Here is a 57,671-nt window from a genome sequence, read left to right as displayed (position 1 = left end):
TTTTTTAAATACATCCTGGATATTGAAATGCCTGAGTTTCAAATAATTAATTTCAGTTTCAAGAGCAGCCCTGACAGTGGCTTCCTCAGAACCGTCAGCAATAAGACCGCAGGCTTTTTTCAAAAACCCTGATTGAGTTTTTACCTCGCTTAATGCAATAATTCCCTGCTTCCTGCTTATTCTGCAAAGCCTTATCATTGTTTCAACTGCATCATTTGGATCATCTCTTTTACTTGAAAAAACAAGGACAGCAGACTTGAAAGCTGTAACTACATGCCTGAATTCAAAAGTCAGAAGAGTTGAGGCAACAGTCCCCCCTATCACAATCATAAATCCAGGAAGATTTACAAAACTTAAAAAATCTCCCCTTAAAAAAATTGCTGAAAATATAAGGGAAAGCCCAGAAATAATCCCAATAAAAGAGCCAAAATCCATATTAAAACCTTTGGTTTAATAATTTTATACCAAGAAATTAAAGTAAGCTTTTATTGTTAAATAAAAAGCTTGAAAGATATCAAAACTTATCTAATTTTAAATATATACTTTTTTACAATTTAAAGAAATTCCAAAGATATAAATCTGACATCCTATATTTTTTTAAAATCAATTATCGCCTTAATTTTTTCCCTGAATCTGAAATTTTGATCAAGTCCTGGGGATAAGGATTGAGTAAAGTCTGATTTATTAGATATTCGTTTTTAAATCTAACAGACATGGAGAGAATGAGATAGCTAACAGTGGTTAAAGGAATTCTTTCATCCCTATATTCTTCAAGACTATTTAAAAAAAACTTCTTTTCTTCCGAAGAGAGCTTGTCAGACATCCCTCCAAAAGCGTGCTGTAAAACATTTATAAACGACCCAATTCCTGCTTTTTTAGTAAATATTTTCAAAAACTCTTTTTCATACTCTTCAAAAACAAATTCTTTATTTGATTTGTCATAAGAGGCCAGGATCCTGCCAAGCTTCCTCAATCCAGTCTGGTTATATGCCATGAAAAGAAGTTTATTTTCACTGTGGAACCTATTAAGTTCATTAATAATATTTTTTTTCTTAATTTCCTTGAATTTGGTAAGTGCAAAAAGTTTTACAAAAAAGTGATCCCTTATTTCATAATTTAAAAGTCTTCCTTCATCTTCAATTGGATGAAAAGGGAATTGTTCCATAAGAAACCCCCCGAAAAAACCGCTGCCCTTATAAGCTGAAGATGTTTTTGAAAAACCTTTGTATATTCTCACATCTTTGATTCCACATGATGGAGAACGATTTTTTAAAATAAATCCGTCTACGTCTTTATATTTATCAAAAAAACTTTTATTCCATTCATTGAGCTCTTTAGTAAAATCCTTATCTGTTGCAGGTTGAATAAGGTGTTTTTCACCTGAAGATTCAGCAATCCTCAAAGGCTCCCTAGGTATGCCAAGCCCAATTTCAACTTCAGAACATACACTGATAAACTTAACATATTCCTTAAGCATTTCAATGGTTTCAGATCTAATTATTTCACCATTGTATCTGCATTTATCAAACCCAAGGCATCTGCTCACTATTATTTTGGGCTTAACCATTTTTTCACCTATGATTTAAAAGAGTTTATCTTCAAATAAAAGCTAAAAAAGGCATCGGACGCAGCCGATGCCTTAGAATCAAACTAAAATAAAAACTTATTGTTTAGTTCCACAAGACGGGCAAAAATAAAATTTATCATCAAGATCAGCACCGCATTTTGAGCATAATTTTTCACTTACAGGCTCAAGCTCAACTATAAGCTCCCCATCTCTAACTGGAATCATTTTTCTGTCATTCTGGTAATCAGCAGTTTTAAGAACTCGTTTAACCCGTCCGGCTTTTTTAGCAAGTACAGCCTTTTCTTGTTTCATTATTGAGATATTGAAAATTTCTTCGCCCTCTTTTACCAAATCTCCTGCCTTGACATGGGTTACCCATAAATCACCTGTTGAAGGTGAAGCTATCTGATATGGATTGGAAGGATCTGCAAATTCTATATCAGCTCCGCTTCCCTTAAGAGGTTCTGCAACCTTGAGCTGGTAAGAAAAAATTTCTGAATCAAGATGATACCTTACAATGCTCATACCTTGATCATCGGGCTCTGTTATCTCAAGAATTGTCATTTTATGATGCATTCCCTTTGAATCCTGATACTGGGTTGTATCTCCTTTTTCAAGACCTTCAAACCAAACATCAAGGGGAAGATTATTGGGATCTCCGTATTTTTCCTGAAACTTAATTGTTTTAAGAGCATCGCCAGGATGATTTATATAGAGGATGAATTCCTCCTCACTAGCTTCCCGTCCCAATGCTTTTTTAAGTTCAGCCCTTTCCTGTACAAGATCAATATCAGGAAGTGTTTCAAGGGGTGAAGCTGTTGTTCTTGAAGCAATTGCATCTTTATACAATTCTGGTCCAAAGCAGCTTTCGTAAACCCAGTCAGAAGGAAATCCAAGGGGGAGTTTTCCAAATTTTCCTAAAATAAGATCATTGAATGCATCATTACTGTCTCTATAGATTTCAAGCCTTTCAAGCTTTGTCTGTTCGCTCAATTCTTCTTCAGGAACAGTAACTACTTCTTCAAGAACTCTTAAAAGCCTTCTTACATTTTTTTCTCCGCCACGCTTGAATGCTCCTGTTACTGCTAGAAAAGCTGTGTTCCATGTAATCTGTGAGCCAGGAGTAACATCATGGTATCTTACAATCTTTCTTATACCTGCAAGATATTTAAGCATATAGGGAAGAAGATGAATATAACCCTGCTTCATTGCACCTTCCTGGGAAGAAGATGTTGCACCGCCGGGCATTCCATGCTCAACCACATCGTAATCAATTCCCTGGAAATATGGAGCACAATATTTATCGTAATAAGGCTGAATCTGCTTAACAACAAAATTTGCGTTTCTTATCATTTCCTTGTCAAGTTTTGTCTTAAGCCCAAGTTCGCCTTCCATGTATGCTGCTGTTGAAAGGACATCTCCTTGTCCATACCATCTTACAGAAGCCCCCAAGGCCACGTCTATTATATGGGCACCTGCTTCAGCAGCTGCGGCAACAGCCGGAGTAAAAAGCCCATCTGTACAATGCCTATGATAGTGAAGAACCAACTCAGGATATTTCTTTCTCAAGGCTGTAACAACTTCTCTGATAAATCGTGGAGGACAAACTCCTGCCATATCCTTGAGCCCAAGAATTATCATCCTTGTAGCTTTGTCTTTTGAAACTCCTGCAACTGAGGCTGTCATTTCAATCATTTCCTCTGTAACATCAAGATAATTTTGAACCGTAAAACCTTTTGTCCATGACATTGAAAGTGCCGGCTCAAAAATATTTTTCTTTGACGAAAGAGCAACTTCTGCAAAAGGTCTCATATTGTCAACATGGTTTAAGAAATCAAAACATCTTATAATATCGTAATGTTCACAGATCATTTCTCCTGTTGCCCTCATCATATTTTTTGACTGAGGCTTGTATCCAAGAACATTGGTTGATCTTACAAGAATCTGCTTCATGGTTTCAGGCGCCATTTTATCAGAATTCCATTCCTCAGCCTCTGTAAAAGGATAAGTCATGTTTCCAAGCATTGCCACATGAAAATGGGCACCGCCTCCGTTTTCAATGGAGAAAAAATTACACCTGTCAATATAGGGTGCAATCAATCTGTCTTCGGCAAGTCTGAATCTGTTACCACTATTTGACTGGGTCTGATCCCTTGGAGTTGTATCAGTGAAATGGACATAATCAGTATCTCTTACAAAATCTAAAACAGAATCTCTATCTCCCCTGGGATATGGTGATTTATAGGTTTCTTCGTGTGAAAGATCAGGAAGAACCACATTTAACTTTCCAAGTCTTTTATCAGAAATCCCCCTATATTCACCAAGGGAAACATATTCATTCCATCCTTTGGCAGAAATATCAGCTATAAGCCTTGAAAGCCTAAGTCCTTCAGGCTGCCTGTCTATATAATCAAAAAGATTGGGATTTTTTAAAATAAACTTTGTATCAAATTCGCCCTTATTAAATTCTTCCCGTTTCAAAAGTTCTCTGTAAAAACCAATGGTTGTTTTAACACCGCTTATCATATATTCTCTTAAGGCTCTTCTCATAAGCTGGACAGTCTTGTCCCAGGTGCTTCCATGGGTAATTACAAGTGCAGCCGCTGAATCGTATTGGGAAGGGAATTCATACCCGGCAGTAACACAGGAATCAACTCTTACACCCTGGCCTCCCGGAGAAATATACCTTGTAATTCTTCCTGCATTGGGAGTGAAATTGGTTTTAGGATCTTCACAATTCACTCTTATTTGCATTGCATACTGATTAGGTTTTGTATTTTCTTCATTAAGCCTCAATGGAAGTCCAAAAGCCAAAAGAATCTGCTCTTCCACAAGGTCAATTCCATATCTGCACTCAGTAATTCCATGTTCAACCTGAAGTCTTGTATTTACTTCAATAAGATAAGGATTTCCATCGGGTTCAACCAGGAACTCAACAGTGCATAAAGTATGATAATTAACTGCCTTTGCAAGCTTTATTGAGTATTCTTTAAGCCTTGTTCTCAATTCTTCTGTCATTTTGGGCCATGGAGAAGGAGTAATCTCAACAAGCTTTTGATGATTTCTCTGGATTGTACAATCTCTTTCATCAAAGGCAAAAACATTACCATATTTATCTGCTGCAATTTGAATTTCTATATGTCTTACATTTTTAAGAAGCTTTTCAACAAAAATCCTTGGATTCCCAAAAGATGCTTCTGCCATTGCAGAGGACTTTTGGAATGCTGATTCAAGCTGCTCATCAGAATAAACTTCATAAATCCCTCTTCCGCCCCCTCCTCCTTCTGCCTTGAGCATGATGGGAAAGCCTATTTCATGGGCAATTTTTCTTGCTTCAGGAATATCAACAGCTGACTCAGAACCCGGAACAACAGGAATATCAAGGGAGGCTGCAAGGGTTCTTACGGCAACCTTGTTTCCAAGTGTTTTCATGGCATCGTGCTCAGGCCCTATGAAAATTATTCCAGCGGCCCTGCATTTACTTGGAAAGGTATCATCTTCTGCTGCAAACCCCCAACCTGGATGAATAGCAATTACACCACGCTCTTTTGCCCTTTTTATTATCCTGTCAATATCAAGATAGGCTGTAGGTTCTTTACCAAGAAGCATCAGCTGCTGAGCACTGATTGCTGCCGGAGAAGTTTTGTCAATATCAGTAGCCGTAACCATTGAAACTGCACCGGGAATTTCTGAAATGGCCCTTGAAATACGTCTGGCAGTAATTCCCCTGTTTGCTATAAGGATGGACCTTCCATTAACTTCGTCTAAAAATTCAAGAAAAGTTTTTTCTTTCATAACCGCCTTTATCCCCTAAATATTAGTTTTTTTAATTATTTACAGGTCTTATCCTGCCTGAATATACAACTTTTGTTGTTCTGCCGTCATAAAGTAAAAGACCACCTTCTTCAGAAAGACCTTTTAGAATATATTTTTTAATTCCTGTATATGGATCATCTAAAAAAACCTCTTCGTCAAGCCAGGCCAGTTTTCGAATTAAACTATTAATTAAATCAGAAGGCGACTCTTTTGCAAGTCTTTTATCAAAAAAACTATAAAAATGCTCCAAAACAAAATCCCAGAAGATTAAAGGGGAATTTATATTTATTCCTTCTTCTAAAAGAGATCCGGGCTTAATGGAAAACTCATCCTCCAGCTCATCATCCCCTGGAATTGAAACAAGATTCATTCCTATACCTGCCAGATAAAAATTTCGTTTTTTCTCAACAAGAATACCCCCAAGTTTTTTTCCTTTAAAAAAGATATCGTTTGGCCATTTTATCTGGGTTATTATCCCAAAATCACTTAAAGCTTCGGTTAAAAGATTCCCAAAAATAAGGGGAAGATAGTTTTCGCTCCATTGATTATTAAAAATAAAAGGAAGGTGAATTGAAACCGATAAGTTTCCCTTTGGAGAATACCATTTCTTTTTATACTGTCCCCTTCCTTTATTCTGGCTCATTGCAATTAAAGAAGAAAAATCTTTTTTCTTCTCTTTTTCAATAAGATAAAAAAGAGAATCCATTGTTGATTCACACTGGTTTACTGAATAAATATCCCAGGGAACTGAACTGTTTTTCACCTTTGACCATAAATTGTTACCGGATTTAAATTTAAATCCGGTAAACTTTGTGTCTGGAGGACAAAACTCTTTATTTAACAATCCGGGCACTAAAATCTGCCCTTTTGATTTATACATTAAATTTTTAATGCCTGAGTTTCTCAATTTGGCAGAAACTAAATTAGTTTAAATGAAAAATTAATCGGATTTTATATCATTATATTATTTAGTTAAATTTATTTTTTACCGGAAATTTTGCCCCATTGATCCCTTAAAGTTATTATCTGGTTAAATACAAGGTTTTCAGGAGAAGAATTTTTGTCAGGCGTATAATATCCATTTCTTTCAAACTGAAATCTTTCTTCGGGCTTTGCATTTTTTAATAAAGGCTCAAGTTTGCAATTTTCAAACACTTTAAGTGAATCTGTATTTAATGATTCCTCAAGTTCACCTTTCCCGGGATTTTCCACATTAAAAAGCCTGTCATAAACCTTTACTTTGGCATCTACAGAATACTTTTTTGAAACCCAGTGAATTGTACCTTTGATTTTTCTTCCATCATGGGGATTCCCCCCCCTTGAAAGAGGATCATAAGTGCATCTTAACTCAACAACTTCGCCATTTTCATCTTTGATATAATCAACACATTTTATAATATATGTATACCTAAGCCTTACTTCCCTTCCAGGCCCAAGTCTAAAAAATTTCTTTGGAGGATTTTCCATGAAATCTTCTTTTTCAATATAAATCTCCTTGGAAAAAACAACTTCCCGTTTTCCCATGGATTCGTCATTTGGGTGATTTAAGCATTCAAAAACTTCTTCTTTACCGTCTTCATAGTTTTCTATTACAACTTTTAAGGGATTTAAAACTCCAAATCTTCTTTCTGCTTTTCCATTAAGCTCATCTCTTACACAATGCTCAAAAAGAGCTGCGTCAACAATTGAGTCATTTTTTGCAACTCCTATTTTGTCGCAAAAACTTCTAATTGCCTCGGGAGGAATTCCCCTTCTTCTCATTCCGGCAATTGTGGGCATTCTAGGATCATCCCAACCTTCAACTATGTTCTTATTAACAAGTTCAACAAGTTTTCTTTTACTTAAAACAGTAAATGAAAGGTTTAATCTGGCAAATTCAGTCTGTCCGGGAAGTCCATTAACAGGGTTTATTTCACTTTCCTTTAAAATCCAATCATAAAGAAGCCGGTTGTTTTCAAACTCAAGTGTACAAAGTGAGTGAGTGATATTATTTTTTGCATCTGAAAGACATTGGGCAAAATCATACATTGGATAAATTTTCCATTTATCCCCTGTGCGGTAGTGGGGAACTTTCATTATTCTGTAAATTGCAGGATCTCTCATGGTAAGATTTGGAGAAGCCATATCAATTTTAAGCCTTAAAAGTCTTGCCCCCTCTTCAAACTCTCCGTTTTTCATTCTTTCAAAAAGGTCAAGGTTTTCTTCCACACTTCTTTCCCTGTAAGGACTATTTTTTCCTGGTTCAGTCAAAGTACCTCTAAATTCCCTAACTTCTTCCGCAGTCAAATCACAAACATAAGCTTTGCCTTTTTTTATCAAACCCACAGCTATTTCGTAAAAAAAATCATAAAAATCTGATGCATAAGATAAATTCTCTCCCCAGTCAAAACCAAGCCATTTTACATCCTCTTTAATTGATTTAACAAAAGCAATATCTTCTTTTTCCGGGTTTGTATCATCAAACCTCAAATGGCATTTGCCGTTGAATTCTTCTGCCATTCCAAAATTAAGACAAATGGACTTTGCGTGCCCTATATGAAGAAATCCGTTTGGTTCAGGAGGAAATCTTGTTTCAACTTTTTTATATTTTCCTGATTCAAGATCTTTTTTGATTTTAGTACGAATAAAATGTGAAGAAATTTCTTTGTCGCTCATTTTTTCATCCCTGTAATTTTTCCAACTCATATTGAACTTAAATTGAGTATTTCATATATTAAAATAATTAATTTACAAAAAAACAAAATCAGCTGAATTTAAAGAATCAGCTTAAGAAGCTTAAAAATATTAACCTTGAATTCAATTACCATATTACCCTGGAAAGGTAAAAGTTTTACTGATTGAAAAATTTTAAAACTTTTATTTAATCAACCTTGATTTACAATAAATTAACCAGATATTATCTCAAAATTGTTTTTTAATAAAATTTCTGCAAATATAATTTTGAGGAAAATTTAAATAGACGAAAATTTTTAGTTTCCTCTATTTAACAAAAAAACAGGAAAACAAAATTAATGGAAATTTTTCAAAACAAATACCAGATTTTAGGACTTTTAGCTAAAAAACCTGGGTTTACTTCTTATAATGTTATTAATCTATTCAGCAAAAAACAATTTATCCTTAGAAAATATGATTCTTTTATAAATTCATTGGAATTTGAAGATCTTAAAAATCAACTTCAGGAATTTAAAGAAAATCCAATAGAAAACACAGCAGCTATTATTGAAATTACAACCGAAGAATCCACAGGAAAAATTGTAGTTATTTTTGAAAAACCCCCAGGAAACCCTCTTTTGTATTTTTTAGAAAAACCTTTAAATTTAAAAAAAGAAAACCCCTTTTCCTCAACTACAGCCTTTCTTGATCTTGCTTTGAAAATAACAGAGATGATTAAATCAATTCATAAAAGAAACCATCCTTATTTAAACATCCATCCTGCTTCAATTTTTATTGACAAAAACAATAATATCAAGGCACTTCCTCCTTCTTTTAGTTCTTTTTCAATTTTAAAATCAGACTCAGAAAAAAAACCCGGGTCAATAGAAAACTTCATCTACTACCTTGCTCCTGAACAAATTGAAAGTTACAAAGAAGGAATTGATTTTAGAACTGATTTTTATTCAATGGGAGTTCTTTTTTATCAATGTCTCACAGGAACTCTGCCTTTTGAAGATATTAAGGAAAGGGAGAGTTTTATTAATGCACTGGCTTCAAAAAAGCCCATCCAGGAAATATCCCCGGAAATTTTTCCTCCCTTGATTAAAATAATTGAAAAACTTTTATCAAAATCCAAAGAAAAACGTTATCAATCCCTTTATAGTCTTAAACATGACCTTTTAAAATGCATGGAAGCATATAAAGAAAAAGACATCCTTGCTTCATTTACACCTGGACAAAGAGATATTTCTGGAAACTTTTACATTTCAGATAAAATTTATGGAAGAGAAAAAGAATTAAGCCTGCTCTTAATTGCTTTTTACAAGGCTGCAAAAGGATATAAAGAAAATATTTTTATCAAAGGCGAACCTGGAATTGGAAAAACAAAACTTATAATAGAGTTTCAAAAAAATATAAACAAAGCTGGAGGAATTTTTGTTTCTGGAAAGTTCACCAGAAAAAAAAGTCAGCAGCCTTATTCAGCATTTAAAGAAGCTTTTTCAAAGTTTATAAGAAATGTAGTTTCAAAAGGGGAAGACAAATCAACCAAGTTAAAAGAAATTCTTGCCCAGAACTTTAACCAGAATTCAAAAATAATCTCAGACTTTGTTCCTGAAATTTCATTTCTTATCAAACCTGAAGAAGATCAAGGTGAAATAGATCCTTTAATAAACAAAAACAAATTTTTTAATGCCTGCATAAAGTTTCTGGAGTCCTGTCTTTTGTTTACCAATCCTGTGATTCTTTATCTTGATGATCTTCACTGGGCAGATCAAGAAAGTTTAGAACTTTTTTCCATGATTTCCAAGTATTTCCAGGGAGGTTCTCTTCTGGTTATAGGAGCATTTAGAAAGATAACAAATCCGTCAACAGAGTATATAAACAAAATTATCCATTCAATGGAAGAAAACAAGATTCCCTTTGAATTAATAGAACTTCAGCCTCTGGCAATCCATGATATAACTGAACTTGTTCAAGACAGTTTTGGAAATGAACCTGGTGAAAACGCTGCCCTGGCAGACTTGATTTTTCAACAGACCAGGGGAAATCCTTTTAATATCCACCAGTATATTTTTTCTATACATTCAGCAAAACTTATTTATCATGACTTTGATAAAGGTATCTGGAAATGGGACTTTGACTCCATTTACAGACAAAGCAGGCAAAAGTTTTCAAAATACTATATCAAAGAAATTCTAAGTAAATTCAGCATAGAAACCTATAATCTTCTTTCTTTGGCAGCCTGCTCAGGAACTTATTTTTCCAAATCCAGACTCTCACTTATTTCAAAAATTCCTGAAAACAAAATTGAACCTCTTCTTTTTCCCGGGTTTGACTCAGGGTTAATTTTTAAAACAACAGAAAACAACACTGAAATCTATTGTTTCAAACATGACAATATCCAGCAGACAATTCTTGGTTTAATGTCTTTGGAACAAAGAAAAAAAACGTATTTAACAATAGGAAAAAAACTCCTGAAAGCTTATGAAACCGGGGAAAAACTAATAGAAACTGACAATGAAATTTTATATGAAATAGCGTTTTATTTTAATAAAGGAGCTGAATTTCTTTCAAAGGAAGAAAAATTAAAAATTGCAAAGCTCAACCTTAAAGCTGCAAAAAACGCAATAAATTCAAGCTCGGGAAGTACTGCTTTGGAATTTCTTGAAAACGCTGAAAATCTTCTTGGAAAAAATATCTGGAAAAACACTCCTGAACTGGCCACTCAAATAGCTATTGAATCAGGATATTCTGCTCTTTTATCAGGTGATTATGAAAAAGTAAGAAAAAACAGCGAAAAAATTTTACTAAATAACAAGGATATTTTAAGTCAGCTTAAGGCTTACGAACTTCTTATAAGCTCTCAAATTTCTGATAACAATCTTGACAATGCTATAAAATCTGGAATTTTCATTCTAGGAAAACTGGGAATAAAAATTAATAAAAAACCAGGAAAAGCAAAAGCAATCTATACAATCTTGAAAACTAAGTTTATTCTTTCCTCAAATCCAAAAAGGAAAATAAAAAAACTTAAACCCATGGAAGATAAAATCATAGAAACAACAATGAAAATTTTATCTTTACTTCTTACTCCAAGTTATCTTTCCTGTCCTGAACTTCATCCTGTTATTTGTTCTTTGATGATAAAATTAAGCCTTAAACATGGAATCTGCCCTGAAACCCTTTATGGATTGTCAGCATTGGGAATTTCTATTAACAAAATTTTAAACAATTACAATTATTCATCCCTGCTTGGAGAAACAAGTCTTGAACTTGGGGAAAAATATAAAAGCTCTATAGGATATTCAAGAACCCTTATTGTAAATTCAATATTTTTAAAACATTGGAAAGAGCCTGTTAATTCATGCCTTCCCATGCTTAGAAAGGGAAAGGAAATCAGTTTTGAACTTGGGGATTTTGAGTTTGGTTCCCATGGAATTCAAACACTTTTAACCTATTCCCTTTTTGCAGGCCATCCTTTGGCAAACATAAGAAAAGAACTTGAAATAGCAGAAATAAACCTGGAGCAAATCGGACAAATTCTTGATCTTAACCATTCCAGAGTTTTTTTAACCCTTTCCAAAATTTTTTTAAAAGAGTCGGAATTAAAGCCTATAACCCAAAACAAGTTTAATAAACTTCCTGATATTACAGGTAATTTTTTAACAAATTTTGCAAACAGCTTTATTTATCTTTATATGAATAATATTCCAAAAGCTGATAAGTATTGGAAAAAAGCTGACAAAAATATAAATGGAGCTGCTTCAACCCTGGTATACCCATATCATTTTTTCATAGGCTCTCTTATTTCAGTTTTAAAATATGAAAAAATATCAAATAAAAAATATCAAGACAAAATTAAAAAAGAAATCGATAAAAGAACTAAGAAATTCAAGAAATTAGCCCTTCTTTCTCCTCCAAACAATTATCATAGATATCTTTTGATAAAAGCTGAGAAAGCAAAAATTTTAAAAAACTTTAAAAAAGCTGAGTTTTTTTATAATCAAGCTATAAATCAGTCAATAGAAAGCGGATTTACCCAGGATGAAGCTTTATTTTCTGAGCGAGCCTATATTTTTTTTAAGGATACAGACAAAATTAAAACCTCATACAATTATTTTAACCTGGCAGTTTCCGCCTATAGAAAATGGGGTTGTCTTTTAAAACTTTCAAGTCTTCTGGGATTAGAAACCTCAGATACTGACTCAGAAATCAAATATCTTTCAGGACCTGATTTCCCTTTGAGAAGCTTTCCAAAAATTTTCAGGTCACTGGGGCTTTTGTCAGATAAAATAACTAAAAACGAGCTTGTTTTACAACTAATGGATATTGTAATTGATATTTCAGGCGCAACCCATGGGTATTTTATAGAAGCAAAGAAAAATCTTCCCCTTGTTTCAGCTTCAGCATCTTCAAACAAAGGTTCTGAGTTTTATCAGCCAGGTGCAGGAATTTCATCTTTTTCAAGAATACTGGAGCCTGTTGTTCATAATGTTTTTCAAACAAGGCAGATATTTTTCCCTGAGCAGATTTCCAAAGAATATTCCAAGTTTTTCACTCCTGAAGCAGAAATAATCCCAAAGTCAATTGTTTGTCTTCCTGTGATAAGAAAGCAAAGTTTAAAAGCTGTTGTTTATCTTGAGAATATGGAAATAAAAAATGTGTTTAACCAGGATAAAATTGAGCTTCTTTCAATTATTTGCACCCATAGTGGAATCTGCCTGGAAAATATGGAAAAATTCAATTCCCTTACAGAAAAAATAGGAGATAAAAATCTGGCAGAAAACCTTATTCATGAAGCAACCACAAAGTTTGAAGAAAGAATAAAACAAAGAACAAATGATCTTATAAACCTCAACCTCAAGCTTCAAAAAGAAGTTGAATTTAAGGTCAAAGCCGAAAAAGCCCTTATTCAAAGTGAAACAAAATACAAAACCCTGGTTGAAAGAATGAATGACGGACTTGGGGTCCAGGATAAAAACAGAGTAGTCACTTATGTTAATGAAAGAATGTGTGCAATAACAGGTTATAGCAAGTCAGAGATGATAGGAAAAAAAACCTCAGAACTTTTAGAAAAAATTGTTGATGATACTTCTATTTTCCACCCTTCACTGCTTAAAGCAAATAGGGTCTTTGAATATGAAATTAAAACAAAATCCAATAAAAGAGTGGTAGTTCTTTTTCAAGGCCAAAATCTCTATGATGATAAAGGAAACTATGACGGAAGTTTTGCCGTTATAACAGATATTTCAAAACTAAAGCAGCTTTCTTTGGATATTTCAGAAAGAGAAGGACAGATAAGAGCTTTGATAAATGCAACCAAAGACTCTGTAATCATGGTTGATTCAGACGGATTTATTATCACTGCCAACAAAATAGCTGCAAAAAGATTTGGTTTTCCTCTGGAAGAAATTATTGACAAAAATATTTTTGATTTAATTCCTAAAAACTTTGCAAAAGGCCAGAAAAAAACTATTAAAGAAATAACAACCACTGAGCAAATAGTAACTTTTCAGGATTATGCAGAAAATTATGTTTATGATATCACTCTTTACCCTATAAAAGGAAACCCAAATCAAAAAGGAAGAGTTGCTGTTTTTGCAAAAGATATTACCGAATTAAAAAAAGCAGAAAAACAAATAAGCTCTCTTACCAAAAAAATTATCCAGGCCCAGGAAAATGAAAGAAAAAAAATTGCCCTGGATCTCCATGACCATGTAGCCCAAAATCTTTCATTTCTTAAAATTACAGCCGACTCAATAAAAAACTTTAAAGACAATGATTTTGGTAAAAAAATCCAGATTCTTTCCAGAGGACTTAAAGATTCAATTTCTGACATTAGACATATTTCCTATGATTTAAGGCCTCCAAACCTTGATGAACTTGGTCTTGTAAAAGCAATTTACCAGCATTGCGAAGAAGTTTCCTCAAAGCACAAAATTAAAATAGATTTTAAATCAGCGGGAATGGAAAATATTTACTTGAATTATGATATAGAAATAAATATTTTCAGAATAATCCAGGAAGCTTTAAACAATATTTTAAAACACTCAAAGGCTGATACTGCAAGAGTTAGACTCATAGCTTCCTATCCAAGGGTAATTGTCCGGATAAACGACAATGGAAAAGGTTTTCATTTAAATTCTAAACCTGATTTGAATGCTTCAGGTAAAAAAATGGGTATCCTTGGAATGAAGGAAAGAGTTTCCCTTATTGGAGGAAAAATGGAAATTAATTCAAGTCCAGGTTCAGGCACAAAAATTGTTGCAGAAATTCCCTATACAGAAATAAACAAAGACTCATCTTAAGTTAACCTGAATTGAGAATTTCATCTTTTTAAATTAAAAAAACCACCCAACTCAGGTTTTAAATACTTTTTTTATAAATCAACTTATTAAAACGGAATAAATTTTATGATTATTTGTCTTGGCTCAAAAAACCCTGTTAAACTTCTGGCAGTTAACAAAGCTTTCCAATCTTTTTTTCCAGAAGAAAATCTTGACTTTAAAAATCTTGAAGTCCCTTCTCTTGTTTCAGATCAGCCCATTGGGCTTAAAGAAACCATAAAAGGAGCTTCCAACAGAGCAATCAATGCTTTCAAATCAATCCCTTGCCTTCTTGGATGCGGAATTGAATCTGGTGTATTTAAAGATCCTTGTGAAAATATTTATTATAATACAACAGTCTGTGCTTTATTTAATGGTCAAAAAACTTTTAAAGGTATAGGCCCCGGATTCAAACTCCCTGAAAAAACATCAGAAATCCTTATTTCTAAAAAAATTGAACTTGATATTGCTGTTCACAGATCAGGATATACAAAAAACAAAAGAATAGGCTATAGTGAAGGCCTTATTGGAATCTTGAGCAAGGGAAAAGTTACCCGGATGGACTACACCATTCCAGCCATTCAAATGGCTCTTATTTCATATATAAACAATATTTAATCAATTACAGATTTTTATTTAAATAAAGCCCAGTATTAATTAAATAAAAACTGAGTTCTTAATTTTAATTAAAAATTTTGCCTTCAGCTTATTTTATTATTAAAGTCTTTTATGAGCTCCGCCGGGAAACCGCCTTTTTATTATTGAAACAACCTCTTCAGCACTTGATTCAATAGGTTTGTTGCTAACATTGATCATGGTAAACCGGTTTTGTCTATAAAGCTTTCTTACGGCCTCAACTTCCCTGAAAACTCCAGAAGAGGAAGAATAGTCTACTCCTGTATTACCCACTCCAACCCTTTGCCTTCTGATTCTTCTATGGGACATAAGCTGTTCAGCATCAATAAAAAGAGCAACAATTCTTTTTTTGTCAGCAAGTAAAAGCTCTTCTATTAAGGGGAGTTCAACAACCACAGGAACATTGGCAACTTTCCAGCCCTGAAAAGCCAGATACATACTTAAAGGTGTTTTACCAGATCTTGACACACCAACAAGAATTATCTCAGCTTTATCAAGATCATGGGGATTAATTCCATCATCATGTGAAACTGCAAATTCAATTGCATTTATTCTATTCATATCAACCTGGTTGAAACGCCTGAATCTTCCTGGTTCATTAATAGGTTTTGTATTCAATTTTTCAGAAAGCATATCAAGCAAGGGCCCCATGGCATCAAAAACAGGAAGGGTAAATCTTGAAGCAAACTCTTCAAGGTGGTCCCTTACTTCATCAGATACAAGGGTATGAACAAGAATAGCTCCGGCATCCACTGCTTCAATAACTGTTTTTTCAACCTGCTCTTTTCTTTTTACATGGATAATCCTTTTGATCTGAAATCTAAAATCAGGAAATTGAACAAGGGCTGATTTTAAAAGCTGTTCTCCGTTTATTCCTTCTCCACACGAAACTATATACACAGGCGGGCCCTGAATCTGGGTCAAACTTTTTTTCATATTAAGTCCTTATCATCATTATGAAAATCATTTAAAAAGGTAATTTAGCATGATTGTGTTTTTGTCTATTTTTTCACAGTTTTTTAATTCAAGGCAAATTTCTACTTCTTTATTAAAAACTGAAAGACCTTTACCAAAAAGAAAAGGAGAAATAGTAAAGATCGCCTCATCTATAAGGCCTTTTTCATAAAACTTAGAATTGGTTGATGCTCCTCCGCAAAGAATTGCCTCTTTAAATCCTTCTTTTTCAAGCTGATTAAGAAGTTCATCTGGTTCGCCTGAAAAAAACCTTAAGTTTTTTTCAGAATTTTCTTTATCAGATTTTCCCATTATTATATTAAGCCTGTCTTTTAATACATAGGGTAAAGTTTTATAGGTGTTTTTGCCCATTATAATTACTTTTGCCCTTTGGGTGATTTCAAAAAACAGTTTTTTATCTGCCTTAGAAGTCCAATTTGTATATTCATGGGAATTTCTTGCAGTAAACCCGTCTGCAGTAAGAGCCATTAAAAGGGTAAGTTTAATCTGCCTTTTAACTGTGTTTTTTTTCATATTTTTTTAATACCTCTGACAGTGGATACTTGTTTAAAAGAGAGCCTGCAATTTCCTTTGCTTCAAACCTGTCATTTATATCATCTTCAATCATACCCTCAAGCATCAGTCTTACAAGGGAAACTTTTGCCTCCTTGTACCTTATTGCCTCATCAAAAGCTTCAATAGTTTCTTCATCAGGTTCAATTTCTTTAATATTGAGCAGATTTGCCTTTTCAAGAACCTTATTTTTTTCTGGATCAGGTAAATTTCTAAATTTTACTGCAAGATAATTGGGAAATTTTAATAAAAGCTCATCCATCCTCTAAACTCCTTTAAAATTGGTACGTATATTGCAACATCTTATCTAAAAAAACCATAGAATTTTTTATAAACTTTTTACTTTCAGAGATCACTATGAAATTTTTTAAATTTATTCAAATTATTATAATTATATTTTTAATTTTGTCATCCTGCGGATGCAATAATAGCACAACAAACAAAGCTTCTGCTGATAAAAATGATGATAATCAAACCGGGGAAATCTTAAAAAATTCAAAAACAATTAACAATTCAGGAGGTGAGGTGTCTCTTGATTTTTCAGGTAAAAAAGCAATGGCAATTATTCCTGAAAACGCCCTTGATTCAAATAAAAAAATTACTATTGAAAAACAATCTTATCTTCCATCTCCCCTTGAAAAAGGAACTCTTCCGGCAGGTGATTGTATTAAGTTTTTGCCTGAAGGCCTTGTATTTAAAAAAAAGATAACCCTTGGAATTCCTTTTAACAACGAATTTTCTGATAGAAATGATAAAATCGGGGTAAAATATTATGATCCCAGCCTTAAAGACTGGACTGAAGTAAAAACAAAAAAAACAGATTCAAAGAAAAACATTGTATATTTTGAAACAAATCACTTTTCTAATTATTTAGCTTATATTGATAAAGAATTTTTATATCCTTTGGAAACTGAACTTGTAAAAGGTGAGTATTTCACAGAGGCTCCCTATTATTATACAAAAGCTGACGGAACAAAAACCTTGAGGCTTAAAGGATGCATTAACAGGAAAAGAGTAGCCTGTGCCCAACCCTGGCACCTAAGTGTGTATTTGCATGAAGGAAAAGATTTGATTACAATAATTGACAGGGATTTTACATTTAATCATTCAACAGGATATCCTGGTAAATTGTCTGAAGACGGCTCTTTTATTATATTTGATGCCATGGAAATCTTTCCTAAAGTAAAAGAATCTGGAGATGCAAGACTTTGGGATTGGCAGTGCGAATTTGTAAAAGAACTAACAAAGCTTGTAAATTACCAAGTTTACTCAGATAATGACCCCCAGTATATTCAAAATCAAGTTAAAGAAAAATTTTATTCGGAAATCATGGCAATAGATGATAAACATGTTAAAATTCAGTGGGAGATAAATATTGTTCCGGAAATAAAACCAGGTAAAACATTATCAATAAGATTTGAAGCAAGGTATGACCCTTAAATGGAAAAGAAAAAAAATTATATAAAATTCATTATTGTTGCTGTTCTTATCTCTGCCCTTTCAATAGGAGCTTTGATTTACAATGAATATTATCAAAAGCAATTCCAGTTCCAGGGGCTTGGAGAGATTTATCAGGCAAGAAAAAGCCAGAGTAAAATGTTTGTAGAAAGAAAGCTTACTGAAAACAACAAAGGCAACCCTTCCAAAGAAGAAATAAAAAACCTTCCTTCTTTTAAAACAAGATTTGCCACTTCATTGGCAGACGGCAGCTATCTTTCCATTTCCCTTGATTTCAGATTTTCCAATTCAGAGGGAATTAAGGAAATAAGAAGAAAATGGGAAAGAATTGCCTATGCTTCATCAATTGCTGTTTCTCCATACTCAGGAATTGAAATAAAAGAAAGCAGGAAAGATGAAATTTTGGTTATCATTGAAAACCAAATAAGAAAACGAATTTTTTCCAATTTAGAATATATTTATATAGATGAATTCATACTCAGGATTTAAACCTTGACACATATTTTCTTAAATGCCAGAAACTTGAAAATCTTTGAATTCTGGATTGATTAAATAATTTTTCCTTGACGCATCCCTTTATTAGACGTAATTCAACTTTTTTATACTAAACAAATCAGAGTAAATAAATGGTAATGAAAAAAAAACTTAGAATCTGCATCATCAGTTATAGAAGCAACCCCCATTCAGGGGGCCAAGGAGTTTATGTAAGAAACATAGCCAGAGAAATGGCTGAAATGGGTCATCAGGTAGATGTTCTTGCAGGACCGCCAGATCCTCTTCTTGAAGGAAAAGCAAAGCTTATTCCCATAAAAACCCTTGATCTTTATGACCCGGAAAATCTTTTCAGACTTCCCACCTCATCTGAACTGAAAAAACCAGTAAACCTGATGGAATGGCTTGGGGTAAGCTTCATGGGATATCCAGAACCTTTTACCTTTGGTTTCAGAGCATATGACTATCTAAAAGATAAGTTCCACAAATACGATATCATCCATGACAACCAGTCCCTTTCCTACGGAATCTGGGCAATAAACAGAAAAGTTCCTGTAGTTGCCACAATTCACCACCCAATGACTGTTGACAGAAAACTTGCTATTTCAAGTGTCAGGTCCCCATGGAAAAAATTCAAGCATTATAGATGGTATTCATTTATAGGGATGCAGAAAAGAGTATCAAGAAGACTACCAAAAATCATTACAGTTTCAGAGTTTTCAAAAAACGATATTTCAAAAGAATATAAAATAGATAAAAATAAGTTCACTGTTGTTCCAAACGGAATCAATCTGGATTTATTTCACCCAATGGAAGAAATAGAAAGAGAGCCAGCTTCTCTTATTTGCACAAATAGTGCAGATACTCCTCTAAAAGGCCTTTACTACCTTCTTCAAGCAATTTACCAGGTTGCTAAAAAAAGAGAAATCAAACTAACAGTAATTGGAAAGCCAAAGGAAAACGGAGGAATAGAAAAGTTAATAAAAAGACTTGATATTTCCCACCTTATAAGGTTCACAGGAAGACTTTCCCACGAAGATTTTGTAAAAGAATATGCAAAGTCAACCATAGCAGTAGTTCCTTCATTGTATGAAGGATTTGGAATCCCTGTTGGAGAAGCAATGGCAACAAAAACTCCTGTAATTACAACCTCAGGCGGAGCTTTGCCCGAAGTTGCAGGAGATGCGGCAATTATTGTTCCACCAAGGGATCCAGAGGCAATTGAAAAAGCAATAATTTATCTTCTCGATAATCCCGAAAAAAGAAAAGAACTTGGAGAAGCAGGATATAAAAGAGTGCACTCCAAATTCACCTGGAAAGAAGCTGCTAAACAAACTATCGCTACCTATGAGGAGGTAATTAATGATCACCGTTGATTTCAAATATCTGCCAATGAAAAAAGGGGCAAAAATTCTTGATATAGGAAGCGGGCCCGGACGTCACACTGCTGCTGTTTATTCACGGGAAAACGTAATGTCTGTTGGAGCTGACTTAAACTTTGATGATCTCCTTCTTGCCAAAGAAAGGCTTGAATACCACGATAAGCTGGGGTTTTCAGGTGGAGGAACCTGGGATCTTGTAACTTCAGATATAACAAACCTTCCTTTTTTGGATGAATCTTTTGATATAGTAATTTGTTCTGAAGTTATGGAGCATATTCCAGAAGATGATAAAGCAGCCTCAGAAATTTTACGGGTGCTTAAAAAAAACGGAACCCTTGCTGTAAGTGTACCAAGAATGTGGCCTGAAAAAATCTGCTGGATGCTTTCAGACGATTATTTCAATGCAAATCAGGGCCATGTAAGAATTTATAAAAAAAGCCAGATTAAAAATATTTTCAAAGACAAAAACTGCAGATTTTTAAATTATCATTTTGCCCACAGCCTTCACTCTCCTTATTGGTGGCTTAAATGTCTTGCAGGCCCTAGAAGGGAAGACAGCAAGACTGTTAATCTTTACAAAAGATTTCTTGAGTGGGATATCATAAGCAAGCCTTTTCTTACAAGATTTCTTGATAAACTCCTTAATCCTGTTTGCGGAAAAAGCATAGTTTTATACTTCCAAAAAAAATAATCGGGGAAAAAATGGACAGAGAAAAAATAAAATCAATAGTCCTTAACTATATTAATTGTTTTAACAACTCGGATTTTGAATCAATGGCTAAAATTCTTGAACCTGAGGTTTTATTTGAAAATCTTACCGAAGAAACTTCAATTGTTAAAACAAAAGGAATCAAAGAATTTATTGAAATCTGCAACTCATCTTCATCAATATTTGAATTAAAGAAAAAAACAATGATAACTATTGCTGTTGAAAAAAACACAGCAACAGCAGAGATCTTTTTCGACGGAATTCTTTCAGCCAATCTTTCAGATGAAATTTTAAAAGGCGATAAAATAAGAATTGAAGGTTATAGTGAGTTTGAAATATCTGAAAACGGACTTATTTCATCAATAAAAGATTTTAGCAGATAATGAAATTTAGTTTTTTTGAAAATATCCCTTCCAAAATAAAAGATGAACTCTTTGAAACAATAATTGAAAATAAAAACATAAAAATTGAAAAAATTATTTCAAAGGGAAATTCTTACCCAAAAGAATTTTGGTATGATCAAAAATTAAACGAATTTGTAGTTGTTCTCAAAGGTGCTGCCCTTATCCAGTTTAAAAAAAATTTTAAAACAATTTATTTAAAAAAAGGCGAGGCAATAAACATAAAAGCCAATGAAAAGCACAGAGTTCTTGCAACCAGCCAAGAAAAAGAAACTGTGTGGCTTGCAGTTCACTACGCTTAATCCACTATTTATATTCAATTGTTTGAAAAAATCATGTAAATTGAGATTTAAACCAAAACAAAATCAAATTTTTTATCCAATCACCATTTATTGCCTTTTTAAAATTTATTAATTGCAGCTAATTTATTAAAAAGTAGAAACTATGAAACAATATATAAAAATGTTTTTTTTAATTACCATTTTTTTTATCCCCCAGATAACTTTAGCAAAAAACAATAAAACAAAGGAAATTAAAATGACAAAAGAATATAAAACAGCAGCATTTGCAGGTGGTTGCTTCTGGTGTATTGAACATGCATTTTACAATTTTCCAGGAGTGTATGAAGCAGTATCGGGCTATATGGGAGGAAACACTGAAAACCCTGAATATGAAGAAGTATCAACCGGAAAAACCGGACACCTTGAAGTTGTGCTGATAAAATACAATCCCAATGAAACTGACTTTAAAAAACTAATGGATTTTTTCTTTATTAATATAGATCCCACAGACGACAAAGGCTCTTTTGCAGACAGAGGCCCCCAATATAAACCCGCAATTTTTTTCAATACAAAAGAAGAAAAAACTCAAGCTGAAGAAAAAATTAAAACCCTTGCTAAATCAGGACTTTATGAAAAACCTATTAAAATTGAGTTAAAAGAATTTTCTAAATTTTATCCTGCTGAAGAAGAACATCAAAATTATCACAAAAAAAATCCTTTTAGATTTAAAATCTATAAAAAAGGATCAGGCAGGGAAGAATATGTAAATTCAATTAAAGAAAAAAAGGCAATTTCTGCAAAGAAAAAATATTATCAAAAAGAAGAGCTCAAAAAAACACTTACCCCGCTTCAGTTTGAACTAACTCAAAATGACGGAACTGAGCCTCCCTTTGACAATGAGTATAATGACAATAAAAACAAAGGGATTTACGTTGACATAGTATCAAAAAAGCCTCTTTTTTCATCCAAAGATAAGTTTGATTCAGGTTCAGGCTGGCCTTCTTTTACAAAGCCCATAAATCCAGGTGCAGTTTATGAAAAAACAGATAAAAAACTTTTTATGGAAAGAACTGAAGTAAGAAGCAGCTCATCAGACTCACATCTTGGCCATGTTTTTAATGATGGTCCAAAACCTTATGGATTAAGATATTGCATAAATTCTGGGTCATTAAAGTTTATTCCATATGAAAAGCTTGATGAATACGGTTTATCCTATTACAAAGAAATTTTAAAAAACTGATTGCCAAGGTAGAAATTAATTGTTTTAAACAAATAAATTTAATTTATAATAAACTAGTTTACGGAAAAAAAAATGAACCCAAACAAAAGAACCTCTGTTTTCCATGAGCTGATAAAAAAGAAATCACCCTTAATCCATAATATTACAAACTATGTGGCAATGAATTCTTCGGCAAATATTCTCCTTGCCTGCGGAGCATCACCTGTGATGGCACATGCAATTGAAGAGGTTGAAGAAATGGCATCCCATGCTGACTCAATTGTTCTTAATTTAGGCACCCTTTCAGAAAAATGGATTAAAGCCATGATTTTGGCTGGAAAAACTGCAAACAAAAACAATATTCCAGTAATTCTTGATCCAGTAGGATCAGGAGCTACAAAATTTAGAACTGAGACCGCCAAAAAAATATTAAATGAAGTTGATATAAGTGTATTAAGAGGAAATATTTCCGAAATTTTCTCCCTTTCAAATGAAAATATAAAAACAAGGGGAGTTGATTCTGCCATAAATGAAATCAGCGATGAAATTATTGAAAGTGCAAAGGAAATTTCAATAAAAAATCAAACTGTGGTGGCCATTTCAGGTAAAAAAGATCTTGTTACAAATGGCAAAGAAATTCTTTTGATTGAAAACGGAGTCCCTTTAATGACTAAAGTCACAGGAATGGGATGCGGTCTTTCTGCAGTTATTGGAGCTTTTTGTTCTGTATCCAAAAAAGACTTAATAAAAGCTGCTGCCTGCGGGTTTGCCTATTATGGACTTTGCGGAGAGCTTGCTTATTCAGTTTCAAAAAACCCTGGTACATTCAGCATGAATTTTATTGATTCACTCCACTCTATTAGAAAAGAACAGATTGACAAAAATTCTAAAATAAAACCAATAAACGGATGATAAAATGAAAAAAGTCTGTGTTTTTTTCCTCTTCTTTTTTTCATGCTCAAATTATTCATTTGCTTTAACTGCTGTTCCAGCTGCTGTACCTGCCCAGACAAGCATTAAACAGGGAAGCCCAATTTTTTTCACTCTTTATTTTCACAACACTTCAGAAGAGGAAATGGAAGCAAAAATAGAAAATAGGATAGAATGTTTTTTATCAACAAATTCAAAATTTATTTCATCAACTGCAGTTTCAGTTGATAATATTGAATCAGAAACCCTGATTTTAAAAAAAGACGATTTTAAAGTTTTAAACTATAGACTTGAACTTCCGCCTTCTCTAAAAGGAGAAGTAAGAATTTCCATGGGTATTTACCCTGAAGTTGAGTTTTCAATAATATCTATAAAGGCCTCTGAATTTGAAAAAACCTCTTATAAAACCTTTGACTCAATGCTTCACCTTTACCAGCCTTACCTTGAAAACTTCACACCTTATAAGCCTATTTATTTTTTAATAGGAGCAGACCCAAAAGAAAGTAAATTTCAGCTAAGCTTTAAATACAGGTTTTTTGGAAATAACAGTAAAACTGCTCAAAAATATCCCTGGACCAAAGGTTTGCATTTTGGTTATACCCAAACTTCATTCTGGGATCTTAAATCCGAATCTATTCCTTTTAAAGATACAAGCTATATGCCGGAATTGTTTTTTATTTCTCCAAATATAATGAATCCTGAATATAAAAAATTTAGATTTTTCATGCAAACAGGTCTTCAGCATGAGTCAAACGGGAGGGATGAAGATGAGTCTAGAAGCACAAACTTTTTATATTTCAAGCCCATGTTTTTATTTTTTGCAGACAAAAAACCCTATGGACTTTTAATTTCCCCTAAAATCTGGTCTTATATAAATAACGAAGACGAAACCAACAAAGATCTTTACAAATACAGGGGATATTTCGACCTTCAAGTAACTCTAGGCAAAGCAGACAGCTTTTTATTGGAATCTTCTTTTTACAGAGGAAGTAAAGGAGGTTCTGTAAGAGTTGATTTTTATTATCCCTTGCATAAATTTTTTAAAAACTTTGATTTATATTTTCAGACACAATATACCAATGCCCTGGCAGAATCACTTATTAACTATAAAAAAAGAAACGAATCCATAAGATTTGGATTTGCCCTTGTGAGATAAAAAAAGAAATTCTAAAGCCTGAAAAAAGCCGGGTTGGTATAAAAACACAAATTTAGTTTTAAAATTAAAAAGCTGTTATTTTATTTGTGGCAGGCTTTTGTATTAATTTTTATTAAATTCTTCACTTATAGATTTGAATCTTTCAACTATTTTTACAGCAAATTTTTCCCTTGAGTCTTTGCTTCCAAGCCTGAATTTTTCTAAATACCCCTTGATTTTATCCAGATCTCCTTTTTCAGCAAGAAAAACAGTGCAAAAATAATAAATACACACTCCTATACTAATGGCTGAATAAGTTGATCTTGCTTTTAAATGGTCTTCGGCAAATCTTTTAACAATTTCAGAAAGCCTTCCAAGATTAATCAATAATTTTTCAAAGTCAGTTATTCCTGCAAACTTAAGTTTTTCTACAAGGGATTCTATAAACCAGTCTTCATGCTCAAGCTCAAGCCCTGTTCTAATGCTTATATCCATATCAATATTTTTGACAAGATCACTTCTTTCAATGAAATTTATAAGAGAAATTTTATCTATATATTTATCAATATATTCAGCACCTTCAATTCTTTCCTTATATTTTCTAAGATCAAACCTTAAGCTGTTGAATTCTTCGTCAGCAAGCTCCAGCAATCCTGAAAGCCTTGAAAAACGTCTTCTCATTTCAAAGGGAATTGAGTGTTTGCTTTTGTATCCAAGGTCGTGTTCAATTTCTGCCCAGGCATGCTGAAGAATTGAACGAATCTGAATTTCTGCTTTTAAATCTTTTAAAAATTTACAATCTGTTCCAGTCATATCAGAGGTTGAAAGACTTAAAACATAATGAAGAGAAAGATAACCAAATCTTTCAGGATCTTTTATTTCTCTTTTATCTATTGAGTTTTCATGATCTATAATAAATTTTCGTTTTACAATTTCAGCTACCCTGTCAACGTCTTCACTAAAATAAGTTGTTACCCTAAGACCAGCAACATCTGTAATTTCAGACAAGTCATTGTAAACTACATCAGGCCTGTTGATTTTTTTTATAAGACTTTTTTTTGATTTTACCCTGCTGTGAATTGAGTTTATATACAATCCTTCTTTAATCAAAATATCTTCAAGAATAAAACGGATTCTTTCACAAAACCTTAAATAATGTTTGATCTTTTTATCATATTTTTTTAAAATCAACTCATTTTCTGCCATTAATTATCACCAAAAGTTTGTTTTTATTTTAAATAAATTCCTAAACTTTAACAAAGGGTCATTGCTCTTATTATTATAAAAACATTTTCTAAACCAGCTTTTTTAAAAACCAATTATCTCAAAGTTTTTATATTTTTCATAAAAATTCACATTAATTCAAGCCTAAATTGTATTATCACAGGATAAAAAATTGTCTAATCTTTATTTGTTAATTTTTTAAGAACAAAAATTAGTTGCTTGACTTAATTTAAGAAAGATTTAAAATAGTTATAAAGAAAGTTAATTTTAAATTATAAGGAGAAAAAAATGATCTCCTCAGTAGGAAGCAATCAGGCGGCATTAAGAGCATATTCATCACTGCTGAATTCAAATGCCAACAATATAGCAAATGTAAACACTGAAAATTACAAAAGGCAGGATACAATTGTAAATCAGGACAATAATCTTCAGCCTTCAGCCCAGGTAAGAAGAGAGAATTCTCCAGGTCCTGTAAAACAAACAATTTCAAATGATGGAATGCAAAAATACCAGGAAATGTCAAACACAGATCTTGCAAAGGAAATGACAGAAATGGTTGCTGCAGAAAACTTTTACACATCAAACCTTAAAACAATTGAAACCCAGTCTCAGATGACAGGAACCATTATTGACATCAAAGGTTAACACCTATCGGGCTTAATAAAAAAAACCAGCCTTGGAACAAAGTTCTGAGGCTGAGTTGTTTTTAAATCACTTAAAACCAAATTAAAACCGACCTGTATTTTTAAAGTTTTAAAAATTATTTTTTTGATTCTGATTAAAATTGGCTGAAATCAAATTTTATTTTAAGCTATTTTCCTGAAGTTCTCTGTTTGATGGACTGATAATCATAATAATAAACAGAGCCCCCGCCTTTGTTTTTTCCGGTGTCCCTGTTTGTTGAATGTTTCCAATCAGGATTATTAAGCTTTTTCAGCCTTTTCTTTTCATAACCTTGGTAGTTTTTTCTATTGGAAGGATAAACCCAGTCAGGTTGTGCAACTTTGGGCAGTTTTCCCCTGTTATAGTCCTTGGCGGACAAAGAAAAGGGAAAAATAAAAATCAGGATAAATATTAAAATAAGCTTTTTCATAATTTATTATCTCGGAGTTTTAAAAAACTTCTTTAATGAAACTTTTCAAATACAAGCTTTGCTGTTTTTTCAGGAATTCCCTTTACAGAGGCAATTTCTTCAAAATCGGCTTCTTTTAAATTTTTAAAAGTCTTGAAATGATCAAGCAAAAGTTTTTTTCGTTTAGGCCCAAGACCCTGGATATTATCAAGGGAAGAGGTCTTCATCTGCTTTTTTCTTTTTTTTCTATGAAAATTTATTACATTGTTATGAGCAGCATCTCTTATAGTCATGAGAAAATGAAGAAGATATCTTTTATTGTGAAACAACAGGGGATTCATTCTTCCGGGAAGATAAACTTTGTCATTATCTTCTCCTTTAGCCTCATTTTTTTCTGCAAGCGCTATCACAGAAAAACTATTGTTAAGTCCAAGCTCTCTTAAAATTTCAATGGCAATATTAAGCTGCCCTTTTCCCCCATCAACAATTAAAAGATCTGGATTTGGTTTTTCTGAATTATCAAATCTTTTAAATAAAGCTTCTTTCATATATGAATAATCATCTGGTTTTCCTGTAAAACTAAGATTGTACCTTCTGTATTCATCATGGCTTGGTTTTCCATTTTCATAAACAACCATGGCACTTACAGGATTTGTCCCTGATATATTTGAGTTATCAAAGCATTCTATTCTTAAGGGAAGATTTTTCATTCCAAGATAATATTTTAAATCTGATAAAAGTTTTGCCTTTAAATTTATTTTTGAATCAAGTTCTTTTTTAGCTGATTGGGCATTTTCTGAAACAATATCAAGAAGGGCTTTTTTTTCACCCCTTTCAGGCTTGATAATTTTCACAGCCTTATTAAAAGTTTCCCTTAAAAAACTTTCTATCATTATTTTTTCAGGAATTTTTAAATTTACAATAATTTCTTTTGGAATATAGCTTAATTTTTCATAATATTGTTTTATAAAAGACTCTAAAATATCTTCAGGATCTGCAGCTGCATCAGAAAATTCAAAATTTTTTTTATCATGAATAAAACCGCTTCTAACCTTAAAAAGACTTATTACCTTGTTAAGCTCTTCCCCTGCAATTGAAACAAAATCCCTGTCAACAAGATCAGTGGCGGCTACAGATTGTTTTTCAATTGTTTCTTTAAGTGCAAAAAGCTTATCTCTTAAAACAGCCGCCTTTTCAAACTCTTGGGCAAGAGCTTTTTTCTTCATTTCATTTTCAATTTTTTTCAAAAGAAAAGGAGCCTTGCCTTTTAAAACAAGAATAGCTTCCCTTATATTTTTCATATATTCTTTTTGATCAACTTCACAAACACAAGGACCATTACAAAGCTTCATCTGATAGTTAAGACATGGTCTTTCCCTTTTATTGAAAACACTGTTCCTGCAGTTTCTAATCTTAAAAACTTTTTGAATAAGCTTTAGAGTATGCCTTACAGAACTTCCAGACGAAAAAGGACCAAAATATTTGGAATTATCCTTTGCAATTTTTCTTGCAATTGAAAATTTGGGAAACTCTTTTGACAAATCAAGCTTGATATAGGGATAGCTTTTATCATCTTTTAAAATAATATTGTACTTGGGTTTATTTTTCTTGATAAGGGAAGATTCCAGGAGAAAAGCTTCTTTTTCATTTGAAGTTAAAATAACCTCAAAATCTTGTACCTTTGAAACAAGAATTGAAGTTTTAAATGAATCTTTTTCTTTACGCCTGAAATAAGTGCTTAATCTATTCCTTAAATTTTTGGCTTTTCCAATATATAAAATATTCCCGTTTTCATCTCTCATTAAATAGACACCGGGTTTTAAGGGAGATTTGGCTGTTTTTTCAGCTAAAAATTCTCTTATTTTAAAAGTCATTTTTATTTACCGGATTTTTTTCTTTAAAGCTTCAATTTTGTCCCTGTATTTGGCTGCTTTTTCAAATTCAAGATTTGATGCGGCTTTATTCATAAGATCTTCAAATTTTCTAATTTCAAGTTCAGGATTAGAGTTCTTTCCAAAAAGCTCTTGTTCTTCAGCAGCCATTTTAATTTCAGTTTCTTCAAAAAACTTAAATTTTTCCTTTTCTCTTTCATCTATAAAAAATCCAGCAAGATCTTTTTTAATGGATCTTGGGATAATTTTATTGTCTTTATTGAATTTTTCCTGAATTTTTCTTCTTCTTGAAGTTTCACTTATTGCTTCTTTCATTGATGGAGTCACCCTATCAGCATAAAGAATAACTCTTCCATCAAGATTTCTTGCAGCACGTCCAAAAGTCTGGATAAGAGATCTTGCAGAACGAAGAAACCCTTCTTTATCTGCATCAAGAATAGCTACAAGAGAAACTTCTGGAATATCAAGACCTTCTCTTAAAAGGTTGATCCCTATTAAAACATCAAACTTATCATTTCTCAAATCACTTATAATTTCAATTCTTTCAATTGTATCTATATCAGAATGAAGATATCTTACCCTGACCCCAAGATCTTCAAGATAATCTGTTAAATCTTCAGACATTCTTTTTGTAAGGGTGGTTACAAGAACTTTACCCCCTGCTGAAACATTTAACTTGATTTCATCGTAAATATCATCAACCTGATTTGAAGCAGGCCTTATTTCAATTTCAGGATCAACAAGTCCTGTGGGCCTTACAATCTGCTCAATTATGTTTTCTTTACCTGAATTTGTTATTTCATATTCAGCAGGAGTTGCAGAAACATAAATGGCCTGACTTATCTTTTTTGTAAATTCATCAAACTTCAAAGGTCTGTTGTCAAGGGCCGAAGGAAGCCTGAAACCAAATTCCACCAAAGTTGTTTTCCTTGCAAAATCTCCATTATACATTCCTCTTATCTGGGGAACTCCAATATGGGATTCATCAAGAACCACAAAAAAATCATCTTGAAAATAATCTATCATTGTGGGAGGCGGTTCACCTGGTTTTCTTCCTGTAAGATGCCTTGAATAGTTTTCAATCCCATTGCAAAAACCAAGTTCCTGCATCATTTCAAGATCATATCTTGTTCTTTCATCTATTCTTTGTTCTTCAATAAGTTTATTTTCCCTGCGAAACCACTTTGTTCTTTCCCTGAGTTCTTTTTTTATATTGGTTATTGCTTTGTTTCTTTTATTTTGCTGGGTTACATAATGGCTTCCTGGAAATATACTTACCCTTGGAATTTTTCTTATACTGGTTCCTTTTAAAGGGTCAATTTCATAAATTGATTCAACATCATCACCAAAAAGCTCAATTCTTACAGCTTTTTCTTCTTCATAAGCCGGAAAAATATCAACTCTATCCCCCCTTATTCTAAAAGTTCCCCTGTGAAAATCAGTATCATTTCTTTTATACTGGATTGAAATAAGTTTTTTAGCTAAAATATCCCTTGAAATTTCCATATCTTCAAAAATATCAACTTTTAAACCTAAATACTCGTCAGGATCTCCAAGACCGTAAATACAGGAAACACTTGCTATGATAATAACATCTCTTCTTGTAAGAAGTGACATTGTTGCAGAATGCCTCATCTTATCAATTCTTTCATTCATTGAAGAGTCTTTTTGAATATAGGTATCTGATGAAGGAAGATAAGCTTCAGGCTGAAAATAATCATAATAACTTACAAAATACTCAACAGCATTTTCAGGAAAAAAAGACTTAAATTCATTGTAAAGCTGGGCTGCAAGGGTTTTATTGGGTGCAATTACAAGGGCAGGCCTTTCAACTTCTGCAATTAGATTTGCTATGGTAAAAGTTTTACCTGAACCTGTAACCCCTAGTAAAACCTGATGAGGTTCCCCATTTTTAAGTCCTTTAGCCAAAGCACTTATAGCCTGAGGCTGATCACCTGCAGGCTTAAATTCTGATTTTAATTTAAAAAGGCCCATTTTTTATGCAAATTTCCAGATAGTTTTTCCTGGTTTATCCTCAAGAACAACTCCTTTTTCTAAAAGCTCATCCCTAATTTCATCAGCTCTTTGAAAATCTTTATTTGTTCTTGCAGTTTTTCTTTCTTCAATTAAGTTTTCAATTTCTTCAGGAGTAATTTCAAGATCTGATTTTGAAGGTTTATTTTTAAAATAGTCTTCAGGTGTTAAAAATAAAATCCCAAGGCAATTACCCATTTTCACAATTTCATTTGCAATTAAATTGGCTTTTTTTGTGTTTTCACCTGAATCAATTAACCTATTTGCCTCTCTTACCCCTTCAAAAATTACTCCTATGGCCTTGGCAGTATTAAAATCATCATTCATTGCCTCTATAAATTCATTCCAAAAGCTTGATTTTTCTTGATTACCGAAGTCTGATTTAAAATTTTCAATTCTTTCAAAAAAAGAATAAATTCTATCAAGAGATGCCTCTGCTTCTTTTAAGGAATCATCTGTAAAATCTATTGGAGATCTATAATGTTTGGATAAAAGAAAAAATCTTACAACTTCAGGATGCCATGATTTAAGAGTATCTTTAATTGTAAGAAAATTATTCAATGATTTTGACATTTTTTCATGATCAATTCGTACAAACCCATTGTGCATCCAATATTTGACAAAATTTTTCCCATGAACTGCTTCAGACTGGGCAATTTCATTTTCATGGTGGGGAAAAATAAGGTCTTTTCCTCCTCCATGGATATCAAAACTTTCTCCAAGGTATTTAGAACTCATGGCAGAACATTCAATATGCCAGCCAGGCCTTCCTTTTCCAAAGGGAGTTTCCCAATAAGGCTCTCCTTGTTTTGCACTTTTCCACAAAGCAAAATCAAAGGGAGATTCTTTTCTTTTATCAATTTCAATTCTTGCTCCGGCTTTCATGTCTTCAAGGGATCTTCCTGAAAGTTTTCCATAATCTTCAAACTTTTCAACTCTAAAATAAACATCCCCCTCAACTTCGTAGGCATAGCCTTTTTCAATCAAATCCTGAACAAGAGCTACAATTTCATTTATATGTTCAGTTGCCTTTGGCTCAAAATCAGGCTTAAGAGCATTAAGAGCTGTCATATCTTTGGTAAATTCATCAATGAATTTAAGAGAAACCTCTTCTGAAGTCATCTTTGTTTCATTGGCTCTTTTAATGATTTTATCATCAACATCAGTAAAATTTCTCACATAGGTAACTTTATATCCAAGAAATCTAAAATATCTGACAACGGTATCAAATACCACAACTGATCTTGCATGCCCTATATGGCTGTAATCATAAACTGTAGGTCCGCACACATAAATATTGACTTTGTTTTCCTTTACAGGAACAAAATCTTCTTTTTGTCCTGAAAGCGTGTTGTAAATTTTTAGGCTCATTTATTATCCTTGCATAAATTTCAAGTTAATAGTCAAAGATGAAATATTAAGTATTTTTATCTTATTTTCAAGGTGTAATAACCAGGCAGGAAAATCATTTTTTTATCAAAAGCACAGTGCAAAGGGAGGCAATCCCCTCTTTTCTTCCTGTAAATCCAAGTTTTTCAGTGGTGGTGGCAGAAACATTTATTCTTGAAGAATCAAGATTTAAAAATTTTGCAATATTTAATTTTATCTGATTCTTAAATGGTGAAAGTTTAGGTTTTTCAGCAATTATAATAAGATCAGCATTGGAAATTAAAAATCCTGACTCTTTTACCAATTTGTATGATTTTTTTAAAAGAATAGAACTGTCTATGTTTTTAAACTGCTGATCATTATCTGGAAAATGATCTCCTATATCTCCAAGTCCTGCTGCTCCTAAAATTGCGTCTGTAAGGGCATGTAAAAGAACATCTGCATCAGAATGGCCTTTAAGTCCAAGCTTATAAGGTATTTCAACCCCGCCTATTATAAGTTTTCTGTTTTCTTCAAACCTGTGAACATCAAACCCTATTCCAGTTCTTAGATCAATCATAAAAACCTCATCAAATAAAACCCTGCTGCTGCAGAACCTATTCCAAATAAAAGATGAATAAAAATATATAAAAACAGGATAATAAAATTATTATCCTTGAAAAGAAAAAGTGCTTCAATTGAAAATGTTGAGTATGTTGTAAAAGCACCTAGAAAGCCAATAAGAAGAAGATATTTTAAGTTTTCAGGAATCATTGAATGGTAATTAATATAACCATTGGTAATTCCCATTAAAAAACTTCCAATTATATTTACCAAAAGTGTTCCAAGGGGAATAAAAGGACGTGGAAATAACTCTAAAATTAATACTGAAACAAGATATCTCAGGATCGAACCAAAAAAACCGCCTGCTCCTATAAACAATAATTTAACCATAAGATCTCCGGAGTAATTTCCGAAAACTTATATTATTAAGGAAGCCAGGTTGTAAAGAGCAATCTATTATTGCTAATTTATGCTGTGGGAAACAACCTCAATATTAAAAGCTTTCTTGATAAGGTTTAAAAGAAGATTCAGACTATAGGTATCCATTGCATTGGTATCCCACCCAAGGGCAATAAGAGTTTCATTGATTGATTCCAGAGTAAAAAAACCTCCGTCTTTAACAATATGGTAGGTGTCCTTTACCAGTCTTTCCACCTGATTTGAAGTAAACCCCTTGTCAACCAGTCTGAAAAAAAGAGTAGCACATAAATCAGCAGAATTCATAGAAACAGTTTCACGCATATCTTTTCTCCTTAAATTGAAAATTATAATACTTATTAGTAAAATTAATAATCAATTGTCCATAGGTAAAATACTTTATTTCACTGGGAACTGTTCCCGACTTAATAATTATCAGATATGCTTTTTCAATTTATCTAAATTTAATTGATAGTTAAGACTTAAATTGCCTGGGTTTAAACTTAGACTTTTAATTAAAAGAACAGTAAAAAATCCCAAAAACTTAAATATTTACAAACTGACAGGTTAAATTTTTACCTAAATTCAAGGTTTCACACCTTTTACTAGAGGTATAAATTCCAATTCAGGTTGAAATAATTCCTTCTTGTGCTAAGTAGATTTTAGGTTAAGTAAAATCTGGTTAAGCATAAATTACTGAAACCAGAAAAAACAAATTCAACCCAAGCGGAGTCAGTTATTTGAAAGAAAAGAAAAAAATACTCATAATTGATGATCATCCTTTGTTTAGGGAAGGACTTAAGTCCATAGTGGAATCCCATAAAGGAATCGAAGTTGCCGGAGAAGCCGGGAATGCAAAAAACGGAATGAAAATGATTAAAAAAATCAAACCGGATCTTGCAATTATTGATATTTCTCTGCCCGATAAAAACGGAATTAATCTTACAAAGGAAATTCTTGAATCTTACCCTGAAATGAAAATTTTAATTGTAAGCATGCATATTAAAATTGACTATATTTCTGAAGCATTTCAAGCCGGGGCAAAAGGCTATATTGCAAAAGACTCAGCTTCTGACCGGCTGATTCAGGGAATAGAAACAGTACTTTCAGATGATTATTTTCTAGACTCTTCAGTATCCCATCAGGTTGTAGAAAATCTTATGCACTTTCCTGTAAAGCAGGCAAAAATAACTGATGATGACTATGGAAAACTTACTCCAAGAGAACAGGAAGTGATGAGACTTCTTGCTGAAGGAACAACTCCAAAAGAAATTGCAGATCAACTGTGTATCAGCCCTAAAACAGTTGAAAATCACAGGGCAAACATAATGAAAAAACTAGGTCTTCGCTCAACCATGGAGCTTGTTAAATACGCTGCAAGACTTGGACTTATTGATCTTGATTTATGGAAAGAATAGCAAAGTTTTTTAAATAAAATCATTTGTTTATTTTCTTTCAATTCAAAATTTATAAAATTTTGTTTATACAAAAATCAAGTTTTTTTTCATCACCTGAAATTATCCCCCAAATTTTGATAATCTACCTCTTAATCTAAAAAAATTATCGCTGGATATCTCCAGTATTTTTCAACTTATACTTTTTGATTGTTTGACTTGAAAAGTGAATCAATGGTAATTTTAAGTAACCTTTCATCCACTCAAATCAACAGGAGATAGAATATGAATCAGGATCCAGCTTCTCAAATTCCAGCAAACAATTTTAACTTTGGTTTTTATATTAAAGACGGGTTTACAATGGTAAAAGAAAATCCTGTCCCTTTTCTTATAGGCAACTTAATTCTTATGTTAATTAATATGCTGACCATGGGTGTTTTAGTAGGACATTGGTACGCTGGTATCTATGCTATGGTAAATAAATTAAAAAAAGGCGAAACTATTGAGATTGGAGATGCATTTGCAGGGTTCAATGACTTTATTCCAAATCTTGCAGCAGGAATTGTTTTTTCCCTTTGTGTTGGAATAGCAAGCTTGTTTTGTATAATTCCGGCCTTTATAGTTGGAGGTATTCTTTTTTATTTAATCCCTCTTGTTGCCCTGAGAAAAGAAACAATAAGCAATGCTATTAAAATAAGTAAAAATGAAGCAATGAAAGAATTGGTAAATCATATTCTTTTTTTCCTCATTGTTTCAGTTATAAGTTTTGCAGGAACAATTCTTTGCGGTGTTGGAGTTTTTCTTACCTTTCCAATAGGAGTAGCTGCTATGGCCTCTGTTTATGAAGACAGACTTGGAAAATAAAAAAGGGTTTCTTTTGCCCTGGTTAATTTTCCTTTCAATAATTTTTTTTATTTCTTTTATTTATCCACTGGGAAATAAAACTATAGGCACAAGCTTTATTTTAAAATGCCAATTCAAGGAAATTACAGGGTTTCCATGTCCTTTATGCGGAATGACACGGGCTTTTGTAAGTGCGGCAAATCTTAACTTCAAAAATGCCGCTCTTATAAATTCCGGAGGACTTTTTCTTTTTATCTATCTTTTTGTTTATCTTGTTTTTGGATGGATTTACCTATTATTGAATAAAAAAAACAAATTTATTAAAAAACTCCTTGAGTACAATTCTTTTAAATTAATCTTAATTATAATTTCAATCAGCTGGATTATTAATCTTTCAAAAGTTATTTTTTTTAATTTTTCTTATTAAAATTTAGTAAATATTCAGAATTAAAAACAATGAATTAAAATAAAAAAATCTATAATCAGCCAAATCAACCCTGGCTGACTCTCTTGTCCATTAAAAACACTGATAAACAAAATGATTATAAACAAAATCTTGGAAAACTTTTAAACAGACAATCAGTTGAACTTGCATCTTCAGAGATAAAACCCACTCAATCCCCTTTAAAATATCAAAAGCTAAAATCCAACCATAAAAACATTCTTTGTCATAGACATTAAAACTTCACCTTGCTTTTTAAACAAAATAAGATTAAATTAACAAAATGATAATTCAGAAAAAAATTTACTTCTAAAGGAGAAGACAATGTTAAAAAAAACAATTGGAAAAGTTGCTTTTTGTATGATCGTAGCCTTCCAGCTCATGGGTTGTGCCTCCATGCAAAAGCAAAGCCAGTCAGATGTGTTAAATCAGAATGATTTAATCAGTCAGCTCAATAAAATAATCAACACAGCCAAAGAAAATGAGGTAAATAACTACGCTCCTAAAGGTTTTTTAAAAGCCGATGCTTTACTCAAACAATCCATCGAGTTAGCTCAAACTGGAAAAAATGAAAAAGCATTTAGCACCTCAAAACAAGGGCTTACAATTATTAATCAGGCTCAAAAAGATGCAAAAAATGTTAAAAAAGAACTTTGGGAACTCAGAGAATACCGCACAAGAGCTGTTAAAGCAGGAGCACCTGAATTGTATAAAGAAGACTTTGAAAGTTCAGAAAAAATGTTCCGGGAAATAGCTTCATACATTGAAATTGGAGAAGTTGAAAAAGCCAAACAAAATCAGCCAAAACTTATTGAGAAATACTCTAACCCTTGAAAGAAACTCCCTGGAAAAAGGAATAATAGAATTAGCAAAAGTGTCCTTTAAAGAGGCCAAACAAGCAGAAGCAGATAAATACGCTCCCAAATCTTATAAGAATGCTCAAAAAGAACTGGGGATTGCATTGTCAATTGTTGAGGCAGATTCAACAAGAACAGAACAAGCCAACCGCCATGCTGAAACTGCAGCAGTACAAGCTGGAAATGCAGAACAAATTTCAACTATTGTTAAAACATTTAAAAGACGTGATTTCTCAAATGAAGACATAGTTTTATGGTATTGGAAACAGCTGGAAATAATTAATGGCCCCTTTGGTGACACTCTCAATTTTCAGCAATCAAATAACCTTTTGGTTAATAATATAAAGGATAAAATAATCAACCTTCAGCTTATTAAAAATAAACAGGAGGAATATATTTTAACCTTGAAAACTAGCAATAAAAACGAAGTTGAAAACTTAAATAATCAGCTAAGTGAAATTCAAAAGAAATATAAAATAGAAACCTCTGAACAACAAAAAAGTCAGGCAAAAAAAGATAGACTTGAAAAGGAACTAAAACAAAGATTTGCCTTTGTCCAGTCTCTATTCGATAAAAATGAAGCCCAGGTGTTCCGTAAAGGAGATAATATTTTAATTTCTGCCCATGGTTTTTATTTTCCTACAGGGAAATCAGAAATTGAATCTTCTAACTTTGGTTTATTAAATAAAATCTTAAGTTCAATTAAACAATTCCCAAATGCCCAATTCCAAATCGACGGACATACAGATGCCGTAGGTTCTGCTGACCTGAACTTAAGGCTTTCAGATGAACGTGCAAAAAAAGTTGCAAAGTTTATTACCAACGTTGGACAGATTGAAGCAGATAGAATCACAATCAAAGGTTATGGGGATACAAAACCTGTAGCAAGTAATAAAAGCAAAGAAGGAAGAATTAAAAACAGGCGAATAGAAGTAAATATTATCAATGATTAAGATCCTCCTCCACCTGAAGGAAGGAATTTTAACAAACCAGACTTAATAAAACAAAGCTGATATCCATCAGTAAAAAACAAAACTTTATTTAAGCTTAATTGCTCCCGGACTTTTAAGCCGGGAGCAATTAAAAGGGCAATAATATATTTGCCAGTTAAATTATCAATCAAACTCAGATTTACTGCCCTGAAAACTACCCCGTTTTTCAAGTTCTTTATTTATCATTGTAAGAGTTTCATCTTTTCTTAATGACCAAAAAGGAGCAACAAGTTCATCTATATGAGGATCTCCTGTTACCCTGTGGATTGTTATATTTTTGGATATATGTTCAATAAAATCAGCTGCAACTTCAACATATTTCTTTTGGGTAAGGCATCTTAAAGTTTTATTTTCAAACTCCGTTTCCATGGAAGTACCTTTTACCACATATAATAGGTGAAGTTTTACCCCGTCCACTTTCATTTCAGAAATTTTTTTTGCTGTTTCAATCATATCTTCACGGGTTTCACCTGGAAGCCCTAAAATAACATGGGCACAAATATAAATTCCCCTGTTTTTTGTTAATTCCACTGCTTTTTCAAATGAGTTGAAATCATGGCCTCTGTTTATCCTTTTAAGGGTTTGATCATGAATGGATTGAAGCCCGTATTCCATCCAAATTAAATAACCTTTTTGTGCATATTCTTCAAAAATCCTGATTTTTTCTTTATCAATGCAATCAGGTCTTGTACCTATGCTAAGACCGCAGACTCCTTCCACGGAAAGTGCTTCATCATAAATTTTTTTAAGTTCTTCTTTTGTGCCGTAAGTATTTGTGAATGCTTGAAAATAAGCCAGAAATTTTTTTGCCTTATATCTTTTTCCAAGGCGTTTTTTTCCTGATTCAAGTTGGGATTTTATAGAAATTCCCCTTGCAAATGCCCCTGTTCCCGAACCTTTAGGATTGCAAAAAGTACATCCTCCATAGGAAATACTTCCATCCCTGTTTGGACAGGTAAATCCAGCATCTACACTTACTTTTTGTACTCTTTCATTGAAATATTCTCTTAAAAAGCTATTAAGATCTTTATATCTTTTAATCTTTGTATCCAAAATAAATCCTTGTTTTTATCTATTCACAAATTTTAAAAACTTGTGATATGTAATACTTCGCTTTAATAATTGTAAATTAAAAAAATCGGAAACAAGAAATAAAATGACATATTTATCTTATGATTTAGCTGTTATAGGAGCTGGGCATGCAGGATGCGAAGCAGCACTTGCAGCAGCAAGAATGGGTATAAAAACAGTATTATTTGCCATTGATCTGGACAAGGTTGCTTCAATGCCCTGCAGTCCTTCTATTGGAGGTACAGGAAAAGGTCAGCTTGTAAAAGAAATTGACGCTCTTGGCGGAGAAATGGCCAAAATAACTGACAAAACTGCAATTCAGTATAAAACCTTAAATACAAAAAAAGGTCCTGCTGTTCACTCTTCAAGAACACAAAACGATAAAAACCGCTATCATATTGAAATGAAAAAAGTTATTGAAGAAACAAAAAACCTTGATTTAAAACAAGCCCATATAGAAGAAATTCTAATTGAGGACTCAAAGGTTAAAGGAGTAATTGATGAAACAGGTTTTTATTATAAAACAGATTCTGCAATAATTTGTGCTGGAACTTTTCTTGGGGGGCTGGTTCATATTGGAAAAAGCAGGATAAAAGCAGGACGTGCCGGAGAATTTGGCTCATACTCTCTTTTGGATTGTCTTGAAAAAAATGGTTTAAACATGTTTAAAATGAAAACCGGAACTCCTCCAAGATTAAAAAAATCTTCCATAGATTTTTCAAAATTTCAGGAGCACTTAGCTGATATTGAACCAAAACCTTTTTCCTTTTCAAATACCAGGGTATCTTCTCTTAAATATCTTCCCAGTTATCTTGGATACACCAATGAAAAAAACATAGAAATTGTTTTAAATAATATAAGCAAATCTTCTTTGTACAGCGGTGCAATTACAGGAGTTTCTGCCAGATATTGCCCTTCATTTGAAGATAAAGCTGTAAAATTTCCCCACAGGGACAAACATCATATAATTCTTGAACCTGAAGGGCTGGACACAGACGAAATTTATGCAAGCGGACTTGGAAATTCCCTTCCCCTTGAAATTCAAATTCCCTTTGTAAGAGCAGTTAAGGGCCTTGAAGAAGCAAAGATTGTCAGACCTGGATATGCAATTGAATATTCAGTCATAGAACCAAGACAGCTTAAGCCAACCCTTGAAACAAAAAAAATAGACGGTCTTTTCATGGCAGGCCAAATAAACGGAACTTCAGGATATGAAGAAGCTGCAGCCCAGGGAATGTGGGCTGGAATAAATGCAGCCCTTAAACTAATGAAAAAAGAGCCTTTTATTTTAGACAGATCCCAGGGTTATATGGGTGTGATGGTAGATGATCTTGTAACCAAAGGAACCAGCGAACCTTATAGAATTTTTACTTCAAGAGCTGAATACAGGCTTATTTTAAGGGAAGACAATGCAAATTTTCGTCTGGCAAAAATCGGCCACAGCTTAGGACTTGTTTCTAAAGACTTTGTAAATGATCTAATTGAAAAAGAAAAAATAATTGAAGATGAAATTAAAAGAGTCAGAAATACAGTGATCAAGCCATTGCCTGAAGTAAACACCTGGCTTGAATCCAAAAACTCTTCAACCATTGAAACAGGTATCCATCTTGATAAGCTTATTAAAAGGGCAGAACTTGGATATGATGCTGTATTAAACCTTTCTCCATTGGAAAATCCTGTCCATAAAATTTGCCAAAAGCAGGTTGAAATTGAAATTAAATATGAAGGCTATATTCAAAGGCAAATTGCTGAAATTGAAAAATTCAAAAACCTTGAAAAAATTAAAATTCCAAAAGGATTTAGTTTTGAAAACCTCAATACCCTTACCAGTGAAATAAAAGAAAAACTTATAAAGGTAATGCCTGTTAATCTTGGTCAGGCATCAAGGATTGAAGGAATTACACCAGCGGCTATTTCAATTTTAATGGTTGCAACCAAAAGTTTTAAAGGCAATAAAATCAATTCTGAAAACTAAAAAATTAAACCAAAATTTTATTGTATCTAGTGTTTCTTAAACTTTTACACCCTGCCCTTTAAACCATGGCTAATGTTAAACCAGTTTCCAAAAAATTTTAACTCAAGGAAAGGACTTTACCTTGAAAGATTAAAATAAATCATTAGTTTGTAAGATAAATTAGTGGTTAGATAAATTCAAAAAAAATATGCCAAAGATTTACTAAGCTAAATATAATTTTTATATTTTATAATTATGAGGTTTATATGAGCGGACTTGATTATTACAACGAACTTGGGGTGGATAAAAGTGCAACAAAAGATGAAATTAAAAAAGCCTATAGAAAACTTGCACTAAAATATCACCCGGATAAAACAAAAAACGATAAAGAAGCTGAAGAAAAGTTTAAAAAGGTCAGCGAAGCTTATGCTGTTTTAAGTGATGAAGAAAAAAGAAAACAATATGACACTTATGGAGCTGATGCCTTTAGTCAGCAATACTCCAGCGAAGATATATTTAGAAACTTTGATTTTGGTAATATTTTCAAAGAATTTGGATTTGGAAGCAGCCAGGGAAGAGGATTTCACTCCAGCTTTAATTTAAACGATCTTTTTGGTGGAGGTTTTTCTTCTTCAGGTCAAAACAGAGTTAGAAGAAATGTTAAAGGCCAGGATCTTGAAACCGAGATTCAGGTTTCTGTTTACGAAGCTGTAAACGGTACCCAAAAAACAATAAGCTTAAACAGAAGCGGAACACCTGAACAATTATCTGTAAAAATCCCCAAAGGATTTGTAACTGGAAAAAAAATCAGACTTAGAGGGAAAGGCGGCAGCAGCCAATATGGAGGGCAGCCAGGAGATCTTTATATTAAATCACAAATTGTTTCAGACAATAAATTCAGTGCAAATGGAAATGATGTAATTGTAAATGAAGAAATAAGTCTTTCAGACTCACTTTTGGGCTCTTCAATTGAGATTACCACTCCTGATGGCTCAAAAATCAATTTAAAAGTTCCTCCATGTACAAAACACAGATCAAGATTTAGGATACCGGCTAAAGGAATTCCTTTTATGGGTCAGTCCAAAAAAGGAGATCTTTTTGTTCAGCTAAATGTTAATCTTCCAGCAAAACTTACAGAAAAACAAAAAAAGCTTATAAACCAGCTTGCTGAAACCGGAATTTAATCAAACCCAAATTAAACTTTTCATGTCAAAATAAAAATGCCTGGATATAATTTCAGGCATTTACATTCAATAATCCCCTTGAAATTAAAAATCATTCAAATCTAAGAAAAACTTTATTAAAATAAAAACAATCTCTATGAAAAGCTCTGCTTGAAAATATGATTGAATAGTGTAAAATAGTTAAAATCTAAGGTTTAAGATTGACATTAACATTGTTTATGCCTAGTTATCATATTGATTTATAAATCTAAACCTTTTAACTGCAAGTAAATTTCAAATCAATAAAAAAGAGTTGGATTTGAGTTATTATGCCTGAACTGGTTCTCGTTTTAAGCGAAAAAGAAATTGAAAAAAAAGTTTCTTTAGTGGCTAAAAAAATTTCAAAAGACTATTTAAATAAAGATCTTGTATTAATAGGAATTTTAAAAGGCTCTTTTATATTCATGGCTGATCTTGTTAGAAAACTATCCATTCCCTGCGAAATTGATTTTATAGGAGCATCAAGCTATGGATCTGACGACAAATCTTCAGGGGAAATCAAAATTACTAAAGATATCAATCTCAATATTAAAGGTAAACATGTTCTTCTTGTTGAAGACTTAATAGATACAGGACTTACACTGGGGTATCTCAAAAAACATCTCAAAGATTCAGGAGCTGCAGAAATAAAAGTATGTGCTCTCCTGGACAAATATGAGAGAAGAGAATTATCTGTTGAAGTTGATTATTCATGTCACAGAATAGAGGAAGGTTTCATTGTAGGCTATGGAATAGATTATGCCGAAAAGTACAGAAACCTGCCTGCAATTTATCATATTAAAACTTAATCGGAGAGGCTTATGAGGATTGTAACCTGCGAAGCCTGTCAGACCAGATACAAGCTTCCGGCTGGCAAAATCAAGACCACAGGTACAAAGGTCAAATGTTCAGAATGCGGTAATATCTTTAAGGTTTTCCCTGACATTCTTCCTGGGGAGGAAAAAGAGGAAGAAAAATTTGAAGATGATTTTTTTGGGGAAGATGAACCCGGCTCAGACGAGTTTAAGGATTCAGATAAAGAATCAGATTCTTTGTTAGAAGAGCATGGGGACTTTAAATTTGGCAATGAAGAGTTTGAAACCCCTGAGGATGAACTTGATTTTTCGCTTTCTGATGAAAGCAGTGACCTTATTTTTGATGATGATTTTCTTTCTGATGACCAAGAAGAAATTTCAGACAAAAAAGACTTTGGCGAAGACTTCATAGATATTGAAGAAATCGAAAAAGACAATGACGAAATAAGTGTTCCCGGGCAAAACGATTTTTCTCTTGATTTTGATACTGAAATTGGCGATTTTTCTGAAGATTTGGACAAAACAACCTCTGAGCCTGATTCCAAACCCGATGATGAAAAAGAAGATATCCCTTTTACATTTACTGATGATAAAGAAGATGATTTTGATTTATCAGTGGAAGAAACTCCTGAAAAAGAAGAAATTGAAGAGGATTTAAGTGATTTAAGCCTCTCAGATTTTGATCAGGAAGAATTCACAGAAGAAGACAGAAATATTTCTTTAGATCTTGAAGAAGACTCACCAGAAGAAAAATTTTCCCTTGATATTGATGACCTGGAATTTGAAGAAGATACTGAATCAATTGATGAGGAATTAGAGCTTTGCCTTGACTTTGGTGAAGAAGAGCTAAGTAAAGAGGAACTTTCCATTGACTTTGATGAAGAAGAACCAAGTGAAGAGGAACTTTCCATTGACTTTGATGAAGAAGAAGACCCAGCTCAAGAACTTGACCTTGGACTTACCCTGTCTGAAGAAGAAGAAATTGAAGATGAATTTAATTTAATTTTTGAAGATGAGAGTTTGGCTGAAGAACCAGAACTTAAAGAAGAGATTGAAGAAGAACCAGAACTTAAAGAAGAGATTGAAGAAGAACCAGAATTTTCCCTTAACCTTGACGAAGATAGCTTAGAAGAAGAAGATGAAGAAGATGAAGAAATTTTTTCTGAAGATGAACTTGAGCTTTCTTTTGAAGTTGAAGACACAGACCTTGACGAAGACGAACTTTCCTTTGAGGTAGAAGAAGAGCTTGACCTTGATCTTGATTTTGACCAGGAATTTGAAAAAACTTCAGACAATCTAGACCAGGAAGAGTTAAATCTAGACCTTAATCTTGATCTTACCGAAGATACAGATCTTTTCAGTTCCTCAGATGAAGAAGAACTTGAGCTTGAAATAGAAGATTTTGATTTTGGAGATACTGAAGAAGAGCTTGAACTGGAATTTGAAAGCCTTACAGACAATGAAGAAAGCCTGGAGCTTAGTCTTGAAGATGATGAAGATTCTTTAATGTTTGACCTGGATCTTGATTCAAATGGGGAAAAGCTGGAAATGGAAGACTCCTCAGAACCCAAAAAAGATGAGCTGGAAGAAATTTCATTTGATTTGGATTTTGATGAAACAGAAGAAGAAGAAGTTGAAATAAGTTTTGATCTTGAAGAAGATTCGGGCCGGGAAGTTTTTGCAGATGAGTTCAGTGAAACAAAATATGCCTCTGAAAAACTAGAAGAAGAAATCTCACCTCAACTTTCTGATTCAGCAATTGCCATGGATCTTGAAGAAGAATCCATCAAAGCTTCAGATGAATCAGATGATAAGCCAGAAGAAAAATCAAAGGAAAAATCAGAAGGGATTTTCAAGTTTATTATTTATATATTAATCATTCTTGGAATTATAATAGGTGGATTGTTTTACGCTGCCACCCAGACAAGTTTACTTGAAAATTTTCCAATAAAACTGCCCTGGATTGAAAAAGCAGACAAAACAACGGCAATTCCTGATCCCGGCAACCTTAAAATTGGTACAATAGTTAATGAGCCAAGGATTGTTCAATCGGATAAACTCGGATACTTAATGATATTAACAGGAGAATTAAAAAATAATTACTCCCATCCTGTTGGAAAAATAAAATTAAAGTCAGAGCTTTTATCTATGGATAAAACCATTGTTGCAAAAAAAGAATTTTATGCAGGAAACCAATTGTCAGACATCAAACTTAAAAATATGACCCAGGAAGATATTGATGCCGAACTAAACAAACCAAACGGGGACAATAATATAAACTCAAAACTAAGTGTAGGTAAATCAATACCTTTTATGGCTGTGTTTTCAAATTTACCTGATAATATTGCTGAAGTATCAGTAGAAGTGATTAGCTCAGAACAAAGCACAAACCAATAGATGTGAACAAATTAAGAAGTTTTGACAAATTAAAAAGACAGGTCGATTTCCATTAATTTAAAAAAAGTCCTTGACCTTTTTTAAATTAAAAGTTAATTAGCTTGTGCTTTCAAAGGCGATGTAGCTCAGTTGGTCAGAGCATACGGCTCATATCCGTAGAGTCCGGGGTTCAAATCCCTGCATCGCCACCATAAAAAATCAAGCCCTCTGTTTTATAAACAGGGGGCTTTTTTAATATTAAACCTCTAAACTTTTTTCATCCTGATTAATTAAAACTTTATAAGTTTGCCAAAAGCTCTTAAATCATTTAATTTTTAATGTTTAATTCAATTTTTTTTCAGATTATGCTATCAATGGCAGTCTGGCAGTTGAAACAAATTAAAGAGTGGGATTATGTTAAAATCATTTAGACTAATAGCTGAACAAAAAATAATAGAAGCACAAAAAAAGGGTTTTTTTGACAATTGTGAAGGCAAAGGAAAACCTTTTAAATTTGAAGATGAAAATGTCAGCCCGGAACTGAGGATGGCTTATAAGATTTTAAAAAATGCAGATTGCCTTCCACCTGAAATTGAACTTAAAAAAGAAATAACAAAAACTGAAGACCTTTTAAAAGGACTTTCCGATGAAAAGGAAATAATAAAAACCCAGACCAAACTCAATCTTCTCATTAAAAAATATAATATGGAGAATAATTTTTCCATGGGAAACGAGTTAAAAGAAAAATATTTTCCCAAAATATCAAAAATTATTAATAAAAGCAGATAAAACAAATGCCGTTTAAAAAAAATAAAACCAACTCTGGCACCACAAAAAACGAAGGTGTAGTTAAAAGTATTTTTATTGCATACTCAATACTTTTATCACATTTAATACTTATTGCTGTTCTTGGTCTTTTGGTGTTGTTTTTCAGGGGAGTGGTAAATTATCTTACATGGATTTTTCTAGCAGGATTTATGATTCTGATTGGAAGCGGATTTTATTTTATAAGAAAATTAAAAAAAGAGCAAAAATCAATAAGAGAAATTCTTTTGCTTCCGGAATTTGCTGGAAAAGATATAGAAATAAAACTTCTTGGAGGTGCAGCCTCTTTTAAAGTTGGAAACTCCCCTTCAAACAATAATCAAGCTCAAGCCAAGTCTGAAAATCAATATATTCAGCTGGAAAACCCGGTTAAATCAAGGATTGAAAACCTTGGTGAAATCAGCAGGCTCTATGAAAATCAAATGATATCCAAAGAAGAATATGAAGATTTGAAAAAAGAACTTTTCGGCAATAAACTCCTGGATAATGAAGACGATGATATTTTTGATATTGAACCTTCTAATGAAACAATTGAAACTGAAATTGAAATAAAAAACAAAAATGGTAAAAAAAATGACCAAAATTAAAGTAGCTCTGATTTACGGAGGCACCTCATCTGAAAGAGAAGTCTCAATTGCGGGAAAAGATGCAGTTTTTGAAGCAATAGATAAAAATCTTTATGAAGTTGAATGTTTTGATTCAAAATTTGACCTGGAAAAAATTTTAAAAAATGCCTCAAAGATTGATACAGCTCTGATTATTCTTCATGGAGAAAACGGTGAAGATGGAAAAGTTCAAGGATTTTTAGATCTTTTAAATATCCCCTACCAATCATCAGGAGTTCTTTCCAGTGCCCTTGCAATGAACAAAGAAAAATGCAAAGATTTTTACAAAATAAACTCAATTCCTATTGCAAATCATCTTGTTTTTAAAAAGCACTCAAAAGAACTTGAAAATCAAATAATTGAAAAAATTGGTTTACCTGTGGTAATCAAGCCTGCCCTTGGCGGCTCAAGCATTGCTTTATCAATTGTGGGAAATCAAAATGAGTTAAAAGATGCTTGTTTAAAAGCACTTAAAGAATCAAAAATTGTAATGGCTGAAGAATATATTTCTGGAACAGAACTTACCTGTGGGATTTTAGGAAATGATGATCCAAAAGCCCTTCCTATAATAGAAATAAGGCCAAAACAAGGACATAAATTTTTTGATTATGAAGCAAAATATACAGCTGGAGAAACCGATGAAATCTGCCCTGCTGAAATTGATGAAAAAACAGCAGAAAAGGTTCAAAATCTTTGCATAAAAATTCATAAAATTCTTCAATGCAAAGGATGCAGCAGAACAGATCTTATTTTAAAAGATAATAACCTTTATGTTCTTGAAACAAATACCATTCCGGGAATGACAAAAAACAGTCTTCTTCCCCTTGCAGCCAGAACAGCAGGAATTTCCTTTACCCAATTGATTGACAAATTAATAAATTTTTCCCTTGAAAAATAATTTTAAAATATACTGGAGTTGATTATGAAAGTTCTTATAATTGGAAGCGGAGGCCGTGAGCATTCAATATCCTGGAAAATAGCAAAAAGCAGTCTTGTATCCAAAGTATTTTGTGCACCTGGAAATCCTGGAATAAAAGAAGCTGAACTTGTTCCAATTCAGGCTGACGACCTTGAAGGACTTCTTGGTTTTGCAAAAAAAGAAAAAATAGATTTAACAATTGTAGGCCCTGAACTTCCTCTTTCTCTTGGAATTACCGACCTTTTCACAGCAAACGGACTTAAAATATTTGGTCCTTCAGCAAAAGCTGCCATGCTTGAAACATCAAAGTCCTATTCCAAATATATAATGGAAAAATACAAAATTCCCACAGCCAGGGGAAAATCTTTTACAAATTCTGATCAGGCAAAAGAATTTGTAAAAGAAATTGGAATTCCCCTTGTTGCAAAAGCAGACGGACTTGCAGCAGGAAAAGGTGTGATTATCTGCAACAGTGAAAACCAGGCCTTTGAAGCAATAGATGAGATTTTAAACGAAAAAAAATACGGGGATGCAGGAAATAAAATTCTTATTGAAGAATTTCTTGAAGGTGAAGAAGCTTCTTTTATAGCAATCACAGACGGAAAAAACATTTGCCCCCTTCCCTCTTCCCAGGATCATAAATCAGTTTTTGACAATGACAAAGGATTAAACACCGGAGGAATGGGAGCTTATTCCCCTGCTCCTGTTGTTGATATTTATATAAAAAACAAAGTCATGGAAAAAGTTATAAAACCTGTGATCAAAGCAATGGAAAAAGAAGGCAGTCCTTACACAGGATTTATTTATGCAGGGCTTATGATAAACAAAGATTCCATAAAAGTTCTTGAATTCAATGCCCGCCTTGGAGATCCTGAAGCCCAGCCTCTTTTGATGAGGATAAAATCAGACCTTGTTGAAATAATTCTTTCTGCCCTTGATAAAGATTTAGATAAATTTGAAATAGAAATCGATGAAAGGCCAAGTGTTTGTGTTGTAATGGCTTCAGGGGGATATCCCCTGGAATATGAAAAAGGAAAACTCATAAAAGGAATTGAAAATTTTGATAATGACCCTGAAATAGAAATATTTCATGGGGGAACAAAATTGGAAAACAATTCCTATTTTACAAACGCTGGAAGAGTTCTTGGAGTTACCTCCATAGGTGACAACCTTGATTCAGCAATAGAAAAGGCTTATCAAGCAGTTGAAAAAATAACTTGGGACAAAGTCCATTATAGAAAAGATGTGGGAATGAAAGCATTGAACAGGATGAATTTAAAGCCTTTAGTTGGAATAGTAATGGGAAGTGATTCTGATCTTGGAGTTATGATGGAAACAGTATCTATATTGAAAAAATTTGATATTCCATTTGAAATCACTGTTGCCTCTGCCCACAGAACTCCTGAAAAGGCCGGAAAATTTGCTTCAACAGCAATAAACAAGGGAATGAAGGTAATTATTGCAGGTGCAGGCCATGCAGCCCATCTTGCAGGAGTAATGGCAGCCTCAACCACCCTTCCTGTAATTGGAGTTCCCATAGATTCTTCAGCTTTACAAGGATTTGATTCTCTTCTTTCAACAGTTCAAATGCCTCCTGGAGTTCCAGTTGCAACAGTTGCCATAGGAAAACCCGGAGCTTATAATGCCGGTGTTCTTGCAGTACAGATTCTTGCCCTTGGTGATGAAAAAATTGCTGAAAAAATGAAACTATTCAAAATTGAAATGGCAGAAAAAGTTGAACAAAAAGCAAAAAGAATTTCAGCCTGAAATAATTGAATACACAAGTAATTCTTCTGCTCCTGAAAAATCAGCCCGTATTCTTGAAAATGGCGGGCTGATTGTATTTCCAACCAAAGGAGTTTATGGAATCGGAGCTGATATCCAAAATATTGAAGCTGTTAAAAAAATTTACAATCTAAAAAAAAGAGATTTAAACAAACCTCTTTTAATTCTTATTGGAAGTATTGAAGAAGTTAATAATTATTGTATAAATATTCCTCCAGTATTTTTTGAAATTATGAAAAATTTCTGGCCCGGAGATATTACTTTTATAATGGATGCTTCAAAAAATATTCCAGAAATTTTAACAGGTAAAACAGGAAAAATCGGGGTAAGAATTCCAGCTCATCCCTTTTTAAAAGAACTTTTTAAAATTTTCAAATTTCCAATTACAGGAACTTCAGCAAATATTTCAGGAAGACCTGCCACAGACAGATTTGAAGAACTTGATCCCCAATTAATAAAAAACACTCAGCTTTTGATAAAATCTACAAAAACCACCAGCAAAACACCTTCAACCATTGTTGAATCAAAAGACAAGGGAATAAAAATTTTAAGGGAAGGAAGAGTAAAAACCAAAGATTTAGAAAAATATTTAATCTGATTGACAAGTCAATTGGTTTTCATGTAATAAGTTTTCAGCTGAAACTATGGCTGACTTTATATTGATTTTTTAAAGTTTGCTTAAATTCAACTTATGCCGGAGTGGCGGAACTGGTAGACGCAGCGGATTCAAAATCCGCCGGGTATATGCCCTTGTGAGTTCGAGTCTCACCTTCGGTACCAAGTAAAAACAATAGGTTACAAGGTTTTATAAGAACTTAAAAAAGCAGCATATTTTGAATAGTACTAGATTAGTAAGTGTAATAAAAACCAAACAGCCCATAAGGGGTTAAAAAAGATGGTGTAATATAAAAGTATATAAGACTTTAAAAAAGGTAAGATTAAGCCAGAAAAAAAACATACTTCCAAAAAACCCCTGAACAAAAAAACGATTTTGTAGACATTTTGTACCACTATTCTAAATCAAAAACTTGCCTGTGTGCTGATTTTTTTACTTCCAGCTTTGCAAGGCTTTGTCCCCATTAAAAACAATAAAGTTTAAATCTTTATCTGAAACAACTGGATCTGAAGATATTACAACCAACAAAAATCAATCTTTAATTAGTTTATCTAATGAGCAATGAATCAATACTGATAAACAGCTGGAAATCATGGTTTAACTCAGCTACTATAATCTAAATTATTATAAAATTTAAGCTTCAAGGATTATTTTCCATGGGTAAGATTTATAAATCAAGTTGTTTTTTTCTATTAATTCTAGCTTTTCTGTCAGTACCTGGCCTTGCAAAAACTGAAAACACAGAAAAAGTAGAAAAACGTAAAGAATTAACTGAAAACTCAATAAACCGCCAGAAATTAATCGAAGAAAGGGTATTTAGAAATTACCGTGAAAGCCCTTTTTCCATGCATAGAATGAATTACGCTGTGGTTGGCAGCAATGACCTTAAATTACAATACAGTTTTAAATACCGTTTATTTACCCAGACAGATCTTTATGTATCTTTTACCAATCTCATACTCTGGAATATATATGAAGACCAAAATCCAGCCTATGATAACAATTATCAACCTGAAGTTTTTTACCGCTTTGTAAAAGAAAACAAGTGGTTTTTGTCTGCTGATCTTGGATACTGGCATCTTTCCAACGGCACCTCAGGACCAAAAGCCAGATCATGGGATCGTTTGTTTGTAAGATTTATGCAAACCACAAAAATATCTGAGATGAATTTGTACTGGTATACTCATATCTGGCCTTTAACCCTTTACCAAGGAAGAGAAAACAGAGATATTAATGATTATCTTGGCTGGTGGGATTTTGGATTTTGGATAAAAAACATTCTTAAACATCAATCTGGAGACGGGTTGGATTTTCAATTCAATTTTCGCCCGGGAAAATACGGAATCCCTTTTAATAAAGGCAATGCCACGGCTGGATTACAATATAGGATCCAGCGCTGGACAACGTTTAACCCCACTCTTTACTTACAATATTTCCATGGTTACAGCGAGGTTATCCTGGACTACAACCACAGAAGTGATGAGTTAAGAATGGGCCTTTCCTGGTTCTATTAAAATAAATATGAAAAATTAAAAATACAGGAGTTAAAAATACTATGACTGCTATTCCCGATGGATTTCATTATGTGGGCAATTGCATCCGCCCGCCCAGTGAATACAATTCAATACTTTTACAGGCAACCCTTGGTTGTTCCCATTCAAAATGCACTTTTTGCGGTGCATACAAAGATAAGCGGTTTTCAATAAAAGACAGAAAACATCTTGAAAGCGATTTGGCCTTTGCAAGTAAATATTGTACCCGTCAGGACAGGGTTTTTATCATGGACGGAGATGCCCTGATCATGCCCATGGATAATTGGATTTGGCTTTTGGGTGAAATCAAAGAAAAGCTGCCCTGGGTAAAAAGAACTACTTGTTATGCAAATTTAAAATCAATCAGCATGAAATCAGATGAAGATTTGGCCAAGCTTTATGAAATGGGTTTAAAAGCAGTTTTCATAGGTCTTGAATCCGGCCATCCCAAGATCAGAGAAGATATTAAAAAAGGTGGAACTCCTGAAGAACTTGTTTTTCATTGCCAAAGACTTAGAAAATCAGGAATCCGCCTTGTTACAATTGTACTTTTAGGCCTTGGCCAAATTGAACTAAGCCTTGACCATGCAAGAGAAACAGGAAAAGCCTTAACAGCCATTGATCCCGAAGCCGTGAGTGTACTTTCCCTTATTCCTTTGCCTAACACACCACTTGGTCAGGCATTTGAAAAAGGAGAATTTAAAATCCCGGATAATCTAGGGATGATTGCTGAGCTAAGAGAACTTGTAAAACATACAAAACTTTCAAGAGGTGCTTTCAGGTCTGTTCATGCCAGTAATTATCTGTCAATAAACGCAAGATTTCCCCAGGACAAGGAAAAAGTTTTGCAAACACTTGATAATGCTTTAGCAGGAACCATTGAGCTAAAACCTGAATGGATGCGCAGACTTTAAGCTTGTTTTCGGCCCCTCGGACTAGTTGCAGGCTCGTTCCCAAGCTCCAGCTTGGGAATGTAAACACATGAAATAACAAGCTTTATCTGTACAGACTCATAAAACAAACTAATTGACCAGAATGCTTTTTAGGCTCGTTCCCAAGCTCTGATTTGGACTCGGACTAGTTGCAGGCTCGTTCCCAAGCTCTGATTTGGACTCGGACTAGTTGCAGGCTCGTTCCCAAGCTCTGATTTAGACTCGGACTAGTTGTAGGCTCGTTCCCAAGCTCTGATTTAGACTCGGACTAGTTGTAGGCTCGTTCCCAAGCTCCAGCTTGGGAATGTAAACACATGAAATAACAAGCTTTATCTGTACAGACTCATAAAACAAACTAATTGACCAACAAGCTTTTTCGGACTCGTTGCGGGCTCATTCCCAAACCCCAACTCGAAAATCCAATCATATAAAACAACCACCAATCCTAAAACCATCAAAAAAACCAAAATCAAAACACAATCCAATCAATTATCAAAATTACCATTGCCTAAATCAGGGATTCCTTATTAATATGTCAAAATAAGTTGTTTTTATGAACCACACTAACTTATCAGGGGGAAAAGCTTATGCAAAAAAAACTTATTGTTTATCTTTTACTGGCGACTTGTGCTTATCTGCTGCCGGCTTCTTTTATAGTAACAGAGGCAAATTCTTCTGATTACAGAAGCTGGACCACAGCAGATCACAATAAAATTGACCTTCTTCAGCAAAAATTTGGAACCCCTGAAGAAGTAACAAGTGCTTGCATTTTTTGTCATACCGACGCATCAAAACAAATTCACGACACCATTCACTGGTCCTGGGAATGCGGAGCAGACAAAACCGGAAAAATGGGAAAAGGTGGAATTACCATGAACAATTTCTGAATGAACATAGCAAGCAACGAGGCTCGTTGCACTTCATGTCATTCAGGATACGGCTGGAAAGATAATAATTTTGATTTCACAAATGAGCAAAAAGTAGATTGTCTTGTTTGTCATGAGCAAAGCCGTGAATATAAAAAATTTCCAACAGATGCAGGTTATCCAGCCTTAGAAGACAAATATTTTGGAGACGAACTTTATAAAAAAGTTGATTTGAACAAATCTGCTCAAAGTGTAGGACTTCCAACCAGACACAATTGCGGAGCCTGCCATTTTTACGGAGGCGGAGGAGACGGAGTAAAACACGGAGATCTTGACAGTTCATTAATTGATCCTCCCTATGATTTAGATGTTCATATGTCCAAAGACGGAGGAGATTTTTCCTGTGCAAGATGTCACACCACAGTTGATCATAAAATTGCAGGCCGCTGTTATAAAACACCTGCTTTTACAGATAGAAAATCTGTTCTTGATTCAGATATGGTAAAAAGAATTTCCTGTGTTTCCTGCCACACTGACTCACCCCATAAAAATGTAAAAAAATTAAATGACCATACTGATAAAGTTTCTTGTCAGGCCTGTCATATTCCTGCTTTTGCAAGACAAAATCCAACTAAAATGCAATGGGACTGGTCAACTGCCGGAGACCTAAAAGATGGAAAGCCCTATGTTGAAATGGATGAAGAAATGCAAAGAATTAAATATTCATCCCAAAAAGGAGATTTTACCTGGGAAAAAAATGTTGAGCCTGAATATTTCTGGTACAATGGTTCCCTGGAATACGTTCTTTTAACAGATGAAATAGATCCTTCAAATTCACCTATAAAACTAAATTGTGTAATGGGCGATATGAATGACGAAAAATCAAGAATTTATCCTTTTAAAGTACACAAGGCAAAACAGCCCTATGACAAAATAAACAACAAAATGGCTGCAGTTCATCTTTATGGAAAGAACAATACCTCTTACTGGTCAAATTTTCATTGGGGGAATGCTATTCAAACAGCCATGGATTATATGGATCTTCCATACAGCGGAGAATATGAATTTATAGATACAGAATACCATTTTCAAATAACCCATATGGTTGCACCGGCCAAAGATTCTCTTACTTGTGTACAATGCCATTCTCCAAATGGAAGACTGGAAAAACTGGCTGGGTTTTATATGCCTGGAAGGGACAAGTTCGGCCTGATAGATAAAGGCGGATTTGCTCTTATATTTTTATCACTTGGGGTTGTTTTTGTTCATGGATTAATCAGAATATTTTCATCTTCAAAAAAGGACTAAAAAATGGAAAAAATTTATCTTTATACAAGATTTGAAAGATTCTGGCATTGGCTCCAGGGGGGATTGATAATTCTTCTTATTGTAACAGGGTTTGAAATCCACAGCACATTTACTTTATTTGGATTTGAAAACGCCTTTAATATCCACAATTATGCTGCCTGGACATGGCTGATTTTATTTATTTTCATTGTTTTCTGGCTTATAATTACAGGGGAATGGAAACAATATATTCCAACAATGAAAAAAATGATTGATGTAATACTTTATTATTCTTTTAATATTTTCAAGGGCCATCCCCACCCTGTTCCAAAAAGCAAAAGAAGAAAGCACAATCCTCTTCAAAGAATCACCTATCTTGTAATAGTTTCTCTTTTAATTCCCTATCAAATTATTACAGGATTTCTTTATTATTATTACAATGAGCTTCCCAAAGATTTGTTTTTTACCGATTTAGCTGTTCTTGGAGCTCTTCACACAATAGGTGCTTTTGCTTTTGTACTTTTTTTAATCATCCATATTTATATGACAACCACAGGACACACCTGGACAGCTCACATAAAAGCAATGTTTACAGGTTGGGAAGAAGTTGAAAATATAAATGAAGTTGAACCCTGGGAAATTAAAAGCCGGGAACCAAAGATATAATTGGTCTTGTTTTTTGATGGTTCCCAAGCTCAGTCTCGCTTTCTACTGGTTCCCAAGCTCCTTGCTTGGGAACCTACGTTTCAAATAAAAAGAGCCTGATGGTTAATTAGCTTGCCTTATGAACCTATTCAAATAAACTCTTTTCTTTCAAGCACTTACATTCCCAAGCCAGAGCTTGGGAACGAGCCCTCAAATAAGTACGAATCTAAATCAAACTCCAAGCCTACTGGTTCCCAAGCTCCTTACTTGGGAACCTATAGTCCAAATAAAAAAGCCTGATGGTTAATCAGCTCTCTCTATAAATCTGTGGGAATAAACTATATTATTTCAAACACTTACATTCCCAAGCCAGAGCTTGGGAACGAACCCTCGAATAAGTACGAATCTACGAAGCTTGGGAACGAGCCCACCAGTACGAAGTTCAAAAGTAATCGAAGCCTGCTGGTTCCCAAGCTCTTTGCTTGGGAACCTATAGTCCAAATAAAAAAGCCTGATGGTTAATCAGCTCTCTCTATAAATCTGTGGAAATAAACTATATTATTTCAAACACTTACATTCCCAAGCCAGAGCTTGGGAACGACCCCTCGAATAAGTACGAATCTACGAAGCTTGGGAACGAGCCCACCAGTACGAAGTTCAAAAGTAATCGAAGCCTGCTGGTTCCCAAGCTCCTTGCTTGGGAACCTATATTCCAAATAAAAAGAGCCTGACGGTTAATCAACTCGCTTTATGAATCTATGCAAATAAACTCTGTTATTTCAAACTATTACATTCCCAAGCCAGAGCTTGGGAACGGGCCTAAAAGCATTTCCCCCATAGTTCATTTTTTACTTCAGGAAATTATTTTCTAATCAATCTTGAAGAAACAGATTTAAGACTGTTTATGAATTTTGATAAAGTAACAGACTGAATGTCTGCCTTTATTTAGTTTGTATTTCATGATAAATATTATCATTATGAACTGGATGGAATGTCAACAAAAGAACTGATTCATCCCCCACCTTTGTTTACTCAGGAAGGGGACTTCTCAGCAAGGATGTTAAACAAGTTGGGTTTATCTAATAAAAAAAAGGTGGAATCAAAAAAATGAAAACAACGAATAATTTCGCTGATATATCTGTAGCTATAAACTGGGGAACCCCTACTTCAACTCATACGGACATAACCCACTAACAAGAGTCAATATCTCCAGAGACTTTCTCTATGAATATGAGCCGGAGCTTTTCTTTGACCTTGAAAAAGGACAAACAATAAATGCAGATAAATATTTTTTAAAAGACTACTTCAAACATGAAACATCAAAAATTCTAAAAATAAAAAAAAGAAACATAAGGCCTCTTAAACACGGTGAACTTCCCGTTATTCCCCAAAAAGGAAGGTTTTATCCAAAAGGAATACTTTCAGGAATTACAAATATTTTCGCAGTAAATATGCATCCTTTCAGGTGCATTGACATTGAAAATAATAATATCTTCTGCGACCTGAACAGCCCCTTGAATGGGAAATTTCCTGAAATCGAGGTGAAAATAGAAGATATAACAAAAAAGGAAAGAGATTCAGGAGCCAGCTGCCGCCATTTTCTTGAAGAAATAACAGGCCCGGGAATGCAGGCAAGATATAATAATAGACCAACTGATTTTTTCACCCACTCGGCCTTTTCAAAGTCATTGACAGAAACTGATGAAGAGTTTTACAAAAAACCAAGGATTACCGCCCATACAGATCTTTTATGCAGAAAAAACATTGAATCGGTTTATTCAAAACTCATTTTACCAGGCAAAAATGTTCTTGATCTCATGTCAAGCACCTACTCACACCTACCAATGGACAAAGATCTTACAGTTACAGGTCTTGGCATGAATATAGAAGAACTTAAAGAAAACAAAATTCTTTCCAAAAGAATTGTTCAAAATCTCAATACAAATACGGTACTTCCCTTTGATGACAACTCATTTGACTATGCAGTCTGTTCCATGTCTGTTGAGTATCTTTCAAATCCTTTTGAAGTATTTAAGGACGTATACAGAATTTTAAGACCCGGCGGGCTTTTTATTGTTTCCTTTTCAAACAGGTGGTTTCCTGGAAAAGAAATAAAAATATGGAATGAACTCCATGATTTTGAAAAAATGGGGCTTGTCCTTGAATATTTTTACAATACAAAAAAATTTAAAAATTGTGGTACAATTTCCATGAGAGGATTTCCAAGACTTTATGATAAAAATGACAGATACAAAGATAGTTTATGGTTTTCAGACCCACTTTTTATAGTTTACGGAGAAAAATGAAACAAATTTCTGCTGGTTCCCAAGCGCCTTGCTTGGGAACCCGTGTCCCAGATAAAAAAAGCCTGATGGTTAATTAGCTCGCCTTATGAACCTATTCAAATAAACTCTTTTCTTTCAAGCACTTACATTCCCAAGCCAGAGCTTGGGAACGAGTCCAAAAAAGACACGGCCATTGTCTGGCTAAACAAACCCTGCATCCCGGGGCAAGCCTGTGCAGAAAACGGGGTTAAATCTTTAACCTTGATAAATGTTTTTATTTGTTTAATTTATCGTATAAATTCAGTAAAATATAATTTGTTGCG

49 protein-coding genes and 2 tRNA genes (1 of these 51 running past the window's edge) are annotated in these 57,671 nt (G+C 33.4%); 34 read left to right on the top strand and 17 right to left on the bottom strand.

Translation table 11 applies throughout. The features are described from left to right. From RBR53_05480 to RBR53_05460, 5 genes are all read right to left on the bottom strand, one after another. Positions 1–435, bottom strand: the 5' portion of a protein-coding gene (locus RBR53_05480; GenBank protein MDY0132103.1) for a MotA/TolQ/ExbB proton channel family protein. It extends 363 nt beyond the left edge of the window; 435 of the gene's 798 nt are visible here — the first part of the coding sequence; the start codon lies at positions 433–435; its stop codon lies beyond the left edge, outside the window. A 172-nt stretch (positions 436–607) separates the two neighbouring features. After that, positions 608–1,567, bottom strand: a complete 960-nt coding sequence (locus RBR53_05475; protein MDY0132102.1) for a DUF523 and DUF1722 domain-containing protein — start codon at positions 1,565–1,567, stop codon at positions 608–610. 96 nt (positions 1,568–1,663) lie between these two features. Beyond that, positions 1,664–5,362: a pyruvate carboxylase gene (locus RBR53_05470; GenBank protein MDY0132101.1), complete on the bottom strand. Its 3,699-nt coding sequence runs from the start codon at positions 5,360–5,362 to the stop codon at positions 1,664–1,666. 31 nt (positions 5,363–5,393) lie between these two features. Continuing rightward, a complete protein-coding gene (locus tag RBR53_05465) occupies positions 5,394–6,263 on the bottom strand; it encodes a biotin--[acetyl-CoA-carboxylase] ligase (protein MDY0132100.1) in 870 nt (289 codons plus the stop codon). A 98-nt stretch (positions 6,264–6,361) separates the two neighbouring features. Then, positions 6,362–8,038, bottom strand: a complete 1,677-nt coding sequence (locus RBR53_05460) for a glutamine--tRNA ligase/YqeY domain fusion protein (GenBank protein MDY0132099.1) — start codon at positions 8,036–8,038, stop codon at positions 6,362–6,364. Positions 8,039–8,394: 356 nt separating this feature from the next. Between RBR53_05460 and RBR53_05455 the strand changes: the two genes are divergently transcribed. Further along, on the top strand, positions 8,395–14,346 hold the full coding sequence (locus RBR53_05455) for a PAS domain S-box protein (protein ID MDY0132098.1): 5,952 nt from the start codon (positions 8,395–8,397) through the stop codon (positions 14,344–14,346). 105 nt (positions 14,347–14,451) lie between these two features. Next, positions 14,452–14,982: an inosine/xanthosine triphosphatase gene (locus RBR53_05450; protein ID MDY0132097.1), complete on the top strand. Its 531-nt coding sequence runs from the start codon at positions 14,452–14,454 to the stop codon at positions 14,980–14,982. A 99-nt stretch (positions 14,983–15,081) separates the two neighbouring features. Here RBR53_05450 and RBR53_05445 read toward each other — a convergent pair whose 3' ends face one another. Genes RBR53_05445 through RBR53_05435 form a run of 3 tightly spaced genes read right to left on the bottom strand, consistent with a single transcriptional unit; the run spans position 15,082 to position 16,789 of the window. Then, positions 15,082–15,936, bottom strand: coding sequence for a pyruvate, water dikinase regulatory protein (locus RBR53_05445; protein ID MDY0132096.1), 855 nt, complete (start codon positions 15,934–15,936; stop codon positions 15,082–15,084). Between the two features lie 27 nt (positions 15,937–15,963). Next, positions 15,964–16,488: a dihydrofolate reductase family protein gene (locus RBR53_05440; protein ID MDY0132095.1), complete on the bottom strand. Its 525-nt coding sequence runs from the start codon at positions 16,486–16,488 to the stop codon at positions 15,964–15,966. Continuing rightward, a complete protein-coding gene (locus RBR53_05435) occupies positions 16,469–16,789 on the bottom strand; it encodes a hypothetical protein (protein MDY0132094.1) in 321 nt (106 codons plus the stop codon). Before RBR53_05435 ends, RBR53_05440 begins: the two co-directional genes overlap by 20 nt. A gap of 95 nt (positions 16,790–16,884) precedes the next feature. Between RBR53_05435 and RBR53_05430 the strand changes: the two genes are divergently transcribed. The 9 genes from RBR53_05430 (at position 16,885) to RBR53_05390 (ending at position 24,555) form a co-directional block, all read left to right on the top strand. Further along, positions 16,885–17,967 (top strand): hypothetical protein, encoded by a 1,083-nt coding sequence (locus RBR53_05430; GenBank protein MDY0132093.1) that lies wholly within the window; start codon positions 16,885–16,887, stop codon positions 17,965–17,967. Beyond that, the gene (locus RBR53_05425) at positions 17,968–18,474 is read left to right on the top strand and encodes a hypothetical protein (protein MDY0132092.1); all 507 of its coding nucleotides are present in this window, start codon (positions 17,968–17,970) and stop codon (positions 18,472–18,474) included. Positions 18,475–18,611: 137 nt separating this feature from the next. Continuing rightward, positions 18,612–19,853 (top strand): glycosyltransferase family 4 protein, encoded by a 1,242-nt coding sequence (locus RBR53_05420; protein ID MDY0132091.1) that lies wholly within the window; start codon positions 18,612–18,614, stop codon positions 19,851–19,853. Then, positions 19,840–20,550, top strand: coding sequence for a class I SAM-dependent methyltransferase (locus RBR53_05415; GenBank protein MDY0132090.1), 711 nt, complete (start codon positions 19,840–19,842; stop codon positions 20,548–20,550). Before RBR53_05420 ends, RBR53_05415 begins: the two co-directional genes overlap by 14 nt. An 11-nt stretch (positions 20,551–20,561) precedes the next feature. After that, complete coding sequence (locus tag RBR53_05410) at positions 20,562–20,951, top strand: nuclear transport factor 2 family protein (GenBank protein ID MDY0132089.1); 390 nt, start codon at positions 20,562–20,564, stop codon at positions 20,949–20,951. After that, the gene (locus tag RBR53_05405; protein MDY0132088.1) at positions 20,951–21,271 is read left to right on the top strand and encodes a phosphoribosylaminoimidazole carboxylase; all 321 of its coding nucleotides are present in this window, start codon (positions 20,951–20,953) and stop codon (positions 21,269–21,271) included. The genes RBR53_05410 and RBR53_05405 overlap by 1 nt, the downstream gene beginning before the upstream one ends. Positions 21,272–21,506: 235 nt before the next feature. Continuing rightward, the gene (gene msrB / locus RBR53_05400) at positions 21,507–22,490 is read left to right on the top strand and encodes a peptide-methionine (R)-S-oxide reductase MsrB (GenBank protein ID MDY0132087.1); all 984 of its coding nucleotides are present in this window, start codon (positions 21,507–21,509) and stop codon (positions 22,488–22,490) included. Positions 22,491–22,562: 72 nt separating this feature from the next. Then, a complete protein-coding gene (gene thiM, locus RBR53_05395) occupies positions 22,563–23,381 on the top strand; it encodes a hydroxyethylthiazole kinase (protein ID MDY0132086.1) in 819 nt (272 codons plus the stop codon). Positions 23,382–23,385: 4 nt separating this feature from the next. Then, positions 23,386–24,555 (top strand): phospholipase A, encoded by a 1,170-nt coding sequence (locus tag RBR53_05390; GenBank protein MDY0132085.1) that lies wholly within the window; start codon positions 23,386–23,388, stop codon positions 24,553–24,555. A 102-nt stretch (positions 24,556–24,657) separates the two neighbouring features. Here RBR53_05390 and RBR53_05385 read toward each other — a convergent pair whose 3' ends face one another. Beyond that, positions 24,658–25,740, bottom strand: coding sequence for a hypothetical protein (locus RBR53_05385; protein ID MDY0132084.1), 1,083 nt, complete (start codon positions 25,738–25,740; stop codon positions 24,658–24,660). Positions 25,741–26,046: 306 nt separating this feature from the next. On the opposite strand from RBR53_05385, the gene RBR53_05380 reads away from it, so the two are divergent. Next, complete coding sequence (locus tag RBR53_05380; protein ID MDY0132083.1) at positions 26,047–26,403, top strand: flagellar basal body rod C-terminal domain-containing protein; 357 nt, start codon at positions 26,047–26,049, stop codon at positions 26,401–26,403. A gap of 166 nt (positions 26,404–26,569) precedes the next feature. On the opposite strand, the gene RBR53_05375 is transcribed toward RBR53_05380, so the two are convergent. From RBR53_05375 to RBR53_05345, 7 genes are all read right to left on the bottom strand, one after another. Continuing rightward, positions 26,570–26,851, bottom strand: coding sequence for a hypothetical protein (locus tag RBR53_05375; GenBank protein ID MDY0132082.1), 282 nt, complete (start codon positions 26,849–26,851; stop codon positions 26,570–26,572). A gap of 32 nt (positions 26,852–26,883) precedes the next feature. Continuing rightward, positions 26,884–28,704 carry an excinuclease ABC subunit UvrC gene (gene uvrC / locus RBR53_05370; GenBank protein MDY0132081.1) on the bottom strand — a complete coding sequence of 607 codons (1,821 nt, stop codon included), beginning with the start codon at positions 28,702–28,704 and terminating at the stop codon, positions 26,884–26,886. A gap of 6 nt (positions 28,705–28,710) precedes the next feature. Next, positions 28,711–30,717: an excinuclease ABC subunit UvrB gene (uvrB, locus tag RBR53_05365; protein MDY0132080.1), complete on the bottom strand. Its 2,007-nt coding sequence runs from the start codon at positions 30,715–30,717 to the stop codon at positions 28,711–28,713. A gap of 3 nt (positions 30,718–30,720) precedes the next feature. Continuing rightward, positions 30,721–32,127 (bottom strand): cysteine--tRNA ligase, encoded by a 1,407-nt coding sequence (gene cysS, locus RBR53_05360; protein MDY0132079.1) that lies wholly within the window; start codon positions 32,125–32,127, stop codon positions 30,721–30,723. Positions 32,128–32,221: 94 nt separating this feature from the next. Beyond that, entirely contained in the window at positions 32,222–32,704 is a 483-nt protein-coding gene (ispF, locus tag RBR53_05355; GenBank protein MDY0132078.1) for a 2-C-methyl-D-erythritol 2,4-cyclodiphosphate synthase, read from the bottom strand. Further along, positions 32,701–33,078, bottom strand: coding sequence for a fluoride efflux transporter CrcB (gene crcB / locus RBR53_05350; protein MDY0132077.1), 378 nt, complete (start codon positions 33,076–33,078; stop codon positions 32,701–32,703). Before crcB ends, ispF begins: the two co-directional genes overlap by 4 nt. A gap of 72 nt (positions 33,079–33,150) precedes the next feature. After that, positions 33,151–33,429 carry a hypothetical protein gene (locus tag RBR53_05345; GenBank protein MDY0132076.1) on the bottom strand — a complete coding sequence of 93 codons (279 nt, stop codon included), beginning with the start codon at positions 33,427–33,429 and terminating at the stop codon, positions 33,151–33,153. A gap of 416 nt (positions 33,430–33,845) precedes the next feature. Here RBR53_05345 and RBR53_05340 point away from each other — a divergent pair, with 416 nt between their 5' ends. The 5 genes from RBR53_05340 to RBR53_05320 all read left to right on the top strand — a co-directional run bounded on the left by RBR53_05340 (position 33,846) and on the right by RBR53_05320 (position 37,594). Then, a complete protein-coding gene (locus tag RBR53_05340; protein ID MDY0132075.1) occupies positions 33,846–34,523 on the top strand; it encodes a response regulator transcription factor in 678 nt (225 codons plus the stop codon). A gap of 261 nt (positions 34,524–34,784) precedes the next feature. Beyond that, a complete protein-coding gene (locus RBR53_05335; protein MDY0132074.1) occupies positions 34,785–35,363 on the top strand; it encodes a hypothetical protein in 579 nt (192 codons plus the stop codon). After that, positions 35,341–35,769, top strand: a complete 429-nt coding sequence (locus RBR53_05330; GenBank protein ID MDY0132073.1) for a DUF2752 domain-containing protein — start codon at positions 35,341–35,343, stop codon at positions 35,767–35,769. The genes RBR53_05335 and RBR53_05330 overlap by 23 nt, the downstream gene beginning before the upstream one ends. A gap of 339 nt (positions 35,770–36,108) precedes the next feature. Beyond that, on the top strand, positions 36,109–36,618 hold the full coding sequence (locus tag RBR53_05325; GenBank protein ID MDY0132072.1) for a hypothetical protein: 510 nt from the start codon (positions 36,109–36,111) through the stop codon (positions 36,616–36,618). Beyond that, positions 36,596–37,594: an OmpA family protein gene (locus tag RBR53_05320; GenBank protein ID MDY0132071.1), complete on the top strand. Its 999-nt coding sequence runs from the start codon at positions 36,596–36,598 to the stop codon at positions 37,592–37,594. Before RBR53_05325 ends, RBR53_05320 begins: the two co-directional genes overlap by 23 nt. Positions 37,595–37,756: 162 nt before the next feature. On the opposite strand, the gene RBR53_05315 is transcribed toward RBR53_05320, so the two are convergent. Beyond that, positions 37,757–38,686 (bottom strand): TIGR01212 family radical SAM protein, encoded by a 930-nt coding sequence (locus RBR53_05315; GenBank protein ID MDY0132070.1) that lies wholly within the window; start codon positions 38,684–38,686, stop codon positions 37,757–37,759. Between the two features lie 103 nt (positions 38,687–38,789). Here RBR53_05315 and mnmG point away from each other — a divergent pair, with 103 nt between their 5' ends. The 17 genes from mnmG (at position 38,790) to RBR53_05230 (ending at position 57,369) form a co-directional block, all read left to right on the top strand. Beyond that, on the top strand, positions 38,790–40,679 hold the full coding sequence (mnmG, locus tag RBR53_05310; GenBank protein ID MDY0132069.1) for a tRNA uridine-5-carboxymethylaminomethyl(34) synthesis enzyme MnmG: 1,890 nt from the start codon (positions 38,790–38,792) through the stop codon (positions 40,677–40,679). A gap of 245 nt (positions 40,680–40,924) precedes the next feature. Beyond that, positions 40,925–41,842 carry a DnaJ C-terminal domain-containing protein gene (locus RBR53_05305; protein ID MDY0132068.1) on the top strand — a complete coding sequence of 306 codons (918 nt, stop codon included), beginning with the start codon at positions 40,925–40,927 and terminating at the stop codon, positions 41,840–41,842. Positions 41,843–42,150: 308 nt separating this feature from the next. Then, positions 42,151–42,669 carry a hypoxanthine phosphoribosyltransferase gene (gene hpt, locus RBR53_05300; protein MDY0132067.1) on the top strand — a complete coding sequence of 173 codons (519 nt, stop codon included), beginning with the start codon at positions 42,151–42,153 and terminating at the stop codon, positions 42,667–42,669. Between the two features lie 12 nt (positions 42,670–42,681). Then, positions 42,682–45,072 carry a DUF3426 domain-containing protein gene (locus tag RBR53_05295; GenBank protein ID MDY0132066.1) on the top strand — a complete coding sequence of 797 codons (2,391 nt, stop codon included), beginning with the start codon at positions 42,682–42,684 and terminating at the stop codon, positions 45,070–45,072. 114 nt (positions 45,073–45,186) lie between these two features. Beyond that, positions 45,187–45,263 (top strand) — tRNA-Met (locus RBR53_05290). Positions 45,264–45,465: 202 nt separating this feature from the next. Next, positions 45,466–45,840, top strand: a complete 375-nt coding sequence (locus RBR53_05285; GenBank protein ID MDY0132065.1) for a DUF1992 domain-containing protein — start codon at positions 45,466–45,468, stop codon at positions 45,838–45,840. 5 nt (positions 45,841–45,845) lie between these two features. Continuing rightward, positions 45,846–46,463 (top strand): hypothetical protein, encoded by a 618-nt coding sequence (locus RBR53_05280; GenBank protein MDY0132064.1) that lies wholly within the window; start codon positions 45,846–45,848, stop codon positions 46,461–46,463. Beyond that, entirely contained in the window at positions 46,450–47,379 is a 930-nt protein-coding gene (locus RBR53_05275) for a D-alanine--D-alanine ligase (protein MDY0132063.1), read from the top strand. The genes RBR53_05280 and RBR53_05275 overlap by 14 nt, the downstream gene beginning before the upstream one ends. 24 nt (positions 47,380–47,403) lie before the next feature. Continuing rightward, positions 47,404–49,167 carry a phosphoribosylamine--glycine ligase gene (gene purD, locus RBR53_05270; GenBank protein ID MDY0132062.1) on the top strand — a complete coding sequence of 588 codons (1,764 nt, stop codon included), beginning with the start codon at positions 47,404–47,406 and terminating at the stop codon, positions 49,165–49,167. Then, positions 49,136–49,783 carry an L-threonylcarbamoyladenylate synthase gene (locus RBR53_05265; protein ID MDY0132061.1) on the top strand — a complete coding sequence of 216 codons (648 nt, stop codon included), beginning with the start codon at positions 49,136–49,138 and terminating at the stop codon, positions 49,781–49,783. The genes purD and RBR53_05265 overlap by 32 nt, the downstream gene beginning before the upstream one ends. Positions 49,784–49,878: 95 nt before the next feature. Next, a tRNA-Leu gene (locus RBR53_05260) sits at positions 49,879–49,965 on the top strand. Positions 49,966–50,457: 492 nt separating this feature from the next. Next, positions 50,458–51,315, top strand: coding sequence for a phospholipase A (locus tag RBR53_05255; protein MDY0132060.1), 858 nt, complete (start codon positions 50,458–50,460; stop codon positions 51,313–51,315). A gap of 41 nt (positions 51,316–51,356) precedes the next feature. Further along, positions 51,357–52,247 (top strand): radical SAM protein, encoded by an 891-nt coding sequence (locus RBR53_05250; GenBank protein ID MDY0132059.1) that lies wholly within the window; start codon positions 51,357–51,359, stop codon positions 52,245–52,247. A 605-nt stretch (positions 52,248–52,852) separates the two neighbouring features. Next, the gene (locus RBR53_05245) at positions 52,853–53,152 is read left to right on the top strand and encodes a hypothetical protein (GenBank protein ID MDY0132058.1); all 300 of its coding nucleotides are present in this window, start codon (positions 52,853–52,855) and stop codon (positions 53,150–53,152) included. Continuing rightward, positions 53,153–54,439: a tetrathionate reductase family octaheme c-type cytochrome gene (locus RBR53_05240; GenBank protein ID MDY0132057.1), complete on the top strand. Its 1,287-nt coding sequence runs from the start codon at positions 53,153–53,155 to the stop codon at positions 54,437–54,439. Between the two features lie 3 nt (positions 54,440–54,442). Beyond that, positions 54,443–55,084: a cytochrome b/b6 domain-containing protein gene (locus RBR53_05235; GenBank protein MDY0132056.1), complete on the top strand. Its 642-nt coding sequence runs from the start codon at positions 54,443–54,445 to the stop codon at positions 55,082–55,084. A gap of 1,430 nt (positions 55,085–56,514) precedes the next feature. Continuing rightward, the gene (locus RBR53_05230) at positions 56,515–57,369 is read left to right on the top strand and encodes a class I SAM-dependent methyltransferase (GenBank protein MDY0132055.1); all 855 of its coding nucleotides are present in this window, start codon (positions 56,515–56,517) and stop codon (positions 57,367–57,369) included. Positions 57,370–57,671: the final 302 nt, after the last annotated feature.

This window comes from Desulforegulaceae bacterium (assembly GCA_034006035.1).
Taxonomy (GTDB): Bacteria; Desulfobacterota; Desulfobacteria; order Desulfobacterales; family JACKCP01; genus JACKCP01.
This window is presented reverse-complemented; position numbering and strand designations above follow the sequence as displayed.

What these genes read in the sequence shown, in the direction of transcription:
- RBR53_05475 (MDY0132102.1), bottom strand. Translation starts at nt 1,567, where the DNA reads ATGGTTAAGCCCAAAATAATAGTGAGCAGATGCCTTGGGTTTGATAAA.
- RBR53_05470 (MDY0132101.1), bottom strand. Translation starts at nt 5,362, where the DNA reads ATGAAAGAAAAAACTTTTCTTGAATTTTTAGACGAAGTTAATGGAAGG.
- RBR53_05465 (MDY0132100.1), bottom strand. Translation starts at nt 6,263, where the DNA reads ATGTATAAATCAAAAGGGCAGATTTTAGTGCCCGGATTGTTAAATAAA.
- RBR53_05460 (MDY0132099.1), bottom strand. Translation starts at nt 8,038, where the DNA reads ATGAGCGACAAAGAAATTTCTTCACATTTTATTCGTACTAAAATCAAA.
- RBR53_05455 (MDY0132098.1), top strand. Translation starts at nt 8,395, where the DNA reads ATGGAAATTTTTCAAAACAAATACCAGATTTTAGGACTTTTAGCTAAA.
- RBR53_05450 (MDY0132097.1), top strand. Translation starts at nt 14,452, where the DNA reads ATGATTATTTGTCTTGGCTCAAAAAACCCTGTTAAACTTCTGGCAGTT.
- RBR53_05445 (MDY0132096.1), bottom strand. Translation starts at nt 15,936, where the DNA reads ATGAAAAAAAGTTTGACCCAGATTCAGGGCCCGCCTGTGTATATAGTT.
- RBR53_05440 (MDY0132095.1), bottom strand. Translation starts at nt 16,488, where the DNA reads ATGAAAAAAAACACAGTTAAAAGGCAGATTAAACTTACCCTTTTAATG.
- RBR53_05435 (MDY0132094.1), bottom strand. Translation starts at nt 16,789, where the DNA reads ATGGATGAGCTTTTATTAAAATTTCCCAATTATCTTGCAGTAAAATTT.
- RBR53_05430 (MDY0132093.1), top strand. Translation starts at nt 16,885, where the DNA reads ATGAAATTTTTTAAATTTATTCAAATTATTATAATTATATTTTTAATT.
- RBR53_05425 (MDY0132092.1), top strand. Translation starts at nt 17,968, where the DNA reads ATGGAAAAGAAAAAAAATTATATAAAATTCATTATTGTTGCTGTTCTT.
- RBR53_05420 (MDY0132091.1), top strand. Translation starts at nt 18,612, where the DNA reads ATGGTAATGAAAAAAAAACTTAGAATCTGCATCATCAGTTATAGAAGC.
- RBR53_05415 (MDY0132090.1), top strand. Translation starts at nt 19,840, where the DNA reads ATGATCACCGTTGATTTCAAATATCTGCCAATGAAAAAAGGGGCAAAA.
- RBR53_05410 (MDY0132089.1), top strand. Translation starts at nt 20,562, where the DNA reads ATGGACAGAGAAAAAATAAAATCAATAGTCCTTAACTATATTAATTGT.
- RBR53_05405 (MDY0132088.1), top strand. Translation starts at nt 20,951, where the DNA reads ATGAAATTTAGTTTTTTTGAAAATATCCCTTCCAAAATAAAAGATGAA.
- msrB (MDY0132087.1), top strand. Translation starts at nt 21,507, where the DNA reads ATGACAAAAGAATATAAAACAGCAGCATTTGCAGGTGGTTGCTTCTGG.
- thiM (MDY0132086.1), top strand. Translation starts at nt 22,563, where the DNA reads ATGAACCCAAACAAAAGAACCTCTGTTTTCCATGAGCTGATAAAAAAG.
- RBR53_05390 (MDY0132085.1), top strand. Translation starts at nt 23,386, where the DNA reads ATGAAAAAAGTCTGTGTTTTTTTCCTCTTCTTTTTTTCATGCTCAAAT.
- RBR53_05385 (MDY0132084.1), bottom strand. Translation starts at nt 25,740, where the DNA reads ATGGCAGAAAATGAGTTGATTTTAAAAAAATATGATAAAAAGATCAAA.
- RBR53_05380 (MDY0132083.1), top strand. Translation starts at nt 26,047, where the DNA reads ATGATCTCCTCAGTAGGAAGCAATCAGGCGGCATTAAGAGCATATTCA.
- RBR53_05375 (MDY0132082.1), bottom strand. Translation starts at nt 26,851, where the DNA reads ATGAAAAAGCTTATTTTAATATTTATCCTGATTTTTATTTTTCCCTTT.
- uvrC (MDY0132081.1), bottom strand. Translation starts at nt 28,704, where the DNA reads ATGACTTTTAAAATAAGAGAATTTTTAGCTGAAAAAACAGCCAAATCT.
- uvrB (MDY0132080.1), bottom strand. Translation starts at nt 30,717, where the DNA reads ATGGGCCTTTTTAAATTAAAATCAGAATTTAAGCCTGCAGGTGATCAG.
- cysS (MDY0132079.1), bottom strand. Translation starts at nt 32,127, where the DNA reads ATGAGCCTAAAAATTTACAACACGCTTTCAGGACAAAAAGAAGATTTT.
- ispF (MDY0132078.1), bottom strand. Translation starts at nt 32,704, where the DNA reads ATGATTGATCTAAGAACTGGAATAGGGTTTGATGTTCACAGGTTTGAA.
- crcB (MDY0132077.1), bottom strand. Translation starts at nt 33,078, where the DNA reads ATGGTTAAATTATTGTTTATAGGAGCAGGCGGTTTTTTTGGTTCGATC.
- RBR53_05345 (MDY0132076.1), bottom strand. Translation starts at nt 33,429, where the DNA reads ATGCGTGAAACTGTTTCTATGAATTCTGCTGATTTATGTGCTACTCTT.
- RBR53_05335 (MDY0132074.1), top strand. Translation starts at nt 34,785, where the DNA reads ATGAATCAGGATCCAGCTTCTCAAATTCCAGCAAACAATTTTAACTTT.
- RBR53_05330 (MDY0132073.1), top strand. Translation starts at nt 35,341, where the DNA reads ATGAAGACAGACTTGGAAAATAAAAAAGGGTTTCTTTTGCCCTGGTTA.
- RBR53_05325 (MDY0132072.1), top strand. Translation starts at nt 36,109, where the DNA reads ATGTTAAAAAAAACAATTGGAAAAGTTGCTTTTTGTATGATCGTAGCC.
- mnmG (MDY0132069.1), top strand. Translation starts at nt 38,790, where the DNA reads ATGACATATTTATCTTATGATTTAGCTGTTATAGGAGCTGGGCATGCA.
- RBR53_05305 (MDY0132068.1), top strand. Translation starts at nt 40,925, where the DNA reads ATGAGCGGACTTGATTATTACAACGAACTTGGGGTGGATAAAAGTGCA.
- hpt (MDY0132067.1), top strand. Translation starts at nt 42,151, where the DNA reads ATGCCTGAACTGGTTCTCGTTTTAAGCGAAAAAGAAATTGAAAAAAAA.
- RBR53_05295 (MDY0132066.1), top strand. Translation starts at nt 42,682, where the DNA reads ATGAGGATTGTAACCTGCGAAGCCTGTCAGACCAGATACAAGCTTCCG.
- RBR53_05285 (MDY0132065.1), top strand. Translation starts at nt 45,466, where the DNA reads ATGTTAAAATCATTTAGACTAATAGCTGAACAAAAAATAATAGAAGCA.
- RBR53_05280 (MDY0132064.1), top strand. Translation starts at nt 45,846, where the DNA reads ATGCCGTTTAAAAAAAATAAAACCAACTCTGGCACCACAAAAAACGAA.
- RBR53_05275 (MDY0132063.1), top strand. Translation starts at nt 46,450, where the DNA reads ATGACCAAAATTAAAGTAGCTCTGATTTACGGAGGCACCTCATCTGAA.
- purD (MDY0132062.1), top strand. Translation starts at nt 47,404, where the DNA reads ATGAAAGTTCTTATAATTGGAAGCGGAGGCCGTGAGCATTCAATATCC.
- RBR53_05255 (MDY0132060.1), top strand. Translation starts at nt 50,458, where the DNA reads ATGGGTAAGATTTATAAATCAAGTTGTTTTTTTCTATTAATTCTAGCT.
- RBR53_05250 (MDY0132059.1), top strand. Translation starts at nt 51,357, where the DNA reads ATGACTGCTATTCCCGATGGATTTCATTATGTGGGCAATTGCATCCGC.
- RBR53_05245 (MDY0132058.1), top strand. Translation starts at nt 52,853, where the DNA reads ATGCAAAAAAAACTTATTGTTTATCTTTTACTGGCGACTTGTGCTTAT.
- RBR53_05240 (MDY0132057.1), top strand. Translation starts at nt 53,153, where the DNA reads ATGAACATAGCAAGCAACGAGGCTCGTTGCACTTCATGTCATTCAGGA.
- RBR53_05235 (MDY0132056.1), top strand. Translation starts at nt 54,443, where the DNA reads ATGGAAAAAATTTATCTTTATACAAGATTTGAAAGATTCTGGCATTGG.
- RBR53_05230 (MDY0132055.1), top strand. Translation starts at nt 56,515, where the DNA reads ATGCATCCTTTCAGGTGCATTGACATTGAAAATAATAATATCTTCTGC.